This window comes from Faecalibacterium sp. OF04-11AC, assembly GCF_003460645.1.
Taxonomy (GTDB): Bacteria; Bacillota; Clostridia; order Oscillospirales; family Ruminococcaceae; genus Faecalibacterium; species Faecalibacterium prausnitzii_I.
This window is the reverse complement of the sequence record NZ_QTVP01000013.1, coordinates 1-55,706: the sequence shown is the minus strand read 5'-3', so window position 1 is coordinate 55,706 and position 55,706 is coordinate 1. Positions and strand designations below refer to the sequence as shown.

General features: G+C 60.2%; 51 protein-coding genes, 7 pseudogenes, 1 riboswitch and 1 other annotated feature (1 of these 60 running past the window's edge). Of the genes and pseudogenes, 15 read left to right on the top strand and 43 right to left on the bottom strand.

Annotation, left to right across the window (positions count from 1 at the left end; translation table 11 throughout):
• Window positions 1–441 (top strand): annotated as a pseudogene (locus DXA70_RS08130) (CTP synthase); it begins 1,202 nt to the left of the window's first position.
• Between the two features lie 74 nt (window positions 442–515).
• On the opposite strand, the gene DXA70_RS08125 reads toward DXA70_RS08130, so the two are convergent.
• Window positions 516–1,316, bottom strand: coding sequence for an RICIN domain-containing protein (locus tag DXA70_RS08125; protein WP_128118164.1), 801 nt, complete (start codon window positions 1,314–1,316; stop codon window positions 516–518).
• 347 nt (window positions 1,317–1,663) lie between these two features.
• Between DXA70_RS08125 and DXA70_RS15435 the strand changes: the two genes are divergently transcribed.
• From DXA70_RS15435 to DXA70_RS14430, 5 genes are all read left to right on the top strand, one after another.
• Window positions 1,664–2,041, top strand: a complete 378-nt coding sequence (locus DXA70_RS15435) for an MATE family efflux transporter (protein ID WP_347553525.1) — start codon at window positions 1,664–1,666, stop codon at window positions 2,039–2,041.
• Complete coding sequence (locus tag DXA70_RS08120) at window positions 2,038–3,024, top strand: MATE family efflux transporter (protein ID WP_347553524.1); 987 nt, start codon at window positions 2,038–2,040, stop codon at window positions 3,022–3,024. The genes DXA70_RS15435 and DXA70_RS08120 overlap by 4 nt, the downstream gene beginning before the upstream one ends.
• Window positions 3,025–3,137: 113 nt before the next feature.
• Window positions 3,138–4,745, top strand: a complete 1,608-nt coding sequence (locus DXA70_RS08115; RefSeq protein ID WP_128118163.1) for a DUF5046 domain-containing protein — start codon at window positions 3,138–3,140, stop codon at window positions 4,743–4,745.
• Between the two features lie 18 nt (window positions 4,746–4,763).
• Complete coding sequence (locus tag DXA70_RS08110) at window positions 4,764–5,759, top strand: substrate-binding domain-containing protein (RefSeq protein ID WP_128118162.1); 996 nt, start codon at window positions 4,764–4,766, stop codon at window positions 5,757–5,759.
• 199 nt (window positions 5,760–5,958) lie between these two features.
• A complete protein-coding gene (locus DXA70_RS14430; RefSeq protein ID WP_243001239.1) occupies window positions 5,959–6,330 on the top strand; it encodes a hypothetical protein in 372 nt (123 codons plus the stop codon).
• A gap of 104 nt (window positions 6,331–6,434) precedes the next feature.
• Here DXA70_RS14430 and DXA70_RS14425 read toward each other — a convergent pair whose 3' ends face one another.
• The 9 genes and pseudogenes from DXA70_RS14425 to DXA70_RS08065 form a co-directional block, all read right to left on the bottom strand.
• Window positions 6,435–6,656: a hypothetical protein gene (locus DXA70_RS14425; RefSeq protein ID WP_243001238.1), complete on the bottom strand. Its 222-nt coding sequence runs from the start codon at window positions 6,654–6,656 to the stop codon at window positions 6,435–6,437.
• The gene (gene plsY / locus DXA70_RS08100) at window positions 6,634–7,293 is read right to left on the bottom strand and encodes a glycerol-3-phosphate 1-O-acyltransferase PlsY (RefSeq protein ID WP_022256053.1); all 660 of its coding nucleotides are present in this window, start codon (window positions 7,291–7,293) and stop codon (window positions 6,634–6,636) included. The genes DXA70_RS14425 and plsY overlap by 23 nt, the downstream gene beginning before the upstream one ends.
• Before the next feature lie 18 nt (window positions 7,294–7,311).
• Window positions 7,312–8,654, bottom strand: a pseudogene (gene der, locus DXA70_RS08095) (ribosome biogenesis GTPase Der).
• Window positions 8,651–9,991: a DUF512 domain-containing protein gene (locus tag DXA70_RS08090; RefSeq protein WP_128118161.1), complete on the bottom strand. Its 1,341-nt coding sequence runs from the start codon at window positions 9,989–9,991 to the stop codon at window positions 8,651–8,653. Before DXA70_RS08090 ends, der begins: the two are co-directional and overlap by 4 nt.
• 90 nt (window positions 9,992–10,081) lie before the next feature.
• On the bottom strand, window positions 10,082–10,261 hold the full coding sequence (rpmF, locus tag DXA70_RS08085; protein WP_015563707.1) for a 50S ribosomal protein L32: 180 nt from the start codon (window positions 10,259–10,261) through the stop codon (window positions 10,082–10,084).
• A gap of 26 nt (window positions 10,262–10,287) precedes the next feature.
• Complete coding sequence (locus DXA70_RS08080) at window positions 10,288–10,788, bottom strand: YceD family protein (RefSeq protein WP_022256056.1); 501 nt, start codon at window positions 10,786–10,788, stop codon at window positions 10,288–10,290.
• 144 nt (window positions 10,789–10,932) lie between these two features.
• Entirely contained in the window at window positions 10,933–11,337 is a 405-nt protein-coding gene (locus DXA70_RS08075) for a hypothetical protein (RefSeq protein ID WP_022256057.1), read from the bottom strand.
• 62 nt (window positions 11,338–11,399) lie between these two features.
• A complete protein-coding gene (locus tag DXA70_RS08070) occupies window positions 11,400–12,731 on the bottom strand; it encodes a glucose-6-phosphate isomerase (RefSeq protein ID WP_128118160.1) in 1,332 nt (443 codons plus the stop codon).
• A 220-nt stretch (window positions 12,732–12,951) separates the two neighbouring features.
• On the bottom strand, window positions 12,952–14,199 hold the full coding sequence (locus tag DXA70_RS08065) for a D-alanyl-D-alanine carboxypeptidase family protein (protein ID WP_128118159.1): 1,248 nt from the start codon (window positions 14,197–14,199) through the stop codon (window positions 12,952–12,954).
• Between the two features lie 143 nt (window positions 14,200–14,342).
• Between DXA70_RS08065 and mtaB the strand changes: the two genes are divergently transcribed.
• From mtaB to DXA70_RS14415, 4 genes and pseudogenes are all read left to right on the top strand, one after another.
• Window positions 14,343–15,638 (top strand): tRNA (N(6)-L-threonylcarbamoyladenosine(37)-C(2))-methylthiotransferase MtaB, encoded by a 1,296-nt coding sequence (mtaB, locus tag DXA70_RS08060; protein WP_128118158.1) that lies wholly within the window; start codon window positions 14,343–14,345, stop codon window positions 15,636–15,638.
• 336 nt (window positions 15,639–15,974) lie between these two features.
• Window positions 15,975–17,527, top strand: a pseudogene (locus DXA70_RS08055) (4Fe-4S dicluster domain-containing protein).
• A gap of 244 nt (window positions 17,528–17,771) precedes the next feature.
• Window positions 17,772–18,041 carry a hypothetical protein gene (locus tag DXA70_RS14420; protein WP_243001237.1) on the top strand — a complete coding sequence of 90 codons (270 nt, stop codon included), beginning with the start codon at window positions 17,772–17,774 and terminating at the stop codon, window positions 18,039–18,041.
• A gap of 11 nt (window positions 18,042–18,052) precedes the next feature.
• The gene (locus tag DXA70_RS14415) at window positions 18,053–18,250 is read left to right on the top strand and encodes a hypothetical protein (RefSeq protein ID WP_243001236.1); all 198 of its coding nucleotides are present in this window, start codon (window positions 18,053–18,055) and stop codon (window positions 18,248–18,250) included.
• A 95-nt stretch (window positions 18,251–18,345) separates the two neighbouring features.
• Here DXA70_RS14415 and gpmI read toward each other — a convergent pair whose 3' ends face one another.
• From gpmI to DXA70_RS08025, 5 genes and pseudogenes are all read right to left on the bottom strand, one after another.
• Window positions 18,346–19,872 (bottom strand): 2,3-bisphosphoglycerate-independent phosphoglycerate mutase, encoded by a 1,527-nt coding sequence (gene gpmI / locus DXA70_RS08045; protein WP_112115142.1) that lies wholly within the window; start codon window positions 19,870–19,872, stop codon window positions 18,346–18,348.
• Between the two features lie 103 nt (window positions 19,873–19,975).
• Window positions 19,976–20,746: a triose-phosphate isomerase gene (gene tpiA, locus DXA70_RS08040; protein WP_022256064.1), complete on the bottom strand. Its 771-nt coding sequence runs from the start codon at window positions 20,744–20,746 to the stop codon at window positions 19,976–19,978.
• Between the two features lie 103 nt (window positions 20,747–20,849).
• Window positions 20,850–22,057, bottom strand: a pseudogene (locus DXA70_RS08035) (phosphoglycerate kinase).
• Between the two features lie 309 nt (window positions 22,058–22,366).
• Window positions 22,367–23,401, bottom strand: coding sequence for a type I glyceraldehyde-3-phosphate dehydrogenase (gene gap, locus DXA70_RS08030; protein WP_128118157.1), 1,035 nt, complete (start codon window positions 23,399–23,401; stop codon window positions 22,367–22,369).
• Window positions 23,402–23,574: 173 nt separating this feature from the next.
• Window positions 23,575–24,381 (bottom strand): hypothetical protein, encoded by an 807-nt coding sequence (locus DXA70_RS08025; protein ID WP_128118156.1) that lies wholly within the window; start codon window positions 24,379–24,381, stop codon window positions 23,575–23,577.
• A gap of 186 nt (window positions 24,382–24,567) precedes the next feature.
• On the opposite strand from DXA70_RS08025, the gene DXA70_RS08020 reads away from it, so the two are divergent.
• Window positions 24,568–25,605, top strand: coding sequence for a SpoIID/LytB domain-containing protein (locus DXA70_RS08020; RefSeq protein WP_128118155.1), 1,038 nt, complete (start codon window positions 24,568–24,570; stop codon window positions 25,603–25,605).
• A gap of 42 nt (window positions 25,606–25,647) precedes the next feature.
• Here DXA70_RS08020 and DXA70_RS14410 read toward each other — a convergent pair whose 3' ends face one another.
• The 10 genes and pseudogenes from DXA70_RS14410 to rpmG all read right to left on the bottom strand — a co-directional run bounded on the left by DXA70_RS14410 (window position 25,648) and on the right by rpmG (window position 32,371).
• On the bottom strand, window positions 25,648–25,869 hold the full coding sequence (locus tag DXA70_RS14410) for a hypothetical protein (protein ID WP_243001235.1): 222 nt from the start codon (window positions 25,867–25,869) through the stop codon (window positions 25,648–25,650).
• A gap of 56 nt (window positions 25,870–25,925) precedes the next feature.
• Window positions 25,926–26,396 carry a hypothetical protein gene (locus DXA70_RS14405; protein WP_243001234.1) on the bottom strand — a complete coding sequence of 157 codons (471 nt, stop codon included), beginning with the start codon at window positions 26,394–26,396 and terminating at the stop codon, window positions 25,926–25,928.
• Between the two features lie 526 nt (window positions 26,397–26,922).
• Window positions 26,923–28,583, bottom strand: a pseudogene (locus DXA70_RS08010) (formate--tetrahydrofolate ligase).
• 48 nt (window positions 28,584–28,631) lie between these two features.
• Window positions 28,632–28,718: riboswitch (ZMP/ZTP riboswitch) on the bottom strand.
• Window positions 28,719–28,856: 138 nt separating this feature from the next.
• The gene (rplL, locus tag DXA70_RS08005) at window positions 28,857–29,231 is read right to left on the bottom strand and encodes a 50S ribosomal protein L7/L12 (RefSeq protein ID WP_128118154.1); all 375 of its coding nucleotides are present in this window, start codon (window positions 29,229–29,231) and stop codon (window positions 28,857–28,859) included.
• 73 nt (window positions 29,232–29,304) lie between these two features.
• Window positions 29,305–29,820 (bottom strand): 50S ribosomal protein L10, encoded by a 516-nt coding sequence (rplJ, locus tag DXA70_RS08000; RefSeq protein WP_097792643.1) that lies wholly within the window; start codon window positions 29,818–29,820, stop codon window positions 29,305–29,307.
• A gap of 44 nt (window positions 29,821–29,864) precedes the next feature.
• Window positions 29,865–30,006 (bottom strand) — a sequence feature (ribosomal protein L10 leader region).
• Between the two features lie 67 nt (window positions 30,007–30,073).
• Complete coding sequence (rplA, locus tag DXA70_RS07995; RefSeq protein ID WP_112115119.1) at window positions 30,074–30,766, bottom strand: 50S ribosomal protein L1; 693 nt, start codon at window positions 30,764–30,766, stop codon at window positions 30,074–30,076.
• Window positions 30,767–30,833: 67 nt separating this feature from the next.
• Window positions 30,834–31,259: a 50S ribosomal protein L11 gene (gene rplK, locus DXA70_RS07990; RefSeq protein ID WP_015563688.1), complete on the bottom strand. Its 426-nt coding sequence runs from the start codon at window positions 31,257–31,259 to the stop codon at window positions 30,834–30,836.
• A 134-nt stretch (window positions 31,260–31,393) separates the two neighbouring features.
• Window positions 31,394–31,924: a transcription termination/antitermination protein NusG gene (nusG, locus tag DXA70_RS07985; RefSeq protein WP_022257697.1), complete on the bottom strand. Its 531-nt coding sequence runs from the start codon at window positions 31,922–31,924 to the stop codon at window positions 31,394–31,396.
• 28 nt (window positions 31,925–31,952) lie between these two features.
• Window positions 31,953–32,204 carry a preprotein translocase subunit SecE gene (gene secE, locus DXA70_RS07980; RefSeq protein WP_022257698.1) on the bottom strand — a complete coding sequence of 84 codons (252 nt, stop codon included), beginning with the start codon at window positions 32,202–32,204 and terminating at the stop codon, window positions 31,953–31,955.
• A gap of 17 nt (window positions 32,205–32,221) precedes the next feature.
• Complete coding sequence (gene rpmG / locus DXA70_RS07975; protein ID WP_005920501.1) at window positions 32,222–32,371, bottom strand: 50S ribosomal protein L33; 150 nt, start codon at window positions 32,369–32,371, stop codon at window positions 32,222–32,224.
• Window positions 32,372–32,689: 318 nt separating this feature from the next.
• On the opposite strand from rpmG, the gene DXA70_RS07970 reads away from it, so the two are divergent.
• From DXA70_RS07970 to argS, 4 genes are all read left to right on the top strand, one after another.
• The gene (locus tag DXA70_RS07970) at window positions 32,690–33,784 is read left to right on the top strand and encodes a D-alanine--D-alanine ligase family protein (RefSeq protein ID WP_128118153.1); all 1,095 of its coding nucleotides are present in this window, start codon (window positions 32,690–32,692) and stop codon (window positions 33,782–33,784) included.
• Window positions 33,777–34,601 (top strand): glutamate racemase, encoded by an 825-nt coding sequence (gene murI / locus DXA70_RS07965; RefSeq protein WP_128118152.1) that lies wholly within the window; start codon window positions 33,777–33,779, stop codon window positions 34,599–34,601. The genes DXA70_RS07970 and murI overlap by 8 nt, the downstream gene beginning before the upstream one ends.
• Before the next feature lie 18 nt (window positions 34,602–34,619).
• The gene (locus tag DXA70_RS07960; RefSeq protein WP_128118151.1) at window positions 34,620–35,087 is read left to right on the top strand and encodes a DUF1934 domain-containing protein; all 468 of its coding nucleotides are present in this window, start codon (window positions 34,620–34,622) and stop codon (window positions 35,085–35,087) included.
• Between the two features lie 129 nt (window positions 35,088–35,216).
• On the top strand, window positions 35,217–37,031 hold the full coding sequence (gene argS / locus DXA70_RS07955; RefSeq protein WP_128118150.1) for an arginine--tRNA ligase: 1,815 nt from the start codon (window positions 35,217–35,219) through the stop codon (window positions 37,029–37,031).
• Window positions 37,032–37,138: 107 nt separating this feature from the next.
• Here argS and DXA70_RS07950 read toward each other — a convergent pair whose 3' ends face one another.
• The 18 genes and pseudogenes from DXA70_RS07950 to trmFO all read right to left on the bottom strand — a co-directional run bounded on the left by DXA70_RS07950 (window position 37,139) and on the right by trmFO (window position 55,573).
• Entirely contained in the window at window positions 37,139–37,744 is a 606-nt protein-coding gene (locus DXA70_RS07950) for a CD1247 N-terminal domain-containing protein (protein WP_181567161.1), read from the bottom strand.
• A gap of 87 nt (window positions 37,745–37,831) precedes the next feature.
• Window positions 37,832–38,389 carry an elongation factor P gene (gene efp, locus DXA70_RS07945; protein WP_022257704.1) on the bottom strand — a complete coding sequence of 186 codons (558 nt, stop codon included), beginning with the start codon at window positions 38,387–38,389 and terminating at the stop codon, window positions 37,832–37,834.
• Between the two features lie 121 nt (window positions 38,390–38,510).
• Window positions 38,511–39,377: a TIM barrel protein gene (locus DXA70_RS07940; RefSeq protein WP_128118149.1), complete on the bottom strand. Its 867-nt coding sequence runs from the start codon at window positions 39,375–39,377 to the stop codon at window positions 38,511–38,513.
• Window positions 39,374–39,877, bottom strand: a complete 504-nt coding sequence (locus DXA70_RS07935) for a YqeG family HAD IIIA-type phosphatase (protein WP_022257706.1) — start codon at window positions 39,875–39,877, stop codon at window positions 39,374–39,376. Before DXA70_RS07935 ends, DXA70_RS07940 begins: the two co-directional genes overlap by 4 nt.
• Before the next feature lie 106 nt (window positions 39,878–39,983).
• Window positions 39,984–40,160, bottom strand: a complete 177-nt coding sequence (rpsU, locus tag DXA70_RS07930; RefSeq protein WP_005928271.1) for a 30S ribosomal protein S21 — start codon at window positions 40,158–40,160, stop codon at window positions 39,984–39,986.
• Between the two features lie 120 nt (window positions 40,161–40,280).
• A pseudogene (gene leuS, locus DXA70_RS07925) lies at window positions 40,281–42,829 on the bottom strand (leucine--tRNA ligase).
• A 132-nt stretch (window positions 42,830–42,961) separates the two neighbouring features.
• Window positions 42,962–43,342 carry a ribosome silencing factor gene (gene rsfS / locus DXA70_RS07920; RefSeq protein WP_022257708.1) on the bottom strand — a complete coding sequence of 127 codons (381 nt, stop codon included), beginning with the start codon at window positions 43,340–43,342 and terminating at the stop codon, window positions 42,962–42,964.
• 21 nt (window positions 43,343–43,363) lie between these two features.
• Complete coding sequence (locus DXA70_RS07915) at window positions 43,364–44,848, bottom strand: LCP family protein (protein ID WP_243001233.1); 1,485 nt, start codon at window positions 44,846–44,848, stop codon at window positions 43,364–43,366.
• Window positions 44,849–44,977: 129 nt separating this feature from the next.
• Complete coding sequence (locus tag DXA70_RS14400) at window positions 44,978–45,169, bottom strand: hypothetical protein (protein WP_243001232.1); 192 nt, start codon at window positions 45,167–45,169, stop codon at window positions 44,978–44,980.
• The gene (yqeK, locus tag DXA70_RS07910; RefSeq protein ID WP_243001231.1) at window positions 45,166–45,552 is read right to left on the bottom strand and encodes a bis(5'-nucleosyl)-tetraphosphatase (symmetrical) YqeK; all 387 of its coding nucleotides are present in this window, start codon (window positions 45,550–45,552) and stop codon (window positions 45,166–45,168) included. The genes DXA70_RS14400 and yqeK overlap by 4 nt, the downstream gene beginning before the upstream one ends.
• A gap of 9 nt (window positions 45,553–45,561) precedes the next feature.
• Complete coding sequence (gene nadD, locus DXA70_RS07905; protein ID WP_128118148.1) at window positions 45,562–46,197, bottom strand: nicotinate (nicotinamide) nucleotide adenylyltransferase; 636 nt, start codon at window positions 46,195–46,197, stop codon at window positions 45,562–45,564.
• A complete protein-coding gene (locus tag DXA70_RS07900; RefSeq protein WP_022257712.1) occupies window positions 46,197–46,493 on the bottom strand; it encodes a YhbY family RNA-binding protein in 297 nt (98 codons plus the stop codon). The genes nadD and DXA70_RS07900 overlap by 1 nt, the downstream gene beginning before the upstream one ends.
• A gap of 77 nt (window positions 46,494–46,570) precedes the next feature.
• Window positions 46,571–47,205 (bottom strand): annotated as a pseudogene (gene rdgB, locus DXA70_RS07895) (RdgB/HAM1 family non-canonical purine NTP pyrophosphatase).
• A 163-nt stretch (window positions 47,206–47,368) separates the two neighbouring features.
• Window positions 47,369–48,310: a signal recognition particle-docking protein FtsY gene (ftsY, locus tag DXA70_RS07890; protein WP_112115108.1), complete on the bottom strand. Its 942-nt coding sequence runs from the start codon at window positions 48,308–48,310 to the stop codon at window positions 47,369–47,371.
• A gap of 248 nt (window positions 48,311–48,558) precedes the next feature.
• Entirely contained in the window at window positions 48,559–52,182 is a 3,624-nt protein-coding gene (gene smc / locus DXA70_RS07885) for a chromosome segregation protein SMC (protein WP_128118147.1), read from the bottom strand.
• Window positions 52,183–52,857: a ribonuclease III gene (rnc, locus tag DXA70_RS07880; protein WP_128118146.1), complete on the bottom strand. Its 675-nt coding sequence runs from the start codon at window positions 52,855–52,857 to the stop codon at window positions 52,183–52,185.
• 108 nt (window positions 52,858–52,965) lie between these two features.
• A complete protein-coding gene (plsX, locus tag DXA70_RS07875) occupies window positions 52,966–53,976 on the bottom strand; it encodes a phosphate acyltransferase PlsX (RefSeq protein WP_128118145.1) in 1,011 nt (336 codons plus the stop codon).
• A 223-nt stretch (window positions 53,977–54,199) separates the two neighbouring features.
• On the bottom strand, window positions 54,200–55,573 hold the full coding sequence (trmFO, locus tag DXA70_RS07870) for a methylenetetrahydrofolate--tRNA-(uracil(54)-C(5))-methyltransferase (FADH(2)-oxidizing) TrmFO (protein ID WP_128118144.1): 1,374 nt from the start codon (window positions 55,571–55,573) through the stop codon (window positions 54,200–54,202).
• Window positions 55,574–55,706: the final 133 nt, after the last annotated feature.

Genomic DNA, 55,706 nt, shown 5'->3' with positions numbered 1-55,706 from the left:
GGGCTATGCCGACGCCAACTCCAGCGAGTTCACCCCGGACGGCAAACACAATGTCATCGCCTGATGGCCGACCAGAAAGGTAACATCCCCAAGGGCGGCACCATGCGGTTGGGCAAGTACCCCTGCAAGGTCCTGCCCGGCACCAAGATGGCTGAGTGCTACGGCGAGAGCGAGATCTGGGAGCGCCACCGTCACCGCTATGAGTTCAACAACGACTTCCGGGAGGAGATGCAGGCCAAGGGTCTGGTCATTTCCGGCACCAGCCCGGACGGCCACCTGGTGGAGACCGTGGAGCTGCCCGGCCGTGACTTCCATCTGGGTGCTCAGTTCCACCCCGAGTTCAAGAGTCGCCCCAACCGCGCTCACCCGCTGTTCAAAGCATTCATTGCTGCTGCCCTCAAGTTCCGTGCTTCTGAGCAGCGCAGCATGATCCACATCTGATCCTTTTCGTATAGAACGAGCAAAGCCCGCTGTGAAATTTCACACAGCGGGCTTTGTTTTACGTAAGATTCAAATTACTTCTTCTTTGCGGAAGCCTTTTTGGCGGAAGCAGCCTTGCGGGCAGCGCGGCTGGTCTTCTTGGCCGCGGGCTTCTTGGCGGGTGCCTTGACCGCGGGAGCAGCAGGCTTTTCCTCTGCCTTGGGAGCCTCCGCGGCGGGTTCTGCCTTCCCCTCAGCCTCAGCGGGCTTCTCCCCGGTCTTGGCCTCTTCCTTGACCTCGGGCTTCTCCTCCACAGCGGGAGCGGCCACAGGCTCAGCAGCCTTTTCCTCTACCACAGGAGCAGTCTCGGTCTTCACCGGCTCGGCAGCGGGAGCAGCCTCCACGGCGGGCTCTGCTTTCTTCACGGCGCGCTTTGCACGGTCCTTGACCTCTTCAATGGTCCACAGCTGGTCCTCGCCCGCGGTCTCCTGCCAGATCTGCAGGACAGCGCCATCGGCAGTGCCCATGCCCACGGTATCAATGCACTTGCCGCCGGCCCAGGAGGAGCGGAGACGGACGGTGCCCTGCGGGGTGTGCTCCATGGTCCACATCTGGGAGGTGCCGCCCACATCTTCCCACAGGTGCAGCCAGGTGCCGTTGGCGGTGCCGGTCATCATCAGGTCAATGAGCTTGCCATTGGCACGGTTGCGGATACGGTAAACGCCGTCCCCCACCCGGATGAATGCCCACTCCTGCTCGGGCTTGTGGTCATACTTGCCCAGGCGGATGTCACCGCCGTCCTTTGCGTTCTCCACAGCCTGGATCACGCTGCCAGTCTTGGCAGCAATGGTATAAAAACGATCCGCCTCAATGACGGTCTGTGCAACAGATTTCATTGCAATTCCCTCCGTAAGGTATTCATTTTGTCCAAATTCCTTGGCTCTTCTTTGTTAAATTATACCACCAGCCGTGATTTTTCACAAGCAATTCGCCATTTGTTTAGCAGTTTTAACAAAATGTGTCCGTTTTTTGCGAATTTTGACATCCCAATAGAGAACTTTCCGCCCGTTTCTCATCAAAATTTTCTCTCACCCACCATTCCAGTCCGCTATGGTTTTCGCCCTCGACAATTTTTCTTTTCCGCGCTATACTAGGGATCGGTCCGATTTCCGCCGCTCTTTGGCATTGCAAGGGCGGCTTTTCCATGCCGGAATGGCAGTTTGCACCGAAAGGAGTTTTGCCCATGCCCGCCAATGACCTCAGCCATCAGCAGTACCATAAAATGACCGAGACGCCCATCCCCGGACTGATCCTGAGCCTTGCCGCCCCCACCATCCTGAGTATGCTCATCACCAGCATCTACAACCTGGCCGATACGTTTTTTGTCGGCCAGCTTTCCACCAGCGCTTCGGGCGCGGTGGGCATCGTTTCCAGCCTGATGGCCATTATCCAGGCGCTGGGCTTCATGTTCGGCCACGGGGCCGGCGGCATCATCAGCCGCAGCCTGGGCAACCAGGATACCCACGCGGCCACCAAATTTGCCTCCACCAGCTTTTTCACGGCCATGGCGGTGGGTGCCGTGCTGGCCATGGGCGCCTTGCCACCCTGCCCCGCTTTATGATGCTGCTGGGCAGCACGGACACCATCCTGCCCCACGCCAGTGCCTACGCCCGGCCCATCCTGTTTGCGGCCCCGCTGATGATGTCCAGCCTTGTGATGAACAACATCCTGCGGTATGAGGGCAAGGCCAGCTTTGCCATGATCGGCCTTGTGACGGGCGGCGTGCTCAACATCGTGCTGGACCCGCTCTTCATCTTTGTGTTCAGGATGGGCACCGGCGGCGCGGGCCTCGCCACGGCACTGAGCCAGTGCATCAGCTTCTTCATCCTGCTCTCCATGTTCCTGCGGGGCAAAACGGTCAGCCAGTTCCGCGTCACGGAGATCACCCGCGCGCCTCGCGACTACCTGCTCATCTTTACCAACGGTGCCCCCAGCTTTGGCCGTCAGGGCCTGAACAGCATTGGCGGTATGCTGCTGAACATTGCCGCCCGCGAGTACGGCGACGCCGCCGTGGCGGGCATGAGCATCATCTCCCGCATCTTCCTGTTCATCCTGTCCGTCGCCATCGGCGTGGGCCAGGGCCTGCAGCCCGTGGCCGCGTTCAACTATGGTGCCAAAAAGTACCGCCGGGTACGGCAGGCCGCTATTTTCACGATCTTTGCGGCGTTCTGCTTTGTCTGCGTGCTCAATGTAGTCTGCTGGTGTAACAGCGAGACCCTGATCCACCTCTTCCGCGATGACCCGGAGGTGCTGGCCGTGGCCCTGCCCGCGTTCCGTTACCAGTGTCTGGCCATGTTTTTACAGCCCGTCATCGTGGTGACCAACATGATGTTCCAGAGCATCGGCAAATCCGGCCGGGCCACGTTCCTGGCCTGCTGCCGGCAGGGTGTCTGTTTCATCCCGCTCATCCTCACCCTGCCCCACCTGCTGGGCCTGCCGGGCATTGAGATGTGCCAGCCCATTGCCGACACGCTCACCTTTTTCATTTCGGTGCCGTTCCTGCTGCCGTTCCTCCACAAGCTGAACCAGATGGAAGAAGCCTGAGCTCCCCGTTGTCACCAAACTGTAACCAGACCCGGACGTTCCAATGCAATTGAACGGCCGGGTCTTTCGTATTATAATCAAATGGGAAAGTCAAATTTTAGGAGGAATCGCCCATGAAGACCACGCTGTTTCGCTTTGGCCGCACCGCCGCCTGCCTGACGCTGGCGGTTGCCCTGCTCACCGGCTGTTCCCTGCTGCCGGCGGCATCCCCCCGGAAAGACCCGATTCCCGTAGAACAGCCCAGCGACGCTTCCGCCGCTCTCGACGACGGCAAGCTGCGGATCCTGTATGATTCCAACGGCTCCACCGTCCTCTGCGGCAGCAAAGTCCTCCATGAGGGCCGGGGCGATGAGACCGTCGCACTGGTGTACGACCCTGCGGAGAGCGATATCCCCTATTACTGGGTGGCCTGGTCCGACAACAGCTCCCCCTCCGGCCGCCGCAGCGCCCTCTACGATAAGACCGGAGCCGAAGTGCTCACCTTTGAACAGGATCACAGCGTCACCCTCTCCGGAAATTATCTGGTGCTCAACCAGACCGACGCACTGGAATTTTCCTGCGATCATGCTGTCCAGCCCGGGGACTGCCAGGTCATCGACCTGACCACCCGGCAGGAGATCCCGTCTCCGGACACCGCCTACCAGTGCGTCGTCTCCAACGATCTGTTCGCCTTTACCTGCTATGAACGGCCCGAGACGCTGGCCGACGGTGAGTACGACGAGGACATGTACCAGCATGTGCGGATGGTGCTGCAGGACCGGGAGGGCAATCCCCTGCGGGAGGAGGACCGCTGCACGGCCACCAGCCTTTCCACCCAGAACAATACCAGCGGCATCTCCAGCGACTGGATCTTACTGGATTTCTACACGGATGGTTACCTCTCCCAGTCCTCCACCCTTTCCAACACGGTAACGGGGGAAGAGCTGGACGGCTTTGACCAGGTGTGCGGCAACGGCGCCGCCAGCTTCCGGACGGAAGACGGCCAGTACCAGCTCATCGACCTGGCCAGCACCGAACAGAGCGAAGTCCTTGCCACCTTTGACCGCTCCGTCCTCTACTATGCTCCCGGGGCAGTGGTCTGCTGGAATGCTGGCAACGACTACCGCTACCAGTTCCACGACCTGACCACCGGGGAGATGAAACCCGTTTATAACGTGGACGCCGACGACAAGACCCTGGCCGTCTACGCCACCGACGGGACGCTCCGGGTCTACGACCGCGCCACCGGCGCCATCCTCACCGATGTGAACGTGGACTCGGTCGAGAATCAGGATTCGGCCCAGGTGTGGGCTGTGGGGGAGGACTACGCGCTGGTGATGCTCTATCCGGCAGGAGACCATAGCAAGCCCACCATCCGGCTCTATGACGCACAGGGCCTTGTACGGCAGCTTGCTATTTCCGCCTCCACGCCGGATGGCTATTACTACTTTGCGCCCCTCACCACCACAGACGGCCACGCCTATTTCCGCTACGGCTATGCAGGCCCCAACGGAAAGACCCTCTATGACGTACTGGACGAGAACGGGAACGCCGTCCTCAAAGGGCTGGCCCTCTGCTACAACTATTATGGCGGCAACGGCCTCAATGACCTGCCCGCAGGCGCTTTCATGGCCCGAAAGGGCTTCTATTACGGCTGGATGACCCCAGACGGCCAGTGGCTCTACTGCCGCAGCATCTTTGCTTCCAGCACGGACGAACACGGCTATGGCGATCTGATCTGAACACAGGAGGTTTTGACCATGAAACAAACTGATCTTTCCCGCCGCGCTTTTCTGCTGGGGCTGGGCGCGGTTTCCTCAGCCGCCCTGCTCTCGGCCTGCAACACGAATGCCCCCGTCAACTCCGGGCCCACTCCCTCTCAGCCTGAGAGCGAACCCGCTGCCAGCCCGGATGCTTCCAGTGAAGTGACCCGTGAGCCCATCCTTACAGCCGACGAGTTTCCCATGACCGACGGCAGCACGGCCTGCATCCCCCTCATTGCGCAGATCATGGCGGACACCACGGGCATGGATCTGGAAACGGCCCAGAGCTGCGTGAGCACCAACACCACGGCCTGGGCCTGGCGGAACCTGAGCCTTTACGGCGGCAATGAGGGTGATTCCACCAAGCTCATCATCGCCTACGAGGCCCCGGAATCCGTCAAGGAGGAAATGGCCGCGGAGGGCGGCCCGCTGGACCAGAAAGCCATTGGCCGGGACGCGCTGGTGTTCATCGTCAACGAAGAAAATCCCGTCCAGAGCCTCTCCCAGCAGCAGCTCCGGGACATTTATGCCGGGAAGATCACCAACTGGAAAGACGTCGGCGGCGCGGACCTGCCCATCGTGGCATTCCAGCGGCGGGAAGATTCCGGCAGCCAGACCCTGTTCCAGAAGCTGCTCATCCAGGGCGGGGAGCTGATGGACGCCCCCACCGAGCTGGCCCCTACGGAGATGGGCGGGCTGGTGGACAGCATTGCCGAATACAACAACACCGCCAATGCCATTGGCTTCTCGGTGTATTATTACATCGACCAGATGTACTCCCAGCCCGGCCTGCGGCTGCTGGCTGTGGACGGCGTGACCCCCTCCAACGAGACCATCGCCGACCAGAGCTACCCGCTCTGCAATGAGTTCTATGCCGCGGTCCGGCAGGATTCCGGTGCGGACACGCCGGAACGCAAAATCTACGACTGGCTCTCCACCGACGCAGGCCGTGCCTGCATCGAGAAATCGGGCTATGTGGCCGTGCAGGATTGAAATTTTCCCTCCACTCCCTTTCACGCTCCCCCGCCGGGGGAGCTTTTTTGTGTTCCATAGCACATTTTCATCGCTGGAATTTTCCTCAAAGAATTGACGCAGTTGACATTCTTTGCTAAAATATAGAAAATAAAGTTGACATTTTTCCCCGATTTTGTCCACTGCACTTGAATCCAAATCCGAAAGAGAGGTCCCTGCCATGTCCAACGATTTCCACAACACCACCCATGTCGAAAGCCGAAGCCGCGCGGAGCTGCGCAATTTCATCATCCAGTCCTCCACCCTGCTCGAGATCTCCCTCTCCGGCCTGGTGCTCATCGGCCTGCTCATCAGCATCGTGCCCCTCATCCAGTGGATGCCCGGCCTGTTCATCGACGGCAACGATGTAGAGATCCGCACCTTTCTGGAGCGGGCACTCGACATCGTCATCGGCATCGAGTTCATCAAGATGCTGGCCAAGCACAGCCCCGGCTCCAGCCTGGAGGTGCTGCTGTACGCCATCGCCCGCCATATGGTCATCGGCCACGAATCCGCCTTTGAAAACCTGCTGAGCGTGGCTGCCATCGCCTGATCTTCGTCGTACGCAAGTTCTTCTTTGTACCGGCCTTTGGTGCCCACCTGCCCGACGGCAACCCGGCCCCCGACCTTTCCCCCAACCAGAGCGGCATCCCGGCTTCAGAGTTCAAAGAGCGGCTGCGCAAGCGCCTCCACGCCGAGGATGTTGTCCCCGAGACCGAAGAGGACGATTTTGTCGATGCCGCTGAAGAGGACGAGTTCCTGCCGGAATCCACCTGAACCCTGAATCAAGACCCAAAAACACCCCCGCAGGCATTGCAAACGCTGCCTGCGGGGGTGTTTCATCGTATGCTGAGATTTATTTCTGATGCTTTTTGCCAAAGCGGTATTCTTTGCCTTCCCGGATGCGCTTGATGTTGGAGCGGTGCATGTAGATGACCAGAATACTCATGATGAGGGCACCCACAAAGCAGACCGCCATATCACCCGCGGCCAGGCCCCGGTAGTAGCTGTAAATGAGGGTCAGTACCGGGTAGAGCGCTGCCATGGTGATGCTGCCCAGCGAGACCATCCCCGTGGGGAGCAGGCAGGCCAGGAAGATCAGGAACAGGAACGGGATGAGGATGGGTTGGATGGCCAGAATGGCACCACCTGCCACCAGCACGCCCTTGCCGCCCTTGAAGCCGAAATACAGCGGCTTCAGATGGCCAATGGTAGCCAGGATGGCCGCCAGGTAAACGCCCAGGTAGGGCGAGACCGCCCCGCCTGCCGGGAGATACCCGAACAGCCAGCGGCCGATGCAGACGGCCAGCGCGCCCTTGAGCACATCGCCAAAGGCGGTGAGGGCCGCTGCCTTTTTGCCAAAGGTGCGCAGCATGTTGGTCATACCGGCGGCACCGCTGCCATAGTTGCGGACATCGTCATGATAGAGGTATTTGCTGACCAGAATGCCCGTGTCAATGCTGCCCAGCAGGTAGGCCTCGGCGGCCGTTGCCAGAACGATCAGAAGCGTCATCATCAGACAGTCCCTCCCTGTTTATACATCCTTGGCGCGGACTTCGCCCGCACCGCGTTCCCGGATCACCAGCCGGATGGGCGTGTGGTCCAGACCAAAACTTTCGCGGATCTGGTTGATGAGGTACCGCTGATAGCTGAAGTGGAAGAGGTACTTTGCGTTGACGAAAGCCACGAACGTCGGGGGACGGGTGGAAGCCTGGGTCAGGTAGAAGATCTTCAGGCGGCGGCCCTTGTCGCTGGGGGGCTGCATCCGGGCGGTAGCCCGGGCCAGCATCTCGTTCAGCACACCGGTGGGCACGCGGGCGCCGTTCTGGGCGTCCACATCCCGGATGAGCTGCATCAGCTTATTGACGTTATAACCCGTCTGTGCCGAGATAAAGATGATGGGAGCATAGCCCATAAAGCTGAAGCACTCGGCGTAACCCTTGCGCTGGAGCTCCATGGTGTTGGTCTCCTTCCCCTCCACGGCGTCCCACTTGTTGACAACGATGATGCAGGCCTTGCCCTGATCGTGGGCATAGCCTGCCACCTTGCTGTCCTGCTCGGTGAAGCCGACGGTGGCATCCACCAGGATCAGGGCCACACGGCTCCGCTCCACAGCGGCCAGAGCGCGGACGACCATGTACCGCTCCAGACCATCGGTGATATTGCTGCGCTTGCGCAGGCCTGCGGTATCGGTGAAGATGAACTTACCGTAGGCGTTGTCCACCGGGGTATCAATGGCGTCGCGGGTGGTGCCGGCCTCGTTGGCCACGATCATCCGGTTCTCACCCAGGATGCGGTTGGTCAGGCTGGATTTGCCCACGTTGGGGCGGCCGATGATGGCCACCGGGATGCGGTCCTCTTCAATGACCGTCTCACTGAAATCCAGGTGGGCGCAGACGGCGTCCAGCAGGTCGCCCGTGCCGTGACCGTGCACCGACGAAATGGGCATGACCTCGTCAAAGCCCAGGTTATAGAACTCGTACAGCTCCATGGGGGCCTCGCCCACGTTGTCGCACTTGTTGACCGCCAGAATGACCGGCTTATGGCTGCGGCGCAGCATGTGGGCCACATCCTCGTCCGCCGCGGTCAGGCCGTTGCGGACATCCACCACCATGATGATGCAGTCGGCGGTGTCAATGGCGATCTGGGCCTGCTCCCGCATGTGGGCCAGGATGCCTCGGTGGCCTTGGGCTCAATACCGCCCGTGTCCACCAGCATGAACTCGTGGCCGTTCCACTCGCAGTTGGCAAAAATGCGGTCGCGGGTAATGCCCGGGGTATCCTCCACGATGGCCAGGCGCTGGCCGCAGAGTTTGTTGAACAGGGTAGACTTGCCCACGTTGGGGCGGCCCACCACCGCTACGATCGGTTTGCTCATGTGGTTCCTCCTTTTCTTCTTCTCGAAATATGCAGGCCGCTGCGCAGCAGAGCTTTGGCCTCCTCGCCGCCGGACGTGGGCAGCACTTCTACCTTGACGCCCATCCGCTGAGCGAGTTGCGCAACGGTCATATCGTCGAGGAACGTATCTTTTTCTTCCCGCAGCATCACGGCGGGCACGCCCAGCGTCCCGCTGGTCAGCTTGCCCTCACACTGGTTGATGATATCCGTGGCCGTGACAAGACCTGCCACACCCACGTTGCCGCCGAAGAATTTGTTCTGGATCGGGTGCACCGTGACCTCGATCATGGGGTACTGGCGGTGCAGCTCGGCCATCATCCGCTGGATGAGGGGGGCCGCCATGGTTCCCGTGACCACATCCAGCTGTTTGGTGCCGTAAACGCGGTGGGGCTTGTCCAGCTCGGCCATAAATTCATCTTCAAACAGGCGCATCATGCCCACACCGTTTTCCAGCTGGTCAAAGTCCTCATAGAACTCGGTGGGCGGGATGCGGCGGCCCGCTTTCAGGTACCACTCATCGCTGGGGTAGATGATCCGCTTGCCGTGGCGGCGCTTGCACTCATCGCCAAACTCTTCCATGATGTCGATGACCTCGGCGCTGCTGGCCGCATCGTAGGGGGTCTGCTTGAAGAGGTTCTGGCGGTAATCGGTAATGCCGCAGGGCACCGCCGCAATGCTCTGCACCATGGGAGTCAGCTCCAGCAGGTCGGCCAGGGTGCGGCGCAGCTCGTCGCCATCGTTGATGCCACGGCAGAGCACCAGCTGGCAGTTGACCGCGATGCCGCCCTCCACCAGCCGGGGCAGGTACTTGAGCACCTCTCCGCCCCGCTTATTGGCCAGCATCCGCACCCGGAGCTGGGGGTTTGTGGTGTGGACCGAGATGTTGATGGGCGAAATGTGCATCTTGATGATGCGGTCGATCTCATGGTCCTGCATGTTGGTCATGGTGATGTAGTTGCCAAACAGGAATGAAAGGCGCTCATCATCGTCCTTAAAATAAAGGCTCTCCCGCATCCCCGGAGGGAGCTGGTCAATGAAGCAGAACATGCAGTGGTTGGAGCAGGAATGCTTCTGGTCGCCCAGATAGGTGGAAAAATCGCAGCCAAAGGGGCCGCGCTCGGCGCGCTGGACGTCCCACTCCCGGATGCCGTCCGCCACCCTTGCTTTCAGGTGAAAGCTTTTGCTGTCGGTATAAAAATCATAGTCCAGCGTGTCGTTCAGCTCGTTCTGATCCACGGCCAGCAGCTCGTCGCCGGGCAAAAGGCCCAGTGCTTCGGCTTCACTGCCCGCTTCCACACGCTCGATCTTGATTGCCATGCTCTCACCTCCCAGAAACAGCAAGAAGGGGAAGGCATTGCGCCCTCCCCTTCTGTACATAACACCAATGTGCCACCAATTCTGCGCAAATTAGCCCTTCTTGATGACTTCCTCGCCCTTGTAGTAACCGCAGTTGCCACATGCCTGGTGGGGGAGCTTCAGAGAGCCACAGTTGCTGCACTTGACCAGTGCAGGGGCCTCCAGCTTCCAAACATTGCTGCGACGCTTGTCGCGGCGGGCCTTGGAAAGATGTCTCTTAGGTACTGCCATATTTTTGCACCTCCTTGATGGGTTTCTCAGTTCAGCAGTGATTTGAGGATCGCTAGCCTTGCGTCTGCGGGAGCGGCTTCATCTTCTGCCGGGGGGCAGGTACATTCCGCCATCTTTTTCCCGCACCGGGGACACAATCCCGGGCAGTCGGGGCTGCAGAGCAGCACCGTTGGGATCTGGAACAGGAACTCCTGGCAAAGCCACTCATCCACATCCAGATGACCTTTTTCATTGAGCGGCAGATCGAAATCCGGGTCGTCCAGATCCCGCTCCTTTACCGTCCACTCCGCTTCAACTGTCTCTTCCCTCTCAACAGGGTCCAGACAGCGGGCGCACTCGCCGTGCACCAATGCTTTTGCCCGCAGTGTCATCCGGACCTCTTCTCCATCCGTCTCAGCGTCAAAACACGCCGTGACCGGTTGGCTGATCCTTGCACCGGCAAAATCCTTTGCAGACAAATCACAGGGAAACTCCGCATGGTAGGGTCTTGCGCCGGTTGCGATAAACTTTCTCAGGTCAAATTGCATAGTACACCTCATAAAAGGCTGCTTTGTTAGTATAGCGCCAAAGTAAACCTTTGTCAACACCAAAACAGGCAGAAAACCGAAAAAATTTTATTTCTCCGGTTTCCTGCCCGATTGGATTAGTTCAGAATCAGAATGCCAGAAGCCTTACAGGTACTTCTTGACGTCGTGCGGCAGAGCTGCCTCGTCCGCGCTGACGGTGACAGTGACCTTGACGGTATCGCCGGCAATGGCTGCCATCTCATCCAGCACAACGCCCAGACGGTTGATATCGTGGTTGAGCACCTTGAGGATGCCGTCGATGTACAGGTCGGTGATGTCATAGTTGCTTGCCAGCAGGCCGGCCACAAAGCCGTACAGCATCTCGCCGCCGGAGACCTTGTACTCGTCCAGGTCGATCAGACGAGCAGCGGGAGCGATGTCGTAGGTCAGCTTCATGCCTTTTTCCACGACGACGACGTTGCCCTTGGAGGTCTTGACCGAATCATTGATCTGGTCGATCATAGCCTTGGTCTTACCGGAGCCCTTAGCGCCAACAATCAGTTTAATCATAGTTCTGTCCTCCTGTATTTTCCACGCCTTGCGGCGGGAGATCATTTTTTAGTCCTTTGCCCTTACTTGAGCTTTGCTTCCAGCTCAGCGGTCAGGTTCTCGTAACCGGGTTTGCCCAGCAGTGCAAACATGTTCTTCTTGTAGCTCTCAACGCCCGGCTGGTTGAACGGGTTGACGCTGAGCAGGTAGCCGCTGCAGGCACATGCACGCCAGAAGAAGTAGATCATGTAGCCGACATTGTAGGCGCTGAGGTCATCCACCTCGAGCACGACCTCGGGCACGCCGCCGTCGGTATGTGCCAGGATGGTGCCTTCCATGGCCTTGCGGTTGACCACGCTCATGTTCTGGTTGGCCAGGAAGTTCAGGCCATCAAAGTTGCCTTCCAGCGGCTCAATGAACAGATCCTGTGCAGGCTTCTTGACATCCACGATGGTCTCAAACATGGTGCGGGAGCCTTCCTGGATGAACTGGCCCATGGAGTGCAGGTCGGTGGAGAAGATGCAGCTTGCGGGGAACAGGCCCTTGTTGTCCTTGCCCTCGCTCTCGCCGAACAGCTGCTTATACCACTCGTTCATCAGGGTGAAGTTGGGCTCGTAGCACTCGAGGATCTCCACGCTCTTGCCCTTGCGGTACAGGATGTTGCGGATGGCAGCATACTTGTAAGCGTCGTTGTCCGGGCTCAGGACGGAGAAGCGCTCCATGGCATCGGCAGCGCCTTTCATCAGGTCGTCGATGCTGATACCGGCAGCCGCGATGGGCAGCAGGCCGACCGCGGAGAGGACGGAGTAGCGGCCGCCGACATCATCGGGGACCACGAACGTGGGCCAGCCCTGCGCGTCGGCCAGCTGCTTGAGGGTGCCCTTGGCACGGTCAGTGGTCGCATAAATGCGCTTGTTGGCCTCTTCCACGCCCATCTCATCTTCCAGCAGCTTGCGCAGCACGCGGAATGCCAGGCTGGTCTCGGTGGTGGTGCCGGACTTGGAAATGACATTGATGGAGAAGCGCTTGCCCTTGCACAGCGCGATGATATCATTCAGATAAGTGGGGCTGATGCTGTTGCCGCAGAAGTAGATTTTGAGGCCGCTGTCCAGCTCATTGTGGAACTGGCCCTTGACGGCTTCGACCACAGCGCGGGCACCCAGATAGCTGCCGCCGATGCCAGCGACGACCAGCACGTCGGAATCCTCACGGATCTTGGCGGCTGCTTCCTTGATGCGGGCGAACTCGTCCTTATCGTACTCACGGGGCAGATACATCCAGCCCAGGAAATCGTTGCCGGGGCCGTTCTTGGCTTCCAGCATCTTGTGGGCGGCTTCCACCTGCGGGTAGATGGCCTGATACTCTTCTTCCTTAATAAAGGAGGAAAGGTGTTTCGTGTTCAGTGCGAGACTCATATTTTATCAAAACCTCCAGACATTTTTGGGGCACTTGCCCTGCGAGGGTTTTTCTTGGTATAAGTGTACCGTTCCCATCGGGCAAAGTCAAGGCCAAAATCCTTGGATTTCATACAATTTTAATAGTGTTGTTTTGTATGCTCTTACATCTTTTGTTCAGGCGGACAAGGCTTTTGTTGCGTGAACAAACCGCTTTTGGGCGGTCCTGTGTCCGTTTTGGTCAGGACACGCCGGTCAGGCTCTCCCACAGCAGGTGCAGCGCGTCCGGCAGGGTCAGTTTTGCGGCATCGACGGCGGCGCGGACTTCATACTCACTCAACAGGTTTTCGCCCTGATAAACGCTTACTTTGCCCACGGCCTGCCCCCGTTCCACCGGGGCTTCCAGGGTCTCGGGCAGGGTCAGCTCCCCGCGGAGGGCGGCCCCGGCCCCTTTTTCCAATAAGATCGTCTCGGGCAGGGCGCTGTAATCCAGCGGGACGCTCTCCTCGGCGCTGCCTTTGACCGCCAGCTGCAGCGGCTGGCTGGGCAGTGCGGGCAGCGGCGCGGCCTCATAGGCCCCAAAACCGTAGTCCAGAAGCGTCGTGGCGGCGTTGAAGCGGTCGGCGCTGCTGGGTGCCCCCAAAATAACGGCGATGAGCTTGAGCCCATCCCGGGTGGCGCTGGCCGAGATGCAGACCCCTGCCCCGCTGGTGGTGCCGGTCTTGAGCCCGGTGATGCCGCTGTACCGCTTGAGCAGCTTGTTGGTGTTGACGAGCTGGGTCTGCCCGTTGCGGAGGCTGTCCGTCCAGATGCCGGAGTAATGCAGCACCTCCGGGCAGTGGGTCAAAATCTCCCGGCTCATGATGGCCACATCCCGGGCGGTGGAGAGGTGGCCCTCCGTATCCAGCCCGCAGGCGTTGCGGAACGTGGTCTGCTCCATCCCCAGCTGGGCCGCCCGGGCGTTCATCTGCTCCACAAAAGCGGGCTCGCTGCCGCCCACCAGCTCGGCCACCGCCACGGCGGCGTCATTGGCGGAGGAAACGCAGATGGCCCGGAGCATCTCATCCAGCGTGAACTGCTCCCCCGGCTCCAGCCAGATCTGGCTGCCGCCCATGTGGTAGGCGTGTTCGCTCACCGGCACAAGGGTATCCAGCGTCAGCCTGCCTCCATGGATGGCCTCAAAGGTCAGCAGCAGGGTCATCACCTTTGTAATCGACGCGATGGGCATTTTCTCCTCGGCATTTTTCTCGTACAGCACCCGGCCGCTGTCCTGCTCGATCAGGATGGCGGCGCGGCAGTTGAGGGAGAGTGCCGGAGCCGCTGCCGCCGGGAGGGCAGGTTCCACCCACACGGCCTGCGCGGAGGCTGTTTTTGCCTCCCGCCGGGCCACAAGATGCAGCCCCATCCCCTGTGCCGTGCCAAAGGCCAGCGCAAACAGCCAGAAGCAGAGCACCGCCGCGCACAGCGCCGCAAAATTTCTCCGTTCCATTCTCGTACCTCCCCCGCGGTCTGTTTCGATTGCTCTGATTGCATTCTATGCAAAAAAAGAGCAGCAAATGCTCTTTCCCCGCCGGGAAAAATCTGCTATAATAGGATGGTTTATTTTGTTTTTCTGTGGAAAGGATACCTCGCATGAGAGTTTGTTTTTATACCCTTGGCTGCAAAGTCAATCTGAACGAGACCGGGGCGCTGGAACAGATGTTCCGCTCCGCCGGGTTCACCATCGTCCCGGAGGGGGAAGAGGCCGATGTGTTTGTGGTCAACAGCTGCACTGTGACCAATTCTGGCGACCAGAAGAGCCGCAAGTGGCTCCGCCGGGCCAAGCGGGAGAACCCCGGTGCCGTCACCGTGCTGACCGGCTGCTACCCCCAGGCGTTCCCCGAGGAGGCCGCCCGGTTTCTGGAGGCCGATCTGGTCTGCGGCAACGGCGACCGGAAAGCCATCCTTGAAAATGTCATGAAGCTGCTGGATGGCCATGAGCGGATCGTGGCCATTGCGCCCCACGCCCGGGGCGAGCGGTTTGAGGAGCTGCCCGTGGAGCGGTTTGAGACCCACACCCGCGCCTTTATCAAGGTGGAGGACGGCTGCAACCGCCAGTGCGCCTACTGCGTCATCCCCCGTGCCCGTGGCCCGGTGCGCAGCCGTGCCGAGGAGAGCATCCTGAACGAGCTGCACCAGCTGGCCGCAGCCGGATACCGCGAGGTGGTGCTCAGTGCCATCTCCCTGCCCAGCTACGGCCTGGACACCGGGACGAACCTGGTGGAGCTGGTGGAGCACTGCGCCCAGGTGGAGGGCATCGAGCGCATCCGTCTGGGCAGCCTGGACCCCGACATGCTCACGCCGGAGTACATCGCCCGGCTGGCCGCGGTGGACAAGCTCTGCCCGCAGTTCCACCTGAGCCTCCAGAGCGGCTGCACCGCCACCCTGCGCCGGATGCGCCGGGTGTACACCGCGGAGCAGTACGCGGAAGTGGTGGAAAATATCCGCTCTGCCTACGGCGACCGTCCCGTCAGCTTTACCACCGACTGCATCTGCGGCTTCCCCGGGGAGACCGAGGCCGACTTTGAGGAGAGCCGCGCGTTCCTGAAAAAGATCGGATTTTTGAAAGTACATGTCTTCCCCTACTCCCGCCGCAGCGGCACCCCGGCCTACGATTTCCCGGGCCAGATTCACGAACGGGACAAACAGGAGCGCAGCCGCGCCATGAACGCCGCCGCTGAAGCCATCCGCAAAGAGGTGCTGGCGGGCTATGAGGGCATGGAGGATGACGTGCTGCTGGAGACCCCTCTCTCCGAAACGCTCTTTACCGGCTATACCCGGCTGTATGTGCCGGTAGTGGTCTCCGCCCCGGGCCATGCCAGCGGCGAGATCGTCCGGGTCAGACTGGGCGCTTACGACGGAGAGCGGGTGCGGGCCGCGCTGGTCTGAGCGACGGTTTCCGCTCCGGCTGAGGTTTGGCAGATTGCAAAGAAATTTTGCCAGTTCTTTATGCAAACCTCACCAGTCGTGAAAATCATAACGAATTTTGAGTTTTGGTCTTTTCATCCAAATTCGTTTATGCTACAATAAAAGTGGATATTCCGGGGCAGCCTGCCGATTGCAGCGGCGGGCGTGCCAATGCACCCGGAGACAGGCTGTTTTTTCCGTACCAGAATGGCGGTCGTTTTTGTGCCCAGCCTCTGTACCAGAGAGCCGCGGCGCGTCACTTCTCCATCCGCGAAAAGGGTCTGTGATCTGTTGTATGTAAAACAAGGAGAGATTGGAATGAGTTTTAGAGGAATCAACACGACGGTCATCCAGATTCGCCGCCAGGTGTTTACCGAGGTTGCACGGATGGCCTACGCCAACGTCAAGGGCGAAGCCGCCAACCACCTGATGCGTAAGATCCCTTACACCATCATCCCCGGTGAGGAAGGCAAGCTGCGCAAGGACATCTTCCTGGAGCGCGCCATCGTTGAGGAGCGCGTCCGCCTGGCCATGGGCCTGCCCACCCGCCGCATGGACGAGCACAACAGCGTCGTTTCCGGTCTGGAGGACGCTTCCATTGCCGATAAGTATTATGATCCCCCGCTGGTAAACGTGATCAAGTTTGCCTGCAACCGCTGCCCCGAGAAGCTGGTCAAGGTCTCCGACCTGTGCCAGGGCTGCCTGGCTCACCCTTGCATGGAGGTCTGCCCCAAGAAAGCCATCACCTGGGAGAGCGGCCGTTCTATCATTGATCAGGAAAAGTGCATCAAGTGCGGCCGCTGCGTCGGCGTCTGCCCCTACAACGCCATCGTCAAAACCGAGCGCCCCTGTGCCGCTGCCTGCGGCATGGGTGCCATCCACTCCGACGAGCTGGGCCGCGCGGAAATTGATTACAGCAAGTGCGTTTCCTGCGGCCAGTGCCTGGTCAACTGCCCGTTTGGCGCCATTGCCGATAAGGGCCAGATCTACCAGCTGATCCAGGGCTTCAACCGCGGTGACCGCATCTATGCGCTGGTTGCCCCCGCGTTCGTCAACCAGTTCCCCGGCCTGGCTTCCACCGGCAAGCTGAAAGCTGCCTGAAAGCCGTCGGCTTCCACGACGTGGTCGAGGTCGCCATTGGTGCTGACCTGTGCACGGTGGACGAGGCCCACGACTTCCTGGAAGAAGTGCCCAGCAAGCTGAACTTTATGGCAACCTCCTGCTGCCCGGCCTGGAGCATGATGGCAAAGACCGCGTTCCCCGACCTGGCCAAAAACATCTCCATGACCATGACCCCCATGGTCTTCACCGCCCGCATGATGAAGCAGGCCGACCCCGAAGCCCGTATGTGCTTCATCGGACCCTGCGCCGCCAAGAAGCTGGAAGCTTCCCGCCGCACCATCCGCTCCGACGTGGACTTCGTGCTGACCTTTGAGGAGCTGGCCGGCATCATTGAGGCCAAGGATATCGACCCGGCTGCACTGGAAGTCGATCCCAACGAGATCGATCTGGTCCACGCTTCCGGTGCCGGCCGCGGCTTTGCTCAGTCCGGCGGCGTTGCCAAGGCCGTTGCCGACAAGATCAAGGAATGGCACCCCGACATGGAAGTCAAGATCGCGTCGGCTCAGGGCCTGGCCGAGTGCAAGAAGCTGCTGATGCTGGCCAAGGCCGGCAAGTACAACGGCTATCTTCTGGAAGGCATGGGCTGCCCCGGCGGCTGCATCGGCGGTGCCGGCACCATTGCGGACCCTGCCAAGACTGCCATCCTGCTGAACAAGTATGTCAAGGAAGCTCCGTTTGCGGACCCCGAGAAGAGCCCGTTCATGAACAGCATCCACATGCTGAAAGACGACCCCAACTTCGAGGTCTAAGCACCTGCCTTTCTGCCGCCTCCCGTTTGCCGGGAGGCGGCTTTTTTGCTGTCATGTTTTCCACATTTCTTACTTTCTATGTCGAAAGTGCAACGTTTTTGTGAAACACTGCCAAAGCAGATTGACTTTTTTGCTTGATTATGCTATTTTTGCGGTATAAAAGGGCTGTCTGACCCATTCCCGCACCATTTCCCGCGTGTGTGACAGCCCGTGCCGCGCTGCGGCAGGAAGAAAGGTTGATAACATGAAAACAGCTTGGAAACGCACCGGGGCGGTGTTGGTCTCGTGGCTGCTGCTCTGCCTGCTGGCCCTGAGCGCCAGTGCCGTGGGCCCTTTGGAGGTCGGCGTGGCGTTCTGGAAAGACAGCAAAGGCGAACAGACCTCGCTGGCCAACGATGGCATCGACACGGACCGTGCCGCCACTCTTACCCGGCAGGCCAATGGCACCTATACGCTGGAGCTCCCTCTGAAAAGCTTTCCCGCATCAACATCACCGGACGGCTGTCCGGGCTGACCATCGGCGATGTGACCTATGACGGCACCCTGAGCGGCAGCTTTGACGATGACACCGCACTGCTCACCATCAAAAACCTGCCCGCTTCCGTCCTGACCGGAAATGACGCCGGAAAAGCGCTGGCCGTGACCTGCAATCTGGACATGGATGTCAAGCTCCTGGGGGAGATCACCACTCCCGCGCGGCTCTGCATCTGGGCCGAAAAGTAAAACACAGTTTCCTACAACAAAACGCCCCGCAGGGCTGGTGAAAATTCTCACCGCCCTGCGGGGCGTTTGCGTTTTTATGGTTTTGCAGAGGAAGCTTACTCCACGATGATGCTCTTGCCCGTCATCTCAGCAGGGACCGGCAGGCCGATATAGGGCAGCATGGTGGGTGCGATGTCGGCCAGGCAGCCGCCCTCACGCAGCTTCACATCGCCGCAGCCGATGGCCACAAAGGGCACGACATTGGTGGTGTGGGCGGTGAACGGAGTGCCGTCCGGGTTCATCATCTTCTCGGCATTGCCATGGTCCGCGGTCAGGAACGCGCAGCCGCCGGCAGCCAGGACAGCTTCAACGACTTCCTTGACAGCAGCATCGACGGCTTCCACAGCCTTGACTGCCGCGTCAAACACGCCGGTGTGACCGACCATATCGCAGTTGGCGAAGTTGAGGATGATGACATCGTACTTGCCGCTCTCGATCCGCTTCTTGCACTCAGCAGCCACTTCCGGAGCACTCATCTCGGGCTTCAGGTCGTAGGTAGCCACTTTCGGGCTGGGGATGACACAGCGATCCTCGCCCTCGTAGGGAGCCTCGACGCCGCCGTTGAAGAAGAAGGTGACGTGGGCGTACTTCTCAGTCTCAGCGATGCGGAGCTGGGTCTTGCCATGAGCAGAGAGGTACTCGCCCAGAACGTTCTTGAGCTCCACAGGAGGATATGCCACTTCGCAGTTGGGCATGGTGGCGTCATACTCGGCCATGCAGACATAGTGGACCTGCTTGCGGCCGCCGCGGCGCTCAAAGCCCGTGAACGCGTCGTCGCAGAAGATGCGGGTCATCTGGCGGGCACGATCGGGACGGAAGTTCATGAAAATGACAGTGTCGCCATCCTGCACACGGCCGCCCTCGCAGGTGACGCAGGGCAGAACGAACTCATCCGTCTTGTCCGCGGCATAGGATGCCTCAATGGCCTCCTGTGCGTTGGCAGCGTGGTTGCCCTCGCCATAAACGAACGCGGCGTAAGCCTTTTCTTCGCGGTCCCAGTTGTTGTCACGATCCATGGCGTAGTAACGGCCGGAAACGCTGGCGATCTTGCCGATGCCCAACTCATCCAGCTTAGCCTGCAGGTCGGCCAGGAAGCCCTTGCCAGAGTGGGGGTCCGTGTCACGGCCATCGGTGATGCAGTGGAGGTAGACCTCCTTGGCACCCATGTGCTTGGCCATTTCCAGCACGCCGAACCAGTGGTCTGCGTGGCTGTGGACGCCACCGGTGCCCACCAGGCCCATCAGGTGGATGGCCTTGCCGGCGTCAATGGCAGCTTTCATGTTCTTGACCAGGACCGGGTTCTTGAGCATCTCGCCATCCCGGATGGATTTGGTGATGAGGGTGAGCTGCTGGTACACGATGCGGCCTGCACCCATGTTGGTGTGGCCGACTTCCGAGTTGCCCATCTGACCATCGGGCAGGCCAACAGCCATGCCGGAAGCTTCAATGGTGGTCATGGGGTACTTTGCCATCAGTGCATCGAGGTAGGGCTTTTTGGCTGCGACCACGGCGTTGCCATAGGTCTCGTTGGGGGTCCAGCCAAAGCCATCCATAATGCAAAGCAGGACAGGTTTCTTGGACATATGTTTTATCTCCTTGTTGTGTTTACTTAAAAAGCGCCCGGCACAGCGCTGGAAACGCGGCGCGGCCGGGCGCTGGGAAAACTTTGGTTGCGAAAGTCAGCGCTTAGCCCTTGGTGGCTGCGTTGACGATCACGGCAAAGTCCGGAGCCTTGAGGGACGCGCCGCCGATCAGGCCGCCGTCCACGTCTTTCTTGCTCAGCAGCTCCTCGCAGTTCTTGGCGTTCATGCTGCCGCCGTACTGGACGGTAGTAGCCTCGGCGACTGCCTCGCCATACAGCTCGCCCACCACCTTGCGGATCTGAGCGCAGACTTCCTCCGCCTGGTCCGCGGTAGCGGTCTTGCCGGTGCCGATAGCCCAGACAGGCTCGTAAGCGATGACGACATTTGCCATCTGCTCGGCGGTGACACCCAGCAGAGCGATCTTGGTCTGCATCCGGACCAGCTCCTCGGTAACGCCCTCTTCCCGCTGCTCCAGGCTCTCGCCCACGCAGAGGATGACCTTGAGGCCGGCGTTCAGAGCAGCCAGCGCGCGCTTGTTGACGGTCTGGTCCGTCTCTGCAAAGTACTGGCGGCGCTCAGAGTGGCCCACGATGACGTACTCCACGCCCAGATCCAGCAGCATGTCCGCGCTGATCTCGCCGGTGAACGCGCCGGACTTCTCAAAGTGAACGTTCTCTGCGCCCACATGGATGTTGGTGCCCTTGGTCTTCTCCACAGCCGTGACCAGATCGGTGTACGGAGTGCAGATGACGACCTCGCAGCTAGCGTCCTTGACGGCGGGGATCAGCTCATCCACCAGCTTGGCAGCCTCGGTGGCGGTCTTGTTCATCTTCCAGTTGCCTGCAATGATTGCCTTACGCTTTGCCTTATCCATGGTTCTATCTCCTTTATATTTACTTTTTCTTCTTTACCCAAATAAAAAGGCGCGGCGGCGCACGGCCGCCGCACCTCTCATGATGCTGTTACGTTCTCTGCAATCAGGCGTTCTGGATCACAGCGATGCCGGGCAGCTCCTTGCCCTCCAGGTATTCCAGAGAAGCGCCGCCGCCGGTGGAGATGTGGGTCATCTTGTCGCCCAGGCCCATCTGCTGGACAGCTGCCGCGCTGTCGCCGCCGCCAATGACGGTGGTAGCGTCGCTCTCAGCCATCGCCTTGGCAACGGCAGAGTGCCGGCAGCCAGAGTCGGGTTCTCGAACACGCCCATGGGGCCGTTCCAGACGACGGTCTTGGAAGCCTTGACAGCCTCTGCGAAGATCTTCATGGTCTCGGGGCCGACGTCGCAGCCCTCCATGTCAGCCGGGATGGCGGTGACAGGAACAATGGTGACATCGACGGGTGCGTCGATGGGATCGGGGAAGTCCTTGATGCAGGCTGCATCCACGGGCAGCAGCAGCTTGACGCCCTTGGCCTCTGCCTTTGCCATCATCTCCTTGCAGTAGTCCAGCTTGGAGTCATCGCACAGGCTCTTGCCGACCTCATAGCCCTGTGCCTTGATAAAGGTATAGGCCATGCCGCCGCCGATGATCAGGGTGTCCACTTTCTCCAGCAGGTTGGAGATGACGTTCAGCTTATCAGCAACCTTTGCGCCGCCCAGAATCGCGGTAAAGGGGCGCTCGGGATCGTTGACCGCGTTGCCCAGATACTTGATCTCTTTCTCCATCAGATAGCCGACAGCGGTATCCTTGACATACTCCGTGACACCTGCGGTAGAGCAGTGTGCACGGTGGCAGCTGCCGAACGCGTCGTCCACATAGGCATCGGCCAGAGAAGCCAGATCCTGGCTGAACTCAGGCATGTTCTTGGTCTCTTCCTTGCGGAAACGGGTGTTCTGCAGCAGGACAACATCGCCGTTGTTCATGGCAGCCACAGCAGCCTTTGCGTTCTCGCCCACGACGGTGTCGTCGTCAGCAAACACAACGTTCTTGCCCAGCTTTGCGCTCAGAGCCACAGCAACGGGTGCCAGGCTGAACTTTGCCTCGGGGCCATTCTTGGGTTTGCCCAGGTGGCTGCACAGGATGACCTTTGCGCCATCGTTGATCAGCTTCTGGATGGTGGGCAGAGCCGCGTTGATGCGGTTCTCGTTGGTGATCACGCCATCTTTCATCGGAACGTTGAAATCGCAGCGGACAAGCACTTTCTTGCCGCAGTAATTCTCATCGTCGATCGTCTTCTTACCTAAACCCATGGTAATAAACTCCTCTCAAATTCTTTTCATTTCGGAATCGAATTTTCTTTTGCTCGCTCTCAGGGTCATTGACCCTACGCTACTATTATAAACAAAAACCATGTGCATTGCAAGGACAGGAGATGGATAATTTATTAACAAACTTTTCTGGTACATCCTCTGAAATGTGGTGATTTTGACAGGGAGAACGATAAAAAGCACCCCGTCTCCCGCATAAAATGCAGAAGACGGGGTGCCAAAGTTCACGGATCTCCCTGCAACGCTTTTATCAGCGTTACAGTTCAAGCACTTTTGAGCGCAAGAACGCGATTAGCAGTTCTCAGCGAAGTACTTAATGGTACGGACCATCTGAGAGGTGTAGGAGTTCTCGTTGTCGTACCAAGACACGACCTGAACCTGATAGGTGTCGTCGTCGATCTTAGCGACCATGGTCTGGGTAGAATCGAACAGAGAGCCGTAACGCATACCGATGACGTCGGAAGAAACGATCTGATCCTCGTTGTAGCCAAAGGACTCAGAGGTAGCAGCCTTCATGGCAGCGTTGATGGACTCCTTGGTGACGTCCTTGCCCTTGACAACGGCAACCAGGATGGTGGTAGAACCGGTGGGGACAGGCACACGCTGAGCAGAGCCGATCAGCTTGCCGTTCAGCTCGGGGATGACCAGGCCGATCGCCTTAGCAGCACCGGTGCTGTTGGGGACGATGTTCTGTGCGCCAGCACGAGCACGGCGCAGATCGCCCTTGCGCTGAGGACCATCCAGGATCATCTGGTCGCCGGTGTAAGCATGAACAGTGGTCATGATACCGGAAACGATGGGATAGGTCTTGTTCAGGGTGTCAGCCATGGGAGCCAGGCAGTTGGTGGTGCAGGAAGCAGCGGAAATGACCTGGTCGTCCTTGGTCAGGGTCTTCTCGTTGACGGAGTAGACGATGGTCTTCAGATCGTTGCCTGCGGGAGCAGAGATAACGACCTTCTTAGCGCCAGCCTGGATGTGAGCCATGCTCTTCTCCTTGCTGGTGTAGAAGCCGGTGCACTCCAGAACGACATCGACGTCCAGCTCGCCCCAGGGAGCATCCTTTGCGTCCTTAACGGCGTAGATCTTGATCTCCTTGCCGTCAACGATGATGGAGTCCTCGGTAGCCTCGACGGTGTGCTTGCCCTCGCCGATCTTGCCGCAGAAAGAACCCTGAGCAGTATCGTACTTCAGCAGGTGAGCCAGCATCTTGGGGCTGGTCAGATCGTTGATTGCAACAACCTCATAGCCCTCAGCATCGAACATCTGACGGAAAGCCAGACGGCCAATACGACCAAAACCATTGATAGCAACTCTAACATTAGCCATGTTAATCGTACCTCCTAATTGTTCTTACCCATTGATCGGATAATTCACGGTATCTTTATTTTAGACCAAAACGGCCCAACTTTCAAGTGCCTGCCAAAAAATTAACAACTTGATTTTTCACTTTTTTACTTTTGTACGATTTTTCTAGTTTGTGTGGGCATCTTTTCAGCACTTCACCCAACGGAGTGCCGAGCACTCTTCCGTCCTGACTCGGTCCGGGTAGTGCGCACCGCGCAGATCCCCCCCAGCACACCGATGCAGCACAGCCCCAGTCCAAAGAAAAAGTCCGGCAGCCGGGCCAGTACACCGCCCCGCAGCAAAGTATCCAGCAGCTGAGGAAGCTCCCAGCACAGGCAGAGCGCCCAGACCGTCAGGCCGCTGGCGCAGAGCGTCCGGCTGTCCGCCGTGTCCGGCAGGGAAAGCGCCCGCCCCAGCACCGAGAGGAAGACCAGCGCGGCCAGCATCTGCCAGACCACCACCGTGGGGGCCACCCGGTGCCAGCTGGAGCTGTTCTCCATGAAGCGTGCCAGCACACACCAGTAAAAAACAGCCGTGCCCAGCACTACATGGGTCAGGTCATCCGAGGGACGCTTCCAGCTCTTGCTCATCCAGCTCCGGCCCAGCGCCAGCAACCATGCGCTGCAGAAAAGGCTCAAGAACGCCATGATGATCCGGCCCACCACACTGCTGTCCCACAGAGCCAGCTTTGCAACAAATGTCGCCGCCATAAATCCCGCTCCCAGTACCGCCATTACACCGGAGGGCTTACAGGGGCTGCACAACTTTCTGGCCTCCGGCTTTGCGGCGCGGCCCGCCGCAACCGCCAGCAGGATGGCCACCGCCAGCGCGGCATACCGCAGCCAGACGGAGCCCACCACACACAGCCCGGTTTCAGCGTCTGTAAACAGGGCCAGATCGACCATGCGGCCCACGCCAAGAATTACGCTCAGGATTATCGAAGTCAAAATCAACAGATTCATCGGGTTTCTTCCTTTGATTTCGGACCGTTTTCCGGCATTCATCCCCGGAAACGGAAGTTTTTGCAATGTATTCATCATATCGCATTTGCAGCGGAAAAGCAAGCTTGCGCCGCCTGCTTCTGCGCTTTTTTGCTGCCCGGAGCAGGTACACTCTCTTTATAAAAGGTATCAGGGGGAGGTTCCGGGATGAAAAAAGCGTTTTTGCTGCTCTGCACCCTGCTGTTGGTGCTGGGCAGTCTTCTGCCGCTGGCCGGCTACCGGCTGGCAAAGGCGGTATTGAGAGAGGCTGCTGCCTCATCGGAAGTCCCGGCCTCCTCTGCGCTGCCCGCACCGGGCGGGAGCCTGCCCGGCACGGACACAGGCTCTCCAGAGACCGCCGCGTTCACCGGAGACGCCGAGGTCTTCCTCATCGAGGACCAGAGCACCGGGGAGGTCCAGCAGGTGCCGCGGCGGGATTATCTCATCGGCGCGGTGGCAGCGGAAATGCCTCTCAGCTGGCCGGACGAGGCCCTTAAGGCGCAGGCCGTTGCGGCCCACAGCTATGTTCTCTACTGCCGCGACCACGCCACAGCCGCCAACGGAGCCTGGCTCTCCGCCGACCCCGCACGGCGGCAGGGCTACCTGACAGACGCCGTCCTCCACAGCTACTGGGGCACCCGTTACGATGCCAACTACATCCGTCTCTCCGCCCTTGTGGACAGCGTCCTGACCCAGGTGCTCTGCTATGAGGGTGCCCCGGCTGGGACGAGCTACTTTGCCATCTCCAACGGCCGCACCGAGGCCAGCGAGAATGTCTGGGGTTCCTCCCTCCCCTATCTGGTCGCCGTGGACAGCAGCACAGATCTCCAGGCGGATCATTATGAGGTCACCCTGACCCTCTCCTCCGCGCAAGTACAGGCCGCACTGGCAGCCCAGGGGCTCACCCCAGATGCTGCCGCGCCGGAACAGTGGTTCAGCTCCCCAACCCGCACGGCCTCCGGCTATGTCGCGCGGCTGTCTGTCTGCGGTGTGGAACGGTCCGGGGCATTCCTCCGCAGAGCGCTGGGCCTGCGAAGCACCGATTTTACCATCCGTTATGAAAACGGTCAATTCTACATAACGACCCACGGCTACGGCCACGGAGTCGGCCTCAGCCAGTGGGGTGCCAAAGCATTTGCGGAGCAGGGCCTCTCCTATGACGCCATCCTGGCCCACTATTTCCCGGGCACTACACTCTGTGGGTAAAAACAAAGCCGCTGGTTTTCATCAGCGGCTTTGTCAATTCTCTTATTCGCCAAACAGGTTATCCAGCCAGCTCCAGGCCGACTGTTCCACTGCCGAGGCAGTCTCGCTGACCGACTCGACCGCTTTCTGCACATTCTCCCCCAGTTTGGAGCCTGAGGGATCCTGCACCGTCCAATAGGTAGCGGTGCTGGTGGCAGCGCTGGACACGGTGAAATCGCTCATAAAGCAGATGGTCTGGCCGTTGGAGTCGGTCAGGAACACCATGTATGTGTATGCACCCTCCGGCAGCTCACCAAATTTGATCTGGCTGTCCAGATTCTTCAGCGACCAGCTGGAGACGTTGGGAGCGGCTCCGCACTCTGCACGGTCTGATCCGCGGCATCCAGGATGGCAACTTCCACCTCGGTCAGCACGCTGTTCGAGGCACTGGCCACGGTGCCGCTGACGCTCATGCCGCTGCCCGTGCGGAGATTGACCGGATACCGGACGCCCTCCAGCCGGAGGCTGTCCGGCTGGGTATTGATGCTGTTCTGGTCGGAGGTTATGTACCAATAGCAGGAAGCTCCTGCAATGGAAATGCTCGCGCCGGAGATGGGCACACGGCCGGAGGAGACGCTGCCGGCCGGGTCGGAGCAGTAGAACACACCGTCGGTGTAGTCGGTCAGGAGGACCGCGTGGGGCTGGCGGCGATCATAGAGGACGATTCCCTCGGGGTGCTTGGCCAGCAGCTCAATGAGCACCTGTGTCTTCTCGGCGTTGCTGGAGGGGAGGGTGGCGTAGCCAACCTGCATGGCCTTATAATTGAGCTGTGGGAGAGTCCGCCTGCCCAGGCAGAGCTCTTCACGCTGTTTTCGGTCACATCGATCCAGTCGGTCAGTCCGTCCAGATAGGCACGGCGGCGGAGCATCATCGCGGCCGAAGCCAGTGTGCAAGTGCCGCCCCTGCTCTGCTTGAAGTAGAACCCGGCGTCAACGTTCAGGTCAACGGCCAGCGCCCCCGGCAGACAGGTCACCAGTAACAACAGCGACAGCACAAGGGCTGCCAGCCTCTTTCTCAGACCGTGCGGTGCGGTTTCCACGTCTCGTTCATCCTCCCTGCTTTTGAAAAAATCACTGTCATAAAGTATACCAGCTTGTTACGCTTTTGTAAACACTTGCAAGGGATTTTTCTCATTTATTCCATGGTTTGTACATATTTTAAGAGCAAGTTGCACAAAACGAGTCGAAATTTTTATACAATATAAAATCAACTCCGGTCGGTTTTTGCAAACAGGCCGGAGTTGATTGAAAATAATTTTCAGTTTTTGTCGTTTTGCGCTTAGAACAGGCCGCTGATCTTGCCGTCCGCGTCCACATCAATGTTGACGGCAGCAGGCTTCTTGGGCAGGCCGGGCATGGTCATGATATTGCCGCAGATGACCACCACAAAGCCCGCGCCGGCAGCCAGACGGACCTCACGCACCTCCATGGTAAAGCCCGTAGGAGCCGCCAGCAGCTTGGCGTTGTCGCTGAAGCTGTACTGCGTCTTGGCGATGCAGACGGGCAGGTTGCCGTAGCCCATCTCGGTCAGCTCGGCCAGCGTCTTGCTGGCAGCCGCACTGAAGTTGACCCCATCGGCCCGGTAGATCTTGGTGGCAATGGCCTTGACCTTATCTTTCAGAGGCATCTCCAGCGGTAGGTGTACTGGATGGGGCGGTCCTCCATCACGTTCAGCACCGCCTCTGCCAGCGCTTTGCCGCCCTCGCCGCCCTTGGCGAAGACCTCGCTCAGGACGCAGGGCACGCCCTGCTCTGCACAGACCTGTTCCACATAGGCCTGCTCTTCCGGGGTGTCCGTCGGGAATGCATTGATGGCAACGACCACGGGCAGGCCAAAACCGTTTTTCAGGTTGTCAATGTGGCGCACCAGGTTGGCGGCACCGGCCTTAACTGCTTCGAGGTCAGGCTGGTTGAGGTCGGCCTTTGCCACGCCGCCATGGCTCTTGAGGGCGCGGACGGTCGCCACCAGCACGCAGGCGCTGGGAGCGATACCAGCATAGCGGCACTTGATGTCCAGGAACTTCTCAGCGCCCAGATCGGCGCCGAAGCCCGCCTCGGTAATGACGTAATCGGCCAGCGAGAGGCTCAGCTTGGTGGCCATCACGCTGTTGCAGCCGTGGGCGATATTGGCAAAGGGGCCGCCGTGGATGATGGCCGGGTTGTTCTCCAGCGTCTGGACCAGGTTCGGGTCCAGCGCGTCTTTCAGCAAAGCCGTCATGGCACCGGCCGCACCGATCTCCCCGGCCGTGACAGGCTTACCATCGTAGGTATAGGCGCAGACGATCTTGGAGAGCCGCTCTTTCAGGTCCGTGATGCTGGTAGCCAGGCAGAAGATCGCCATGACCTCGCTGGCTACCGTGATGTCAAAACCGTCCTCGCGGGGGGTGCCGTTGACCTTGCCGCCCAGACCGTCCACGATGAAGCGGAGCTGCCGGTCGTTCATGTCCATGCAGCGCTTCCAGGTGATGCGGCGGGGATCAATGTTCAAGGGGTTGCCCTGCTGGATGCTGTTGTCGATCATGGCCGCCAGCAGGTTGTTGGCGGTCCCAATGGCGTGCAGATCCCCGGTAAAGTGGAGGTTGATGTCCTCCATGGGCACCACCTGGGCATAACCGCCGCCGGCCGCGCCGCCCTTGATGCCGAACACAGGCCCCAGCGAGGGTTCACGGAGGCAGAGCATGGTCTTTTTGCCCAGGGCGTTCATGGCGTCGGCCAGGCCCACGCTGGTGGTGGTCTTTCCTTCACCAGCCGGCGTGGGGCTGATGGCCGTCACCAGGATCATCTTGCCCTGCTTAGTGGCCTTATGGATGAGGCGGTGGTTGATCTTGGCCTTATAGCGGCCATACGGGATGACATCTTCGTCCGCCAGCCCCAGCGAGGCGGCAACTTCGGCAATGGGCTTCATTTTGGCTTCCTGTGCGATCTCGATATCAGACTTCATCAGCGTTTCCTCCTTAAACAAAAAGGGCAGCTTTGCGCAGCAATTGCGCAAGGCTGCCCAGACGGTCGGCATAAAGTTCCCGGCATTTCCTGCACTGTGGTGCTCCACAACGTTCCGTCAGCAGGAAAAACCGTTTTTCTGTATTCAAGATAACACATCCGCGTGCGGTTTGTCAAGCCTGAACCGCAGCAAAAAAGGCACCCCCGCCTTACAGCGAGAGTGCCTTTTGTTTCAAGAATCGAGATTCAAGAAAAAACGTTCAGGGGGATCAAATTACTTGATCTCAACCTTAGCGCCAGCCTCTTCCAGCTTCTTCTTGATGTCCTCAGCCTCAGCCTTGGAAGCCTTCTCCTTGACAGCCTTGGGAGCGCCGTCAACGATAGCCTTAGCTTCCTTCAGGCCCAGGCCGGTGATCTCCTTGACCAGCTTGATGACCTGCATCTTGGTAGCGCCAGCCTCAGCCAGGATGACGTCGAACTCGGTCTTCTCTTCCTCAGCGGAAGCAGCAGCACCAGCAGCAGCGGGAGCAGCAGCAGCAACAGCAGAAACACCGAACTCCTCGCAGTAGGTGTCGATCAGCTCTTTCAGCTCCAGAACGGACAGCTCCTTGACGGAGTCGATGATGGCAGTAATCTTCTCAGAAGCCATGGTAATAACCCTCCAATATAAATGGTTTTGTTTGTTGATTTCTTTGTTTTAAGCAGCGGTCACGCAGCCAACATTAGGCAGCGGGCTCCTCCTGCTTGTCGGCATAAGCCTGCATTGCAACAGCCAGACCAGACAGAGTGCTGGTGAGGGCGCCTGCAAACATGGACAGCATGCCTTCGCGGTTGGGCAGCTTTGCGATAGCGTTGGTCTCGGCAGCGTCCATGACCTTGCCCTCCATGAAGCCTGCCTTAACGACGAACTTCTTGGACTTATCACCATCCTGATACTTGCACAGGATGCGGGCAGCGGACATAGGATCTTCCTCGTGAGCAAAAGCGATAGCGGTATCGCCCTTAAACTGCTCAGCCAGGCCCTCCAGGGAGGTACCCTTGACAGCCAGACGCAGCATGGTGTTCTTCACGACCATGTAATCGACGCCTGCCTCACGCAGCTCCTTACGGAGCTTGGTGTCGTTCTCGACGTTAATGCCGCCGTAAGCGACGACGCAGCCGGAAACCGCACTCTCAAACTTTGCCTTCAGATCAGCGACATAAGCCTGCTTCTCAGAAAGAATCTTTGCACTGGGCATTCGGTTTCACCTCGTTTCAAAAACTTGTATCGAAAGCCGGAGCATTTGCAACGAAAAAAGCCTCTTTCCCGCACACTGGTCCGAGAAAGAGGCATAAAACAACGTTACGCGCGTTTCTCGGCAGGCGGCATAGCCTTACGCTGGCACTCCAGCACCTGCTGTCTCAAAAACAGCATGATTATTTTACCGCAAACACGCGGTGTTGTCAAGTACTTTTTTGAAATTTCTTGCAGCAACCTGCAATGATTTCAAATTAGACACCGTACTTCAGGGTGTTGAGACGGATGCCAGGGCCCATGGTGGTGGCGATGGTAGCGCTCTTGAAATAAGTGCCCTTTGCTGCGGCAGGCTTTGCCTTAGCAATAGCGCTCATAACGGTATCCAGGTTGGTGTACAGCTTCTCTGCACCGAAAGAAGCCTTGCCCACGGGGACATGGATGATGTTCTGCTTGTCCAGGCGGTACTCGATCTTACCAGCCTTAGCCTCGCTGACAGCCTTGCCCAGGTCAGGAGCAACGGTGCCTGCCTTGGGGTTGGGCATCAGGCCGCGGGGGCCCAGGACCTTACCAAGACGGCCAACGCGGCCCATCATGTCGGGGGTGGTGACAACGACGTCAAAATCCATGAAGCCGCCAGCGATGCGGGCGATCAGCTCGTCATCACCAACGATATCAGCACCGGCTGCCTCAGCAGCAGCGGCAGCAGCGCCCTTCGCAATGGCGCAGACGCGGACGGTCTTGCCGGTGCCGTTGGGCAGAACGACAGCGCCACGGACCTGCTGGTCAGCATGGCGGCCGTCAACGCCCAGGCGGACGTGCAGCTCAACGGTCTCGTCGAACTTGGCGGAAGCGGTCTTGCAAGCCAGCTCCAGAGCCTCGTTCATGTCGTACAGTTTGGTAAAATCGACCTGCTTAGCAGCATCGACATAGTGCTTGCCATGTTTCATTGTATATCCTCCTATGTGGTCATGCGGGCAGTTTTTATGCCCTCCCACTGTTTGAGTCTCAGGTCAATCAGCCCTCGACGACGACGCCCATGCTGCGGCAGGTGCCACGGACCATGCTGCATGCAGCTTCCAGAGAAGCAGCATTCAGGTCAGGCATCTTGGTCTTTGCGATCTCTTCCACCTGAGCGGCGGTCAGAGTAGCAACCTTTTCCTTGTTGGGCTTGCCGGAAGCGGTGTTGATGCCAGCGGCCTTCTTGATCAGAACGGCTGCCGGAGGAGTCTTGGTGATGAAGCTGAAGGAGCGGTCAGCGTAGACAGTGATGACGACGGGGATCACATAACCCATCTGGTTCTTGGTACGCTCATTGAACTCCTTGGTGAACGCCATGATGTTGACGCCCTTCTGACCCAGAGCAGGGCCAACCGGGGGAGCCGGAGTCGCCTTGCCGGCCTCGATCTGCAGCTTAATGTAGCCAGTAACTTTCTGTGCCATGATAAATGCACCTCCAAAAATCTGTGGTGAGTTGCGGCGCGGTGTTTCCGCGCCTCCCACGAGCACGCACCCCATGTGTATGCTCTATAAGAACCGCACTGCGGTCTTACCTTGGTAAACGGTCTGCCGGTTGGTTACGGCAGCTCGACCTGCGCGATGTCCACTTCCGCGGGCGTCTCGCGGCCAAACATGTTGACCTTGAGCTTGACTTTGAAGCTCTCGGTATCGATGCCCTCCACAAGGCCCATAAAGCCTTCCAGGGGGCCAGCGGTGATCTGCACCGTGTCGCCAACTTTGAAATCGACGGTGAGCGGTGCTGCCTTCTCCACGCCCATCTTCTCCACTTCCTCAGCGGTCAGGGGAACAGGCTTGGATGCAGGGCCGACGAAGCCGGTGCAGCCGCGCGTGTTGCGCACCACATACCAGGTATCGTCGTTCATGACCATCTTGACCAGAACGTAGCCGGGGAACAGCTTGTGCTCCACCATACGCTCCTTGCCGTCCTTGATCTCCGGGACCATCTCGGTCGGGACCTTGATGTCGCAGATCAGATCCTGCAGGCGGCGGTTTTCCACCATGGTCTGTAAGTCCGTGGCTACCTTGTTCTCGTAGCCGGAATAGGTATGCACAACATACCAAAGAGCCTCATTGGACTGTTCTTCCATTTTGGTTGACCCTCCGTTTCAAGATGATTCAGGCGCCGATGATCAGGCCCAGGACGCCGCCAAAGATGGCATCCAGCGCGATCATCACTACGGCGGCGATCGCCACAGTCACGAGCACCACGATGGTGTTGGTCTTGACGTCCGCCTTAGACGGCCACACGACCTTTTTCAGCTCGCTCTTCGTGTCGCGGAAGAATTTCACAACACCGTTGCAGAAATTCTTCACGGCGGCCTTCATTCTGGCCACAAAGCCCGGCTTTTTCTCGGTTTTGTCTGCCATGATGTTGTCCGCCTTTCTTACTTGGTTTCGCGATGAACGGTGTGCTTCTTGCAGAAGCGGCAGTACTTCTTCATCTCGAGACGATCGGGGTTGTTCTTCTTGTTCTTCGTGGTGTTGTAGTTGCGCTGCTTGCACTCGGTGCAGGCCAGAGTGATTTTAACGGTCATTTGTTGACACCTCCATTATAACGGTTGTTCTGAACCTCCCTCGGCTTGCGGGAGCGTCTGCAAAACAGGCGCACTTAATAACCCCGCAAAAGAGGTGATATCATTGTATCACGCAATTTTCCATTCGTCAAGAAGAATTTTTGCGTTTTTTCAAGTTTTTTGGTTTTTGACTCCGTGCTGTTTTCCGCACTGCCCGGCGCGGGTCTTCCGCTTGCATCCCGCGCGTATATATTGTATAATAAACACGTCTATACCTCTAATATAGCACGAAACTGCGGCAGTGCAGCTTCTGCCTGCCTGATTTAGGAGAGATTCATTATGCAATCTGAAGATAAACTGTGCGTTGTCGTCCTGTTTGGCGGGATGTCCAGTGAGCACGAGGTCAGCCGCGTCTCCGCCGGCACGTTCGTGGATCACATCGACCGCACCCGCTATGAGCTCATGACCATCGGCATCACCAAAGAGGGCCGCTGGCTCTACACCGAGGCCAGCTCGGCCCAGATGGCCGACGGCAGCTGGGAGGAGCTTGGCTCCAACATGCCCTGTGTGCTCAGCCCGGACCGCGCCGACCACGGGATGATCCTGTTCACCCCGGAAGGCCAGGTGGAAAAGATCCACGTCGATGTCGTCATCCCGGTGCTCCACGGCCTGTGGGGCGAGGACGGCACCGTGCAGGGCCTGCTGGAGCTGGCCGGCATCCCCTATGTGGGCTGCGGCGTGCTGGCCAGTGCGGTCTGCATGGATAAGGCAGTGGCCAACGCCCTGTTCGACGCCAACAGCATCCCCCACACCAAGTGGCTCTCCGCCACCCGCTGGGAGATCGAGTCCGACCCCGAGGGCGTCTGCGACGGCGTCATTGCAAAGCTGGGCTGGCCCATCTTCGTCAAGCCCGCCAACGCGGGTTCCAGCGTGGGCATTACCAAAGCCACCAACCGCGAGCAGCTGAAAGAAGCCATCCAGCTGGCCCTCGCCAATGACCGCAAGGTCGTGTTCGAGGCCTTTGTGGACGGCCATGAGGTGGAGTGTGCCGTCATCGGCTCCGACCCCGCCGTGGCCACCCGCCCGGGCGAGATCCTGGCCGGTGCTGAGTTCTACACCTACGATGACAAGTACAAGAACGGCGTCAGTCAGGTGGTCATCCCGGCCAACCTCCCCGAAGAGAAACTGGACGAGGTAAAGACCTACGCCGCCATGGCCTACACGGCCCTGGGCTGCGAGGGCCTGGCCCGCTGCGATTTCTTTGTGGAGCACGGCACGGGCCGCGTCCTCATCAACGAGATCAACACCCTGCCCGGCTTCACCCCCATCAGCATGTATCCCAAGCTGATGGAACACGAGGGCACCCCCATCCCCGCCCTCATCGATCATCTCATCGCGCTGGCGCTGGAAAGGACGGAAAAGCAGCATGGATAATCGCCCCATCGGCGTGTTCGACAGCGGCCTGGGCGGCCTGACCGGCGTGCGGGAGCTGCGCAAACGCCTCCCCCATGAGGACATCATCTATTTTGGTGATACCGGTCGTGTCCCCTACGGAAGCCGCAGCCCGGAGATCATCCTCCAGTATACCCGGCAGGACATCGCGTTCCTGCTCTCCAAAGATGTCAAGTGCATCATGGCGGCCTGCGGCACAGTGTCCAGCACTTACCCCGCCGCCGAGGCGGCCCAGCTGCCCGTGCCTTATCTGGGCGTGGTGGATGCCGCCGCCCGGGAGGCCGCCTTTGCCACCCGCAACCGCCGCATCGGCATCATCGGCACCGCCGCCACCATCCGCTCCCGCAGCTATGAAAAGCTGCTGCGCCAGCTGGTTCCTGGGGCCGAGATCACAGCCCGGCCCTGCCCGCTGTTCGTGCCGCTGGTGGAGGCCGGTTATGTGGACCACAGCGCCCCGGACAAACAGCAGATCACCAAACTGGTCATTGCCCAGTACCTGACCGAGATCCGGGATGCCGGCGTGGACACCCTGATCCTGGGCTGCACCCACTACCCCCTGCTCAAGACCATGATCGGCGAGTTCATGGGCAGGGACGTGGTGCTGATCGACCCGGCCAAGACCGCTGCCCACCGTCTGGAGCAAATGCTGGCCGAGCGGGGCCTGCGGGGCGACCACCCCACCGGGCAGGCGCATTTCTTCGTCAGCGATGTGCCGGACAGCTTTGCCCAGACGGCAGACCTCTTCCTGGGCGAGTACAAAGGCGGCCCCATTGACCAGATTGCCATTGACAAGTATTGATAAAGGACAGCAAAAACTGTGAGCAAAGCGACAAACGAAAACTATATCATCCGCATCAAAAGCTATATCGACCAGTTTGACAGCGAGGGCAACACCAAAGAGGAAGACCGGGACCATATCGAGCTGATGACCCGGGGCAGCCTGGTTAAAAAAGGCGAGAGCTTTTATATCACCTACAAAGAGACCCAGACCATTGGCTTTGAGGGCTGCACCACCACCATCAAGATCGCCGAGGACGGCAGCCGGGTGGCTCTGCTCCGGTTTGGCCGTGCCAACAGCCAGCTGCTCATTGAGCGGGAGCGGCGCAACCTCTGCCACTACGAGACCGAAGTCGGCTCCCTGACGCTGGGCGTCACCGGGGACGGCATCGACTGCAATCTCACCGAGAAAGGCGGCAGCGCCGTGTTCAGCTACCTGCTGGACGCCGACGACGCCCGCCTTGTCAGCCGCAACACGCTGGAAATGACCGTACAACATGTGAATTAACCTCTCAGGCGCTGACGCGCCAGCTCTCCTGTCCGGAGAGCCCTTGGCATGTCGGGCCAGTTTTATTGTTTCGCCTGCGGCTCCCAAAACATGTGGGCCCTGCGTTCAAACGGAAAGGACATCTGACAAATGACTGATTTTGAAAAGACCTACCAGAACTACAACCCCCGGCAGGCAGCGCTGGACGAGGCCCGTGCCCTGCTGACGGCTGCCGCCAAGGCCGCTATGGCCGATGGCACCCTGCCCGAGGCAGAGCTGCCCGCATTCATCGTGGAGATCCCCGCTGATGTCAAGAACGGCGATATCGCCTCCAACCTGGCCATGGCCGGTGCCCGCACTTGGCGCAAGGCACCCAAGATGATCGCGGACGCCCTTCTGGCCCACCTGCCTGCTCTGGAGGGCGGCGTGTTCGCTAAGGTGGAAGTGGCCGGTCCCGGCTTCATCAATCTGTTCCTGGCTCCGTCGTTCTGGGCCGGTGTCGTGACGGGTGCCTGCGCCAACAAGGAGTATGGCCGCACCGACCACGGCAAGGGTGCTAAGTACAACGTGGAGTTCGTCTCTGCCAACCCCACCGGCCCCATGCACATGGGCAACGCCCGCGGCGGCGCTCTGGGAGACTGCCTGGCCGCCGTGCTGGACTGGTCCGGCTACGATGTGACCCGTGAGTTCTACATCAACGACGCCGGCAACCAGATCCAGAAGTTCGGCAAGAGCCTGGCGGTCCGCTACCTGCAGAAGTATTGCGGCGAGGAGGCTTATCCCCTGCCCGCTGAGTGCTATCAGGGCGGCGACATCAAGGTGCTGGCCGGTGAGTTTGCTGAGATCAACGGCGACAAGTACGTTGCCGCCTGCCAGGGCATGGACGAGGAAGCTCTGTTTGAGAGTGAGGCCTTTGCAGCCCTGAAAGACGCTCTGGTGGCCTACGCCCTGCCCAAGAACATTGCCGCCCTCAAACGCGACCTGGGCAAGTACCGCATTGACTACGATGTCTGGTTCCACGAGAGCACCCTGCACGAGTCCGGCGCGGTCATGGCCGTGGTGGACAAGCTGCTGGAGCTGGGTGCCTGCTACAAGGCGGAAGATGGTGCCATCCTGTACCGCAGCGCTCAGTACGCTGCCAAGTACGGTACCGTCAACAAGAAGAAGACCGACGACGGCACCGAAGAGGAGGCCAAGGACGAGGTCCTCGTCCGCGCCAATGGCATCCCCACCTACTTTGCCGCCGATATCGCCTACCACTACAACAAGCTGGCCACCCGCGGCTTTGCCAAGGCCATCGACGTCTGGGGCGCTGACCACCACGGCCATGTGGCCCGCATGAAAGGCGCTATGGACGCCATCGGCCTGAACGGCAATGATCTGGACGTGGTCCTGATGCAGATGGTCAACCTGATGCGGGACGGTCAGCCGGTCCGTATGTCCAAGCGCACGGGCAACGCTATCACCCTGACCGACCTGCTGGAGGAAGTGCCCATCGACAGCGCGCGCTTCCTGTTCAATATGCATGACGCCGGAAGCGGCATCGACTTTGACCTGGATCAGGCCGTCAAGACCGATAACGACAACCCGGTCTACTACGTCCAGTACGCTCACGCCCGCATCTGCTCCATCCTCAAGAAGATGGAGAGCGAGGGCGTGGCCTTTGCCGGTGCTGACAAGATCGACGCCACCCTGCTGACCGAACCAAGCGAGATGGATCTGATCCGGATGCTGGCCGCGTTCCCTCAAGAGATCGTCATGGCTGCCGAGAAGTACGATCCCAGCCGCATCAACCGCTTTGTCATCGACCTGGCCAGCGCGTTCCACCGCTTCTACGGCAACTGCCGCATTCAGGGCGCTGACCCCGCTGTCCAGCAGGCCCGCTTGGCCCTCTGCATCGGTGTCAAGAACGTCATCTTCAACGTGCTCACCATGTTCAAGATCAACGTCCCGGAGAAGATGTAAGCCCGCTCCGCGCGCGTTCCCATAAAACCAGAAAAGCCCCCGGCACTCTCCCAATACGGGATGCAGTGCCGGGGGCTTTCCGTGTTTTTGATTTTTCAGCGGGGCGTTTACTCCTCGGTGACCTCAAAGTCCAGCGGTTTGCCGCAGGCCGGGCAGACAGGCTCGCCGTCCAGCAGGGCTTCCTCGTCCACCACGGAGGTAGCACCGCAGGCCGGGCAGGTTACTTCGTATCGCGCGGGGCCGTCGTCGGGCTCCTCGGGGGCTTCATCATCGTCCTCATCGGCCAGCGCCACCTCAAAGGCAACGTTGCAGCTGGGGCAGATGGCTTCGCCCGCGTCGAGGTCATCCTCGCTCACATAAACCGTGTTGCCGCAGGCCGGGCAGGCGACCTCATAGTAGGGCTCCCCTGCCACATCGGCGTTGTCGTCATCGTCGCCGCTGTCCTCAGCATCCTCGGCGTCCTCTTCGGGCTCCTCGTCATCGTCGTCGGTGTCATCGTCCTCGTAGAGGTCTGCTTCCAGGTCTTCCAGCTCCTCGCTCAGGTCATTGATCTGATCGTAGGCGTGGGTCACATCCTCATCAATGGCATCCACAGCCTCTGCCAGCTCGCCCAGCAGCTCGCTCATGGCCTTGATGACCTTGCCCTCTTTGGTGGTCTCGTCGATGCCAAGACCGTCGATCAGGCCTTTCAGGTATGCAGCTTTTTCTTTCATCAGAATGCCCTCCCTATTGTAAAAGAAACCTCTAACAAAAAACCGGGCACACGGTTGCCCGCTGCCCGGTCTTATCGGTCAAAAAAATCAGACGCGCTCCATATACTCGCCGGTGCGGGTATCGATGCGGATGTGGTCGCCCTCGTTGATGAACAGGGGGACGCGGATCTCAGCACCGGTCTCGACGGTAGCGGGCTTCAGGGTGTTGGTCGCAGTGTTGCCCTTGACACCCGGCTCGGTCTGGGTGACTTCCAGCTCGATGAAGTTGGGGATCTCAACGCTGAAGACCTTGCCCTTGTAGCTCAGCAGCTTGCACAGCTCGTTCTCTTTGCAGAACTTGAAGTTCTCGGGCACATCGCTTGCGTTGACGGGGATGTCATCGTAAGTCTCGTTGTCCATGAAGTGGTACAGATCGCCATCCTCGTAGCTGTAGGTGACGTCCTTGCGCTCGATGAACGCCTGAGGGAACTTAGCGGTCGGGTTGTAGCTGGTCTCAACCACAGAACCGGTGATCACGTTTTTGGTCTTGGTGCGAACAAAGGCTGCGCCCTTGCCGGGTTTCACGTGCTGGAACTCAACGACCTGAAGAACCTGGCCGTCCTGCTCAAAGGTCACGCCATTGCGAAACTCGCCTGCAGAAATCATAGGAATTCCTCCATTAGTTTAATGTCTCAGATGCATAATGCATATCTCTATTTATTTTACTCAATCCAACGCTGTTTGGCAAGGGGTTTGAGCAAAAAAGACGATAAAAACACAAAAAAGTTTAAGTTTTGCACGCTGTGCGGTACATTGCCTGCATCGCCCGCGCGTCCTCTGCCTGGGTGCCCGCGCTCTCGCAGATGAGAACCGGTGCAAGGCCGCGCTCCGCCAGCAGCTCCATCAGCGGCTGCGGCTCGGGGCCGAACTGGGTCTCGGCAAAGGTCCAGTGCCGCTTTTCCCCGCCCTTGGAGAACTCAATGCGGGAGAAGTGGACATGGAACCGCCGTGCCCGCTCATCCCCCAGCGCGGTTTCCAGCCGGTCGAGGATGGCGGCATAATCGGCTTTGGACTGGATGCCGCCCAGCGTCCGGGCGTTCAGGTGGCCAAAATCAATGCAGGGGGTAACGCGCTTGTCCACGCTGCACAGGGCCAGCACCTCTTCCAGCGTGCCCAGCTGGCCGATCTTCCCCATGGTTTCCGGGCAGAGGGTCATCTCCGCGTAACCCGCCTCATCCAGTGCCGCCTGGGCCCGGCGCATGGTATCCAGCGCCTTTTCCAGGGCCGCCTCCCGGCTCTGCTTGCCGCAGCTGCCCGGGTGGAAGATGACGCGCCTGCCGCCCAATGCCTTGCAGACCGCCGCGCTTTGCAGCAGGTAGTTGACACTGTTGAGCCGCTTGTCCTCTTCCAGGCTGGACATGCTGATATAATAGGGCGCGTGGATACTGAACAGGATGCCCCGCTCTGCGGCGTCCGCGGCCATCCTGGCCGCCTTTTCCAGCCCCAGACGGACACCGTGCCCGCACTGATACTCAAAGGCGTCCAGCCCCATCTCCGCCGTGTAAGCCGGGATGTCCAGGCTGTTTTTGTAGCCCTTTGCGGCAAAGCTGTCGCTGGTGCCTGCCGTGCCAAACCGGATCTTCCAATCGCTCACAGAGTCTTTCCTCCCCGGTCATAGTAGGCCTGCCAGTGCTTTTTCTCCCACTTGCGCTTGAGGACGACCTGCGCGCCCAGGTCCGGCCCCCGGGGAATGACCATCAGGCCGGGGATGCCGTAGAGGGCCGCCGCCATCCGGTCCGCATAGAGCTGGTCGCCCACCATGGCCATCTCCCGGCGCTTGACGCCCATCCGGCGGCGGGCCACCATCAGGGCAAAAGGCAGGGGCTTGGCCGAGCGGTAGAGGTAGGCCAGCCCCAGCTTCCGGGCAAAGGGGCGCACCCGCTTTTCCGCGCCGTTGGAGACGATGGTAAGCCCCACACCGGCTGCTTTCATCTGAGCCAGCCACCCGGCCACTTCGTCGGGCAGGTCCTGGCTGCGGTCGGCCGTGAGCGTGTTATCAATATCCAGCACCAGCGCCCGGATGCCCTTGGCGGCCAGCCATTCCGGGGTGATGTGGGTGACATCCTTGAAGACATATTCGGGGGTAACAAACATCCGTAAACCTCCTGAAATGAAAATAGGAGAGCCTGAAAACTCAGGCTCTCCTACATCGGCGTTAGCAACGCAAATGAATCTAAAGCAACTAGCGGCTCAAGAATAATTACTTGAACTTACGCTTGCGGGCTGCTTCGGACTTCTTCTTGCGCTTGACAGACGGCTTCTCGTAAGCCTCGCGCTTACGGACCTCTGCGAGCACACCGCTGCGAGCAGTGCTCCGCTTGAAGCGACGCAGTGCGCTTTCCAGCGACTCGCCCTCTTTAACACGAATTTCCGACATCTTATTCCCTCCCTTGGACCGTGAGGCAGGAATTTCGTTGTTACATGGTAACTAACAGTAGACAGTATAGCGCATTTTCCCGTGTTCGTCAACCTTTTTTGAAAAGTTTTTTTGCAAAAATTAGCCTTTCACAGCCAGGTTGACCAGGCGGCCCTTGACATAGATCTCCTTGACCACCGTCTTGCCGGCCAGTGCATCGGCCACGGCGGGGTCTGCCTTGGCGGTGGCAATGGCATCCTCAGCGGTGATGTCCGCGGCCACTTTCAGGCGGGCTTTCACCTTGCCGTTCACCTGCACGGCGATCTCCACCGTGGCTTCCACGCACTTGGCCTCTTCGTACTCGGGCCAGGGGTAATAGGCCAGCTGCTCGTCGTGGCTGTGGCCCAGCTTCTCCCACAGCTCCTCGGTCATGTGGGGAGCAAACGGGTTCAGCAGCTGGAGCACCGTCTCAAACTCGGCCTTGGTGGCGCCGCCGTTATCATACAGGGCGTTGACCAGGGTCATGAGCTGGGCAATGGCCGTGTTCATCTTCAGGCCCTCGATGTCAGCGCTGACCTTTTTGATGGTCTGGTGCATCAGGGTCTCGACGGCAGGGCGGTAGCCCTCGCCCTCCACCAGCTTGTCGCTCAGGCCCCAGACACGGTCCAGGAAGCGGTTGCAGCCGGCGATAGCAGAGGTCTGCCAGGGAGCAGCCTGCTCAAAGTCGCCCATGAACATCTCGTACAGACGCATGGTGTCGGCACCGTACTGGTCCACCACTTCGTCCGGGTTGATGACGTTGCCCAGGCTCTTGGACATCTTGACGATGGGGTGGCGGGACATCTCGCCGTACTTTTCTTCCAGCGCTTTCTCCGCAGCTTTCTGGCTGCCGTACTGCTCCAGCAGCTTCTTCTGCTCGTCCGCGGGCAGGTTGACAAAGCTGTGGGGGTTCAGGCCCAGGATCATGCCGTGGGCGGTACGCTTCTGGTAGGGTTCCGGAGAGGGCACCACACCGATGTCGTACAGGAACTTATGCCAGAAACGGCTGTACAGCAGGTGCAGGGTGGTGTGCTCCATGCCGCCGTTGTACCAGTCCACCGGAGACCAGTACTCCAGCGCCTCCTTGGAGGCAATGGCATCCTTGCAGTGAGGATCCATATAGCGCAGGAAGTACCAGGAAGAACCGGCCCACTGGGGCATGGTATCGGTCTCACGGGTCGCGGGGCCGCCGCAGCAGGGGCAGGTGGTCTTGACCCAGTCGGTATGGCGGGCCAGCGGGGACTCGCCATCCGGGCCCGGCTCAAAGTCGGTGATGTCCGGCAGGGTCAGGGGCAGGCTGCTCTCGGGCAGGGGCTGCCAACCGCACTTCTCGCACTTGACCATGGGGATGGGCTCGCCCCAGTAGCGCTGACGGCTGAACACCCAGTCGCGCAGCTTGTAGTTGACCTTATCCTGGCCCTTGCCGTTGGCTTCCAGCCACTCGATCATCTTTTTCTTGGCGTCGGTGACAGACAGACCATCCAGGAAGCCGGAGTTGACCAGCGTGCCGGTGGCCACATCGGTAAAGGCGGCCTCGTCCAGGTTGGACGGGGTGTTGCCCTTGACCACCTCGATGATGGGCAGGCCGAATTTCTTGGCGAACTCCCAGTCACGGGTATCGTGGGCAGGCACGGCCATGATGGCACCGGTGCCGTAGGTGGCCAGAACGTAATCGGAGATGAAGATGGGGATCTCCTTGTCGTTGACCGGGTTGATGCCCATGACGCCCTCGAGCTGGACGCCGGTCTTCTCCTTGTTCAGCTCGCTGCGCTCAAAGTCGCTCTTGCGGGCAGCCTCTGCCTGATAAGCCTTGACGGCGTCGGCATTCTTGATGAGGCCTTTCTCCAGCCACTCCTTGACGATGGCGTGCTCCGGGGAGACGACCATGTAAGTAGCGCCGAACAGGGTATCGCAGCGGGTGGTGTAAACGGTCAGGGTATCGCCCGCGGTGGTGCCGAAATTGACTTCCGCGCCGTGGCTGCGGCCGATCCAGTTCTTCTGCTGGGTGGAGACGCGCTCGATGTAATCCAGGCCGTCCAGACCGTCGATCAGCTTGTCGGCATAAGCAGTGATCTTCAGCATCCACTGGCTCTTGACTTTGTGGACGACCTCGCTGCCGCAGCGCTCGCACACACCGTTGACCACTTCCTCGTTGGCCAGCACGCACTTGCAGCCGGTGCACCAGTTGACGCTCATCTCTTTCTTGTAAGCCAGACCGTGCTTGTACAGCTGCAGGAAGATCCACTGGGTCCACTTGTAGTATTCGGGGTCGGTGGTGTTGATCTCACGGTCCCAGTCAAAGGAGAAGCCAGGCTCTTGAGCTGCTGGCGGAAACGGTCCACATTCTTCTTGGTCACGATGGCCGGATGGATGTGGTTCTTCATGGCGAAGTTTTCGGTCGGCAGGCCGAAAGCGTCCCAGCCCATGGGGTACAGCACGTTATAGCCGTTCTTGCGGCGCTTGCGGCTGACGACATCCAGCGCGGTGTAGCTGCGCGGGTGGCCGACGTGCAGACCGGCACCCGACGGGTACGGGAACTCTACCAGGGCATAGAACTTGGGCTTAGAGTGGTCGATCTCAACATGGAACGTCTTCTCGTCTTCCCATGTCTTCTGCCACTTGGCCTCAACGGCCTTGTAATCATACTTCATGTTTGTAATCAGCTCCAGACTTTATCCAAAATAGCAATTTATTTCAGGCGGCCCCACCCTCTCAGACGCTTCGTGCCAAAAAGGGACAAGGTGGCATCGCGCAGCAGACGGAGAGGGCAAGCCCGTTTGCCTTTACAGAGAGTGATCCGGGGTCAGGTACTCCGAGATATCAATGGGCTCGCCGTCGGCCCACAGGTGCTCCAGGTCATAGTAGGTGCGGGTGTTGGGCACAAAGACGTGCACGATGACGTTGGAGTAATCCAGCAGCACCCAGTTCTTGGAGTCAAAGCCCTCGGTGTTGTAGGGCTTGATGCCTTTCTGGGAGAGCTCAAAATCCACTTCGTCGGCCAGTGCCGCCACCTGGGTGGTGGAGGTGCCGGACGCAATGACAAAGTAATCGGTCAGCACGGTCAGGCTCTCCACCTTGAGCACCCGCACGTCCTGGGCCTTTTTCTTATCAAGGATCTTCGCAATTTCAATGGCGAGGGTCTTGCTGTCCATCTTGTTATCCATAGTTTTCTCCTATCTGTAAGATCAGCTGTTTGCAGGCTGACCGTCGGTGGTGGTAGCGCCCGCCACATCGGTGTCGCCGCTGAGGATGGCGTCGTCGGACTCCTTATCCAGCTGGCCGACGAACTGTACGTTGGCGCTGGTGGAAGCCGTGCCGTGGGGCCAGCTGTCGGTGACGAGGTTCAGCTCGCTGGCGTCCACCGGGCCGGTGTAGTTGCGGAAATAGGTGTTGAGCAGCTCTGCAATGGAGCCCTTGTCCGGCGCCACGCAGGAGTAGCCGTCAAAGCTGTCGGTCTTGCCCACGTTGGGCACGCCCATAAACACGGGCGTCTGGGCCAGCATGATATTGCCGCTGTCAATGCGGGTAAAGGACACCAGCATCTTGGCAATGGTGGTCAGGTCCATATCGGTGTGGATATAGTTGTTGAACACCAGCGGCAGCTGGTTGAGCACATCGGTGATGCCCATGTTCCGCACCCGCTTGAACAGGCCGGCATAGAAATAGCGCTGCATGTTCAGGCGGTCGATGTCGGAGTTGGAGTAGCCCTTGCCATGGCGGCAGCGGACAAAGAACTCCGCCGAAGCGCCGTCCAGGTTGCGGTAGCCCTGCTTGAGGGCGCTGCCCGCAAAGGACATATCGTGGGGGATATACACCTCGATGCCGCCAAAGTTATCCACCATTTCCACCAGCGCCTGCATGTCAATGGTGACATAGTAGTCGATGGGGAGCTTGTACTGGTCATAGATGACCTCTGCCAGCGCCGCGATGCTGCCGTTGTTGGACAGAGCCACCGAGTTGATCTGGTAGTTGGAGGCGGCGTAGGTCTTGCCGTTGGAGAGGGTCACTTTCCGGCTCGTGGTGGCCACCAGACTGTTGCGGGGGATCTGCAGCATCCGCAGGGCACCGCCCTTGATATCAAACTGGCAGTAGAGGATCATGTCCGTCATACCGTCGTTGGAAGACGAATCGCTGTAGTTGCGGCCCTCTTCGTAGTCGATGCCGCAGACCAGGATGTTGACCACATCGCCCTTGTACTCTTCCAGCGTCTGGATCTCCTGGGTGATGGAGGGGGCATCCTCTTCCGGCTTCAGGTTTTCTTCCACCTTGGTCATCATGCTGGCCGCGTAGACCACCACGCCGGACAGCAGTGCCACCACAGCCAGCGTGACCGCCAGCGGCAGCCAGAGCGGCGTCTTCTTTTTCTTTTTACGGCGGCGTCCGCCGCTGCCCTGCGGGGCAGCGTGTTTGGGCGGCAGATTCCCGCCGCCGTTTCCGCCCGTGCCACCGCTGCTGGCAGCAGGCATTTTCAGGCCCAGCTCCTGCCGGGTATCCGGCTCCGGGCGGGCCTTGGCTTTGGGCAGCTCCTGCGGGGCGGCCGGTTCTTCCGGCTGGAAGAAATCCGGCTGGCCGTTCAGGGATGTCTTGGAGGCCGGAGCCTCCGCGGGGCGCTTCTCCGTCGGGCGGTTCAGCGAGCGTTCTGTATTGATACGACGCGGAGCTTCACTCATTCGTTTTATTCCTTCCGGTTGTTGTGCGGGCCCGTGGGACACTTCCCTCAAAAAGCTCGCCATATTTTTTAGTATAACATCGTTCCCCGTAATCTGCAATCCGTTTTCTGTGCAGAGGGGCGCGTTTGCTCAGCCGCGGGCGTCCACCCGGGCCTTGATGTCATCGTAAGCGGCCTTGGACACGGGATCCAGCGGCTTGCCCTGGGAGAGAACAAAATCATTCGTCTGCTTGAGGGCAGCCAGCATGGCGGCGTCCAGATCTTTCAGTTCCAGCTTCCGCAGCTTGTTCACGCCCGGCCAGTCCCGCTCGGCACTGGTCATATCGGCAGGTAAACGATCTTGTCCAGCTTGCTCATGCCCGGCTTGCCTGCCGTGTGGCAGGCGATGGCCGAGAGGATGGCCTCGTCCTCCACGCCCCACTGGGTGCGGGCCAGGATGGAAGCACAGATGCCGTGCCACACCGGGGTGGGGCGGCTCTCGCCGCCCTCGGCGTACTGGGGGTACTGGCGCATGATCTCGCGCATCTCGTCCTTGCTGATCTCCTTGGCGGAGTCGTGCAGGATGGCGGCCAGCGCTGCTTTTTCCTCGTCCGCCCCATACCGCTTTGCCAGCTTGACAGCCATTTTTTTCACGTTGATGGTGTGCTCATACCGCTTATCGCTCAGGCGGCCGCGCACAAGCTCCTTTGCCTGTTTCAAGTTCATGGTATTGGTTCAATCTCCCTTTGCCCGGTAGAGGCCCTCCCGCGCGATGACGCGCTGGACCAGAGCCGGGAGTTCGTTTTCACAGCTTTCGCCCCCTGCAAGGCGGGCACGGATGTCACTGCTGGCCATGGGCAGCGCCGTGACCGGCGCAAACAGCACCCGGCTCCCGCCGGGGTCCAGCTGCTCCGCCTTGGCCTGAAGCGCGGGGATGTCCCCGGTGTTCCGGCTCGTGACCACCAGATGGGCCAGCCGCAGGATATCCTGCCAGCGGTGCCACCCGTCAAACGAGAGGAGCATATCACTGCCAATGGCAAGATACAGCTCTGCCCCCGGGTACTGCCGCGCCAGCATTTCCAGCGTGAGCACCGTGTAATTCCGGCGGCCTGCCGCAGCCTGCTCAATTTCCCAGGTGCTGACATGCAGTGCCCGGGCTGCCGCCCGCGGCCCCTGCACGGCTTCCGCAAAGCAGCCGCACATCTCGGCCCGCAGAGCGCCGGGTGTCGCCGACATCTGTTTGAACGGCGAGACCCCCGCCGGCATGACCACGATCTCATCCGGCTGCACGCGGGACGCCGCCGCCCGGAGGTTGTTCAGGTGGCCATAGTGGGGCGGGTCGAACGTGCCGCCGTAAAGCAGAATTTTCATTATTTCAGCAGGTCCGCGTAAGCGCTGTCCTTTTTCTTCTGCAGGTAGAGCACGAATTTGGAGCCGATGACCTGCACGCAGTCGGCGCCGGTGGCCTCTGCCAGCTTGATGGAAGCCTCGCGGGCATTGTACATGCTGTTCTCCAGCACCTTGAGCTTGATGAGCTCCCGGGCTTCCAGGCAGTCCTTGACGCCCTGGATCATGGTCTCGTCGATCTCGCCCTTCCCCACGATGAAAACGGGGTCCATGGTGTTTGCTTTGCCGCGCAGGATGGCGCGCTGTTTGCTCGTCAACATAATTGTTTCTCCTTTGTATGCGTATCTTTTCATTGGACAGCGGGAAGTTTCTCCGAGGAAGCTCCCCGCTGTCCAGCTCATTTTGCTAAAAACTTCGGTAGTTCTTCTTCGAGTTTTGCCAGCGCGTTGCCGCGGTGGCTGATGGCGTCTTTTTCATCCGGGGTCAGCTGGGCGTAGCTGCGGCCCTCTGTGTTGGGGCGCTTGCCTGTTTTGCCCACGCCGCACTCGTCCGGGATGAACAGCGGGTCGTAGCCAAAACCGTAATCCCCGGCCAGCCGCTCAAAAGCCACGTTTCCCGGGCACTCGCCCATGCAGGTGAGGTGCTTGCCGTCCGGCAGGATGAAGCAGACCGCCGAGACGAACTTCGCGCCCCGCTTGCCCGCCGGGACATCTTTCATGTTTTCCAGCAGCTGATCGTTGTTGGCTTCATCGTCGCCGTGGTGGCCGCAGTAGCGGGCGCTGTAAACACCCGGGGCTCCATCCAGAGCATCCACGCAGAGGCCGGAGTCATCGGCGATGGTGGCCATGCCGCTGGCTTTGCAGATGGTCTCGGCCTTGATGAGGCATTGGCCGCAAAGGTGGTGCCCGTTTCCTCGGGCTCAAGGGTGATGCCCAGCTCTTTCTGGCTCACCACCTCGTGGCCCTGCGCTTCCAGAATGCGGCGCAGCTCCCGGAGCTTGCCCGCATTGCCTGTTGCTGCACAAATTTTCATATTGCTTCTTCCTCCCGTTTGTTCCAACGTTCGCGTCTTCTCAAAACTCGCCCTCTTTGCCAAGGGCTCCCCTGCTCGAAAAGACTCCCCGGCCGGGGGAGGTGGCATGAAAGTGCCGAAAGGGGAGCGGCTGGCATCGCGCAAGCGATGACTGAGAGGTTTTTTAGTGCTTCCAGCCCGTGCGGGGGATCAACTCTTCCACAAAGCCCTCCGGGGTGAACGGGAGCAAGTCGTCGATGCCCTCGCCCACGCCGATGAACCGGACGGGCAGGCCCAGCCGCTGCTTGACCGCCACCACACAGCCGCCCTTGGCGGTGCCATCGAGCTTGGTCAGGATAATGCCGGTGGCGCTGGCCGCCTTGCAGAATTCCTTGGCCTGGCTGATGGCGTTCTGGCCCGTGATGGCGTCCAGCACCAGCAGCGTTTCCAGGCTGGACTCCGGAGAAGCCTTTTTGACACTGCGGCTGATCTTGGACAGCTCTGCCATCAGGTTTGCCTTGTTGTGCAGGCGTCCGGCCGTGTCGGCAATGACCATGTCATAGCCCTTGGCCGTGGCCGATTTAACGGTGTCAAAGATGACTGCCGCCGGGTCCGCGCCCTCGCCTGCCTTGACGAGGGGCACGCCGGCCCGGTCCGCCCAGATCTCCAGCTGCTCGCTGGCGGCGGCACGGAATGTATCACCGGCCGCCAGCATCACCTTGCGGCCCTGACGGGTGTAGTAATCGGCCAGCTTGGCAATGCTGGTGGTCTTGCCCACGCCATTGACGCCGATGACCAGGATCACCGCCGGGTGCCCGTCCAGCGCCATCTCGGCCTCCGGCTGCATCTCCTCGGCAATGAGGTCCCGCAGCTCGTCGGCGGCCTGCTCACCGGTCTTCAGACCTTTCTCGTTCACCCGGTCGCGCAGCTTGTCCACCAGTTTGATGGCCACTTCGCCGCCCACGTCGGCCAGGATAAGCTGTTCTTCCAGGCTGTCGTAGAGGTCATCGTCGATCTTGCTGCCGGTCAGTGTATTGAGGATGTTGCCCCAGAAGCCCGTGCGGGTCTTCTCCAGGCCATCTTTCATTTTATCTTTTTCTTTTTTGCCAAATCCAAAGAGTCCCATGGTCGGCCTCCCTTATCGTATGCGTTTTGTGCTTTTTTCCGCCTTATCCTCCGTACAACCTCTCAGTCGAGCTTCGCTCGCCAGCCACTCCCCTTTCGGCACTTTCGTGCCACCTCCCCGACCGGGGGAGTCTTTCCTGGCAGGGGAGCCTTTGGCAAAGAGATGGAGTTGAATCGACTGCCAAGGCCTCCCCTCATCAGGGGAGGTGGCACGCCGCAGGCGTGACGGAGAGGTTTTTCCTATTATAACTAAGAAACGAGTGTCGCGTCAACATGCTCCAGGTCCAGTTTGAGCAGTTTGGAGACACCGTCCTCCTGCATGGTGACACCATACAGCACGTTGGCGGCCTCCATGGTGCCCCGGCGGTGCGTGATGACGATGAACTGCGTCTTATCGCTCACCCGGCGCAGGTACTGGGCAAACCGGCCCACGTTGGCGTCATCCAGCGCGGCCTCGATCTCGTCCAGAATGCAGAACGGAGCCGGGTTGACGGCCAGAATCGCAAAGTAGATGCTGATGGCCACCAGCGCCTGCTCGCCGCCTGAGAGAGCTTCCAGGTTCTTGATGACCTTGCCCGGCGGTGCCACCCGGATGCCAATGCCGCTGGAGAGGACATCGCTCTCGTCTTCCAGGATCAGGCTGGCCTCACCGCCGCCGAACAGCTCGGTAAAGACACGGCCAAAGTTTTCGTTGATGGCACGGAAGCTGTCCGAGAAGATTTCCCGCATCTGCCCGCAGAGGTTCGATATCATCCGGGTCAGCTCGTTTTTGCTGCCCTCCACATCGGCCACCTGGGCGCTCAGGGCGTCGTACCGGGTCTTCACTTCCTGATACTCTTCAATGGCGCTGACGTTGACATTGCCCAGCGCGCGTATTTTGCCGCGCAGGTCGGATACCTGGGCCCGCAGCGCCGTGACGCTTTCAAACTCCACACAGAGCTCTTCGGCCTGGCTCACGGTCAGCTGGTATTCATCCCAGAGCTTGGCGGCGGTCTGGTCGTATTCTGCCTCAGCGGCAGCTTTTCGCTCGGCCAAGCGGGCCATCTCCCGGCTCATCTCTTCGCGGCTGTCGGCCGCGGCGCGGCCCCTTGCCAGTGCCTCGGTCTCGGCCTGCTGGCGGCCCAGCCGCTGCTCGGTCGCTTTGCGGATGGCCGCCTCTTTCTCCGCGATCTTTCCCGTGCTGTCGGTCTTGGCTTTGCGGATGGCCTCGATCTCGGCCCGGCAGGCATCGCTGCGCCGGGCCAGCGCGTTCCTGTTTTCTTCCAGCAGGGCACGGCGGCTGGCGGTATCCGCCGCCCGCTGTTCCAGCGCGGCGATCTGCGCCTGCGCCAGCTCGGCATCTTTCTGGCGGCTGACCTGTTCCAGCCGCTTGGCACTCCGCTGCTCGGCCAGCACCCGCTGCCGGGTCAGGAAGGCGTCGTCCCCCTCGGCCAGCCGGTTCAGCTCCTCGGAATGTGCTTCGATTCTTTCCGTCAGCGCTTTCTCGTCCGCCTGGGCCTGGGCGGCTTTTTCCCCGCTGGCATCCAGCTGGGCATTCAGTTGGTCGATCTCTGCCTGTCGGGCCGTCCGGGCCGTTTCGGCCTGCTCCACGGCTGCTTCCAGCCGTTTGCGTTCCGCTTCGGCCCGGACGCGGTCGTTGGCGGCGGTGATCTGCTCACTGGCCGTAGCGGTCAGCTCTGCGGAAATCGCGTCCGTCTGGCTTTTGAGCTGGTCCGTCTTCTCCTGCGCGGCCAGACAGTCTTTCTGGAGCTTTGCAGCCTTGAGCCGCAGCTCCTCCATCTCCTGCTTGCGGGTGAACAACCCCGCTGACCGCTGGACGCTGCCGCCTGTAAAACTGCCGCCCGCGTTGATGACCTGCCCGTCCAGCGTGACCACTTTGTTGTGGTAGCCATTGTCCCGGGCCACCCGGGAGGCCTCGTTGATGTCGTCCACCACGATGATGCGGCCCAGCAGGTTGGAGACGATATTGGCGTATCGTTTCTCTGCTTTGACAAGAGCCGACGCCAGCTTTGCCGAGCCGGACAGCCGCCCCCGGAACACGCCGGGCTGGACGGTATCCAGCGGCAGGAACGTGGCGCGGCCCGCGTTCTCGCTCCGCAGCAGAGCAATGCCCGCCTTGGCGGCGGCTTCGTTCTCCACCACGATGTTCTGCAGCGCCCCGCCGAGGGCCGTCTCAATGGCCACCTCCCGCCCGGGCTCCACTTCCAGAATGGCGGACACCGGCCCGATGACGCCCCGCAGCCGGCGGGCGGACGCCGCCCGCATAACAGTCTTGACGGAGTTCTGGTAGCCGTCCATGTTCTTTTCCAGCTCCCGCAGCACGGAGAGCCGCTGGCGGGCCGCGTCCAGCTCCCGGCCCAGCCGCTGTTCGGCGGTGTCAGCCTCGTCCAGAGCGGCCCGGCGGTTCTTGAGCTTGAGCTCCAGCCCCGCCCGGATGTTTGCCAGCTGCTTTTCGTTTTGTTCCAGCATGGTCTGGTACTGGATGGTATCGGCCAGATCCTGCTTTGCGTCGTCCCGCTGGACCGCCAGCGTCTCCGCTGCCTGTTCCAGATCGGGCAGGCGCTGCCGGGCCGTCTCGGAGGCGGCTTCAGCGGCGGCCTTTGCCACCTGCGCCTCGGTGCGCTTGGCGGTCAGCTCCGCCACCTCTTGGCGGTCAGCTCCGCCACCTCGGCGCGCAGCGTGTCCCGCCGGGCCCCGCTGGCGTTGTTTTCGCTGGTCAGGCGTGTCCCGCCGGGCCCCGCTGGCGTTGTTTTCGCTGGTCAGGCTGGCCAGCTCCTCGTTCAGGGCGGCCAGCTCCGCGGCCAGCTTCTGCCCGGCTGCCTCCATGGATTTTGCCACGGCGCGGTGCCGTTCCAGCGCCGCGGCGGCTTCGGAGCGGTCCTGCTCCCCTGCCGCGATCTCCCGCTGCAGGTCGGCGGCGCTCTCCTCGTTGCGGGCAATGTCGTTTTCCAGCACGGCGATCCGGCTCTCGCTGCCGCTGATCTGCTCCGTGATGCTGCGGATATCCCCATTCAGGCGCTCGACCGTGATGGTCAGTTGCTGTGCCTGCATCCGGATCTCCTCAGCCTCGGCTTCCGCAGCCTTGGTCTCCCGGTCAAACCGCTCGTAATCCGCCTGTGCGGTCTCATAGTCCCGCACCTGCTGGCGCACGGCTTCCCGGGCCCGGTGGACGCCGTCCGTCCAGAGGGTGACTTCCAGTGTTTTGCGCCGGGCACTCAGCTCCAGAAATTTCCGGGCTTTCTCGCTTTCTTTTTCCAGCGGGCCCACTCGGCTTTCCAGCTCGCCCAGGATGTCCCGCAGGCGTTCCAGATTGTCCGCCGCCGCCGCCAGCCGCCGCTCCGCCTCATTTTTGCGGTAGCGGTATTTGGCAATGCCGCAGGCTTCCTCAAAAATTTCCCGGCGCTCACCGCTCTTTGCGGCCACGATCTCTGCAACACGGCCCTGCCCGATGACGGAATAGCCGTCCCGGCCGATGCCGGTGTCCAGCAGCAGCTCGTAGACATCCCGCAGGCGGCAGACCTGCCCGTTGATGCTGTATTCACTTTCGCCAGAGCGATAATACTTGCGGCCGATGGTCACTTCGTCCGCATCCAGATCCAATGTGTGGGCGCTGTTGTCCAGCGTCAGGCGCACCTGAGCAAACCCCATGGCCCCCCGGCGGCGGGTGCCGCCGAAGATGACATCCTCCATCTTGCCTGCCGCCCGCAGCTGGCGGGTGCTGGTCTCGCCCAGCACCCAGCGCACCGCGTCCGAAAGGTTGGATTTGCCCGAGCCATTGGGGCCTACCACGCCGGTAACGCCCTCGTCAAACCGGATCTTGACCTTATCGGGGAAGCTTTTAAAGCCCTGGATCTCCAGCTCTTTGAATACCATTTACTGTTCCTTTATCACACCCAGCAGCTTGAGCGCCTCGCGGGCGGCGTGCTGCTCCGCGACTTTCTTGCTGCGGCCCTCGCCGCGGGCGACTTTGTCCGAGTTGAAGCGGACGGCCACCACAAAGTGCTTGTCGTGGTCGGGGCCGGATTCCTGCTCCACCACATAGCTCAACCGCTCCTCGGGGTTCTGCTGCACGATCTCCTGCAGGCGGGTCTTGTAGTCCGCCTCGGCGTGCTTGCCCTCGGTGATAAAGGGCAGGATGAAATTGCGGGCCACCTCCATGCCGCCATCCAGATACAAAGCGGCAATGACGGCCTCAAAGGCATCGGACACCACGCTGGGGCGGGTGCGGCCGCCGCAGCGTTCCTCGCCGCGGCCCAGGCGCAGGTACTCGCCCAGGTTGATCTCCTGCGCGAACTGGAACAGCGCCCCCTCGCTGACGAGGCTGGACCGGATGCGGGTCAGATCGCCCTCGGGGCGGTCGGCGTAGGCATGGAACAGATAATCCGCCGAGACGATCTGCAGCACGCTGTCGCCCAGAAACTCCAGCCGCTCGTTGTGCTTGACAGGCACCCGGCTCTCGTTGGCATAGCTGGTGTGGGTAAGGGCCGTTTCCAGCAGCTCCGGATTCTTGAATTGATAGCCGATGATGGTTTCCAATTGATGACTCATAGATTTTATTACTCCCTTATGTCGTTCCGTTTTTCGGCAAACACATGGCGATCCTATAAAACAAAATCTTTTTGCCAAGGGCTCCCCGATCCGGGGAGCTGGCTACCGTCAGACAGACTGAGAGGGTTTCAACTCATCGAGTGCTGCCTGCATGGTGCCGCACAGGTCGTTCTCCACACAGATCTTTGCCTGACGGATGGCGTTCTTGACGCCCTTGGCCTTGGAGGAGCCGTGGGCCTTGATGACGGGCTGCTTGGCCCCCAGGAACGGGGCACCGCCGTACTCCTCGCTGTCCATCTGGTGCTTGAGGTCGCTCACGCCGCCCTTGAGCAGCAGGTAAGCCAGCTTGCCGCCCAGGTTTGCCAGGAACATCTGCTTGAGCATCCCCAGCAGCATCTTGGCCACGCCCTCGGTCAGCTTGAGGATGACATTGCCCGTAAAGCCATCACAGACCACCACGTCCACTTCCCCGTTGGGCACGTCCCGGGGCTCGATGTTGCCCACAAAATTCACGCCCGGGGTCACTTTCAGCAGCTGATGCGCTTCTTTCAGCATCGGGGTTCCCTTGCTCTCCTCGGCGCCGTTGTTGGCCAGCGCCACCGTGGGGTTCTGGCGGCCCTCCACCTTGTTGACATAGCAGCTGCCCATCACGGCAAAGGCGGCCAGCATCTCGGGGCGGCACTCCACATTGGCACCGCAGTCCAGCAGCAGGTAGGCCTGCTTTTTGGCGGGCACCATGGTAGCCAGTGCCGGGCGCTTGACGCCCCGCAGGGTGCGCACGATGAGGCTGGCACCCACATGCAGGGCACCCGTGCTGCCGGCGGAGACGAACGCGTCGCCCTCGCCGTTTTTCAGCATGTTGAGACCCACCACAATGGAGGAATCTTTCTTGGAGCGGATGGCCCTGGCGGGTTCATCACACATCTCAATGGTCTCGGTGCAGTTGTGCAGGGTGATGCCGTCCAGCGGAATGTTGTGCTCGGCAGCGGTCTTGCGGACCAGTGCCTCATCGCCCACGCCGATGACCTCCACGCCGTACTCCTTGACCGCGGCGGCCGTGCCCTCCAGCACCGCCAGCGGGGCGTTGTCGCCGCCCATCATATCCACAATGATCTTCATAGGTACTCCTTTCCGATTGTTCGTATCCTTGCCCTCTCCGTCATTGCTTCGCAATGCCACCTCTCCCAAAGTGAGAGCCTTGGCAGTCCCCGCAATGTTTCCGGTTTTGCCAAGGGCTCCCCCTTTGGGAAAGATTTCCCCCGGTCGGGGGAAAATGGCAAAGCCAAAAAGGGGAACAGCTGGACGCCAATAGGCGGCCTGAGAGGGCTAGCTCGTTTCCCTTTTACAATGCATTCTCGTCCAGCCACTGCTGGAAGCTGGCCACAGCCCGCTGGGCGGCGGCCATGTACCGCAGGCGCTTGTCCCGCGGGCGGCTCTCCTCCGGCAGCGGGGGCAGGATGCCCATATTGGCTCCCATAGGCTGGAAGTGCTTGTTCTCGGTGGTCAGGTACTGGATCAGCGCCCCGCACATGGTATCCACCGGGGGCGGGGGCAGCACTTTGCCCTCCAGCCGGGCGTAGAGATTGCGGGCCGCCAGCAGGCCGCTGGCCGCGCTCTCCATATAGCCCTCAAAGCCGGTGATCTGCCCGGCAAAGAAGACGTTGGGGTGCTCTTTCAGGCAGAGACTCCCTTCCAGCACCCGGGGCGCATCCAGGAACGTGTTGCGGTGCATGACACCGTACCGCACAAACTCCGCGTGCTCCAGGCCGGGGATCATGGAGAAGACCCGCTTCTGTTCCCCCCACTTGAGGTTGGTCTGGAAGCCCACGATATTGTAGAGCGTCCGGTCCTTGTTCTCGGCCCGGAGCTGGACATTGGCCCAGGGGCGGTGGCCGGTGCGCGGGTCAACGAGGCCCACCGGGCGCAGGGGGCCGAACCGCATGGTATCGGCTCCCCGGGCGGCCATGATCTCAATGGGCATACAGCCCTCGTAGACCGTGACCGTATCGGCCTTTTTGCCGTGGGCATCCGGGTCCGGCCGGGCGGACTGCTCCGCCCCGGTATCAAAATCGTGGAGCGGTGCCCGCTCGGCCGAGGCAAGAGCCGCATGGAACGCCTCATACTCCGCCTTGTTGAACGGGCAGTTGAGGTAATCGGCCTCGCCCCGGTCATAGCGGGAAGCGGCAAACACTTTTTCGTGATCGAGACTTTCCGCCGTCACGATGGGGGCCACGGCGTCGTAAAAATGCAGCCGCTCGTCGCCCGTCAGCTTGCCGATCTCGTCGGCCAGGGCACCGTCCGTCAGGGGGCCGGTAGCCACCAGGATGGGCGCACTCTCGTCGATCCGCTCCACCCGCTCCCGGTGAACGTTGATGTTGGGGCAGGCTTCCACCAGCCTCGTCACCTCGGCGCTGAACGCGTCACGGTCCACAGCCAGCGCGCCGCCGGCGGCCACACGGGCCGCCTCGGCGGCATTGAGGAGCTGGCTGCCCATCCGGCGCATCTCCTCCTTGAGCAGACCGGAAGCGGAATCCAGCCGCTCGGCCTTGAGGCTGTTGGAGCAGATGAGCTCGGCAAATCCCTCGCTCTTGTGGGCCGGGGAAAAGTGGGTGGGTTTCTGCTCATAGAGCTCCACCTGCACGCCCTTGCCCGCCAGCCAGAGCGCCGCCTCGCAGCCCGCAAGGCCGGCACCCAATACAGTAACTTGATATTTCATAGTTTTTCCTTTAGCATCCTTGCCCTCTCCGTCATTGCTTCGCAATGCCACCTGTTCCCCACTTTGTCACCTACGGTGACATTTCTCCCCGCACCGGGGAGAATCTTTCCCAAAGTGGGAGGCCTTGGCAGTC

Excerpts from the sequence above, each read along its gene's own strand:
- DXA70_RS08125 (WP_128118164.1), bottom strand. The coding sequence starts at position 1,316 with ATGAAATCTGTTGCACAGACCGTCATTGAGGCGGATCGTTTTTATACC.
- DXA70_RS15435 (WP_347553525.1), top strand. The coding sequence starts at position 1,664 with ATGCCCGCCAATGACCTCAGCCATCAGCAGTACCATAAAATGACCGAG.
- DXA70_RS08120 (WP_347553524.1), top strand. The coding sequence starts at position 2,038 with ATGATGCTGCTGGGCAGCACGGACACCATCCTGCCCCACGCCAGTGCC.
- DXA70_RS08115 (WP_128118163.1), top strand. The coding sequence starts at position 3,138 with ATGAAGACCACGCTGTTTCGCTTTGGCCGCACCGCCGCCTGCCTGACG.
- DXA70_RS08110 (WP_128118162.1), top strand. The coding sequence starts at position 4,764 with ATGAAACAAACTGATCTTTCCCGCCGCGCTTTTCTGCTGGGGCTGGGC.
- DXA70_RS14430 (WP_243001239.1), top strand. The coding sequence starts at position 5,959 with ATGTCCAACGATTTCCACAACACCACCCATGTCGAAAGCCGAAGCCGC.
- plsY (WP_022256053.1), bottom strand. The coding sequence starts at position 7,293 with ATGATGACGCTTCTGATCGTTCTGGCAACGGCCGCCGAGGCCTACCTG.
- DXA70_RS08090 (WP_128118161.1), bottom strand. The coding sequence starts at position 9,991 with ATGGCAATCAAGATCGAGCGTGTGGAAGCGGGCAGTGAAGCCGAAGCA.
- rpmF (WP_015563707.1), bottom strand. The coding sequence starts at position 10,261 with ATGGCAGTACCTAAGAGACATCTTTCCAAGGCCCGCCGCGACAAGCGT.
- DXA70_RS08080 (WP_022256056.1), bottom strand. The coding sequence starts at position 10,788 with ATGCAATTTGACCTGAGAAAGTTTATCGCAACCGGCGCAAGACCCTAC.
- DXA70_RS08075 (WP_022256057.1), bottom strand. The coding sequence starts at position 11,337 with ATGATTAAACTGATTGTTGGCGCTAAGGGCTCCGGTAAGACCAAGGCT.
- DXA70_RS08070 (WP_128118160.1), bottom strand. The coding sequence starts at position 12,731 with ATGAGTCTCGCACTGAACACGAAACACCTTTCCTCCTTTATTAAGGAA.
- DXA70_RS08065 (WP_128118159.1), bottom strand. The coding sequence starts at position 14,199 with ATGGAACGGAGAAATTTTGCGGCGCTGTGCGCGGCGGTGCTCTGCTTC.
- mtaB (WP_128118158.1), top strand. The coding sequence starts at position 14,343 with ATGAGAGTTTGTTTTTATACCCTTGGCTGCAAAGTCAATCTGAACGAG.
- DXA70_RS14420 (WP_243001237.1), top strand. The coding sequence starts at position 17,772 with ATGAAAACAGCTTGGAAACGCACCGGGGCGGTGTTGGTCTCGTGGCTG.
- gpmI (WP_112115142.1), bottom strand. The coding sequence starts at position 19,872 with ATGTCCAAGAAACCTGTCCTGCTTTGCATTATGGATGGCTTTGGCTGG.
- tpiA (WP_022256064.1), bottom strand. The coding sequence starts at position 20,746 with ATGGATAAGGCAAAGCGTAAGGCAATCATTGCAGGCAACTGGAAGATG.
- gap (WP_128118157.1), bottom strand. The coding sequence starts at position 23,401 with ATGGCTAATGTTAGAGTTGCTATCAATGGTTTTGGTCGTATTGGCCGT.
- DXA70_RS08025 (WP_128118156.1), bottom strand. The coding sequence starts at position 24,381 with ATGAATCTGTTGATTTTGACTTCGATAATCCTGAGCGTAATTCTTGGC.
- DXA70_RS08020 (WP_128118155.1), top strand. The coding sequence starts at position 24,568 with ATGAAAAAAGCGTTTTTGCTGCTCTGCACCCTGCTGTTGGTGCTGGGC.
- DXA70_RS14410 (WP_243001235.1), bottom strand. The coding sequence starts at position 25,869 with ATGGTGTTCCTGACCGACTCCAACGGCCAGACCATCTGCTTTATGAGC.
- DXA70_RS14405 (WP_243001234.1), bottom strand. The coding sequence starts at position 26,396 with ATGCAGGTTGGCTACGCCACCCTCCCCTCCAGCAACGCCGAGAAGACA.
- rplL (WP_128118154.1), bottom strand. The coding sequence starts at position 29,231 with ATGGCTTCTGAGAAGATTACTGCCATCATCGACTCCGTCAAGGAGCTG.
- rplJ (WP_097792643.1), bottom strand. The coding sequence starts at position 29,820 with ATGCCCAGTGCAAAGATTCTTTCTGAGAAGCAGGCTTATGTCGCTGAT.
- rplA (WP_112115119.1), bottom strand. The coding sequence starts at position 30,766 with ATGAAACATGGCAAGCACTATGTCGATGCTGCTAAGCAGGTCGATTTT.
- rplK (WP_015563688.1), bottom strand. The coding sequence starts at position 31,259 with ATGGCACAGAAAGTTACTGGCTACATTAAGCTGCAGATCGAGGCCGGC.
- nusG (WP_022257697.1), bottom strand. The coding sequence starts at position 31,924 with ATGGAAGAACAGTCCAATGAGGCTCTTTGGTATGTTGTGCATACCTAT.
- secE (WP_022257698.1), bottom strand. The coding sequence starts at position 32,204 with ATGGCAGACAAAACCGAGAAAAAGCCGGGCTTTGTGGCCAGAATGAAG.
- rpmG (WP_005920501.1), bottom strand. The coding sequence starts at position 32,371 with ATGACCGTTAAAATCACTCTGGCCTGCACCGAGTGCAAGCAGCGCAAC.
- DXA70_RS07970 (WP_128118153.1), top strand. The coding sequence starts at position 32,690 with ATGCAATCTGAAGATAAACTGTGCGTTGTCGTCCTGTTTGGCGGGATG.
- murI (WP_128118152.1), top strand. The coding sequence starts at position 33,777 with ATGGATAATCGCCCCATCGGCGTGTTCGACAGCGGCCTGGGCGGCCTG.
- argS (WP_128118150.1), top strand. The coding sequence starts at position 35,217 with ATGACTGATTTTGAAAAGACCTACCAGAACTACAACCCCCGGCAGGCA.
- DXA70_RS07950 (WP_181567161.1), bottom strand. The coding sequence starts at position 37,744 with ATGAAAGAAAAAGCTGCATACCTGAAAGGCCTGATCGACGGTCTTGGC.
- efp (WP_022257704.1), bottom strand. The coding sequence starts at position 38,389 with ATGATTTCTGCAGGCGAGTTTCGCAATGGCGTGACCTTTGAGCAGGAC.
- DXA70_RS07935 (WP_022257706.1), bottom strand. The coding sequence starts at position 39,877 with ATGTTTGTTACCCCCGAATATGTCTTCAAGGATGTCACCCACATCACC.
- rpsU (WP_005928271.1), bottom strand. The coding sequence starts at position 40,160 with ATGTCGGAAATTCGTGTTAAAGAGGGCGAGTCGCTGGAAAGCGCACTG.
- rsfS (WP_022257708.1), bottom strand. The coding sequence starts at position 43,342 with ATGGATAACAAGATGGACAGCAAGACCCTCGCCATTGAAATTGCGAAG.
- DXA70_RS07915 (WP_243001233.1), bottom strand. The coding sequence starts at position 44,848 with ATGAGTGAAGCTCCGCGTCGTATCAATACAGAACGCTCGCTGAACCGC.
- DXA70_RS14400 (WP_243001232.1), bottom strand. The coding sequence starts at position 45,169 with ATGACCAGTGCCGAGCGGGACTGGCCGGGCGTGAACAAGCTGCGGAAG.
- yqeK (WP_243001231.1), bottom strand. The coding sequence starts at position 45,552 with ATGAACTTGAAACAGGCAAAGGAGCTTGTGCGCGGCCGCCTGAGCGAT.
- nadD (WP_128118148.1), bottom strand. The coding sequence starts at position 46,197 with ATGAAAATTCTGCTTTACGGCGGCACGTTCGACCCGCCCCACTATGGC.
- DXA70_RS07900 (WP_022257712.1), bottom strand. The coding sequence starts at position 46,493 with ATGTTGACGAGCAAACAGCGCGCCATCCTGCGCGGCAAAGCAAACACC.
- ftsY (WP_112115108.1), bottom strand. The coding sequence starts at position 48,310 with ATGGGACTCTTTGGATTTGGCAAAAAAGAAAAAGATAAAATGAAAGAT.
- smc (WP_128118147.1), bottom strand. The coding sequence starts at position 52,182 with ATGGTATTCAAAGAGCTGGAGATCCAGGGCTTTAAAAGCTTCCCCGAT.
- rnc (WP_128118146.1), bottom strand. The coding sequence starts at position 52,857 with ATGAGTCATCAATTGGAAACCATCATCGGCTATCAATTCAAGAATCCG.
- plsX (WP_128118145.1), bottom strand. The coding sequence starts at position 53,976 with ATGAAGATCATTGTGGATATGATGGGCGGCGACAACGCCCCGCTGGCG.
- trmFO (WP_128118144.1), bottom strand. The coding sequence starts at position 55,573 with ATGAAATATCAAGTTACTGTATTGGGTGCCGGCCTTGCGGGCTGCGAG.